Below are 55567 nucleotides of genomic sequence, written 5' to 3' on the forward strand. Positions count from 1 at the left end.
CGCACCGTCGGAGCTGCCGCCGCGTTCGCGCGCTCCAGGCCGGCGGCGACCTCACCGGTCGGGTCCTCGACGTTCTCGCCGACCCAGTAGTCGAAGCCCTCGTGCACCTTGACCTCGAGCGGCTTCGACGTGTCGATCAGGTCCTGCAGCCGCGGGCCGTCCTTCATCAGGTCGCCGAGCTGGATCGGGTTGCCCGGCTCGGTGTGCAGCGCCGCGGTGATGGCGTGGCCGAGGTCGCGGCTCGGGTCGCCCGACGACGCGTGCGTCTGCAGGCCGATCCAGATCGTCTCGTCGTCGCGGACCAGGCCCGGCATCGCCATCGGGAGCAGCGTGACGAGGTTGATCGTCTTCCCTGCGTTGTCGCCGGTCAGCTCGACCTCGACGGTGCCGGACGGGACGATCTCGCGGAACGCGATCAGGTCACACTCGGCCGGCAGGCCCTCGAACGGCCGCACCACGAACGCGTCCGCAGCCTGGGCCAGGTCCTTGCCGTGGCACTGCTTGAACCGCTTGCCCGAACCGCACGGGCAAGGCTCGCGCGGACCGACGTCCACCAGGTCGGCCGGATCCAGAGTGACAGTCGTCGTGTTCTTCGCGCGCTGCCGCGACTTCTTTCCCATAACCCCGCAGTCTTGCAGCCAACAGCGCCCCAGAGCCAACCAGCTCTCGGCGAACAGAACTAGCCGGGGACGATGGCGTGCACCGTGCGGTGGTGGGCGGCGGTGCGGACGTCCCAGCCGGACGTCAGCATGTCGACGATCGCCAGTCCGCGGCCGCCGACCGATTCCGGATGAGTGTCGTTGATCCGCTGCGGTTCGGTCTCTCCCCGACCGTCGGTGACCTCGACGTGGATCCCGGCCCGGTCGATCCACCAGGCCGCGCGGACCTCACCGGCCGGCAGCGGCGGCGCGTACCGGATCGCGTTCGACAGCAGCTCGGAGAGCACCAACTGCGCGTCGTCACATGCGGAATCGGTGACCCGGTAGCGCTTCAGGTAGGCGGCCAGACGGCGACGGGCGTCCGCTACCGCGGACACTTCATGCGGCAGTACGACGTCCACGACGCTAACGTCGGCGGGCAGGGTCGCAGAGGACAAGCAGGGTCTCCTCGATGATCGGTTCAGCCACAGTGACATCTGCCCACGATCCGGCCCTGGAAAACACTTGCAGGTATTCCGTTACATAGGGCGTCGGAGATCACGCCTAAACCCCAAGAAACCGTAACGAAATCGACGGAATTGAACGTTGCAATAACCGCCCGCATTCGCCTCACTACGTATCCAGACCACGTGACACATGCCACACGAAATCGTTCGCAAGTGTCACAAACCAAGAGCCTAGGTCCGACGTCCTACTTCTTCCGTCGGTTCCGCGAGGACCCTCAGGGCGACGTCCGGGCGGTCGCTGATCACTACGTCGACGCCGATCTCGCGGCAGCGGCGCAGGTCCTCCTCGGCGTTCACCGTCCAGACGTGGACCTGGTGCCCGTGCTTCTGCGCGCGATCGACGTACTCCGGGTGGGCGGTGACGATCTCCAGGCTCGGGCCCGCGTACGAGACGCCGGTCGGCAGCGAGCCGTCGCGGAAGCGGAGCGGGATGCGGTCCATCAGCAGGACCGTGCGCAGGCTGGGCGCCGCCGTACGCATCCGGCGCAGGGAGAGCCACGAGAAGCTCATCACCCGGACCGGCGACTCCGAGCCGAGTTTCGGGCGGGCCCAGCCGTAGCGGTCCAGCGCCTCGATCAGGCGGCGTTCGACGAGTCCGGCGTACCGGGTCGGGTGCTTGGTCTCGATCGCCAGCTCGACCGGCCGGCCGGCGTCCCGGACGGTCGCGAGCAGCGTGTCCAGGGTGAGCACCTTGCGTACGTCGAGACCGGGCAGCTCCGCCTCCTCGTCGAGGTCGGCCCACGGGCGCTTCCACGAGCCCCAGTCGTACGACTCGAGCTCTTCGAGGCTCATCGTGGACAGCACGCCGCGCCCGTTCGAGGTGCGCTCGATCCGGCGGTCGTGGACGCAGACGAGATGCCCGTCGGCGGTCAGCCGGACGTCGCACTCGAGCCCGTCCGCGCCGACCTCGATCGCGCGCTGGTACGCCGCGAGGGTGTGTTCCGGATTGACTTCACTGGCGCCGCGATGAGCCACGACGCGCGGGAGCTTCCGCATGAAGGAAACTCTTTCACACCGTGCGTCAGGATTGGCGGCATGGACATGCGGGCGGTTGTGCTGGACGGGCCGGTCGAGCCGGAGGAGATGCGGGTACGGCGGGTGGCCGTGCCCGAGCCGCGGGACGGGTGGGTGCGGATCAAGGTGGAGGCGTTCGGGCTGAACCGGTCCGAGTACCACCTCCGCGCGGGTTTCGCGACGAACGCGCGCTTCCCGGTCATCCCCGGGATCGAGGCGGCCGGGACGGTCGACGCGGCGCCGGGCGGCGAGTTCTCGCCGGGGCAGCAGGTGGTCGCGATGATGGGCGGGATGGGCCGCGAGTACGACGGCGGGTACGCGGAGTACACCGTCGTACCGGCGTCGTCGGTGATCCCGGTGACCACCGGTCTCGACTGGGCGACGCTCGGGGCACTGCCGGAGATGCTGCAGACCGCCCACGGGTCGCTCTACACGGGCCTCGCGATCGAGCCGGGCCAGTCGTTGCTGGTTCGCGGCGGTACGTCGTCCGTGGGCGTCGCGGCCGCCGTACTGGCGAAGGAACACGGGCTGACCGTCTTCTCCACAACGCGGAATCCCGCCCGGCTGGATGTTCTTCGCGAACTCGGCGTCGATCATCCGATCGTTGACGACGGCAACGTTGCGGAAAAGGTGCGGGAGATTCTCCCGGACGGTGTTCACGCAGCGCTCGAACTCGTCGGCACCAATGTCCTGCCGGACACACTGAAAGCAACCGCGATCCACGGCACGGTGTGTTTTACCGGAATGCTCAGCGACAACTGGACGATCCCGGACTTCTACCCGATGGACTACATCCCGAACGGCGTCCGGCTCACGGCGTACGGCGGTGAGAGCTCGGACCTGCCGACGGCCGCCTTCCAGCAGTACGTCGACCTCGTCGCCGCCGGCAAGCTCCCGATCCGGATCGACCGCGTCTTCACCATGGACGAGATCGGCGAAGCCCACCGGCTCATGCAGGACGGCGGCGCCGTCGGGAAGCTCGTGGTGCGGGTGGACTGAGGGTGGCGCTGGTGCTGGGCCGGCCACCTGGCGGGCCCAGCACCAGCGGGTTCAGGCGGTTGCCTCCGCCAGCGCCGCGGTGCGGCCGGCGGGCCGGGGCAGGCCGTAGTGCTCGCGGAGGGTGCTGCCGGTGTACTCGGTACGGAAGAGGCCTCGGGACTGCAGGATCGGGATGACCTCGTCCACGAACGTCTGCAGGCCGGACGGCAGGACCGGTGGCATGATGTTGAAGCCGTCGGCCGCGCCCGCCTCGAACCAGTGCTGGATCGCGTCGGCGACCTGTTCCGGCGTGCCGGTGAAGGTCCGGTGGCCGCGGCCGCCGCCCAAACGACCGATCAGTTCGCGGACAGTCAGCTTCTCGCGCCGTGCGAGCGTCACGATCAGCGTGTACCGGCTCTTCGCGCCCTCGATCTCGTCCTCGTCCGGAAGGTCAGCGGGCAGTTGCTGGTCGAACGGCAGGTCCTTGGGCGACACCTTGAGCGTCTTCGCCAGCTGCAGCCGGGCGTACTCGGGCCGGATCAGCGCATCCAGCTGATGCTCCAGCCGTTCGGCCTCAGCGACCGTCGAGCCGATCACCGGCACGATCCCGGGCAGGATCTTCACCCCCGAGGGATCCCGCCCGAGCGCGGCCGTACGCGCCTTGAGATCACGGTAGAAGTCCTGCGCGTCCGCCAGCGTCTGCTGCGCGGTGAACACCGCCTCGGCGTACCGCGCCGCCAGGCCCTTCCCGTCCTCCGACGACCCGGCCTGCACGATCAGCGGATGCCCCTGCGGCGACCGCGGCAGGTTCAGCGGCCCACGGACCTGGAAGTGCCGTCCGACATGATCGATGGGCACCACACGATCATCGACGGCCCACACACCGGAGGCCTTGTCCGCGATCGCGGCATCGTCCTGCCACGAGTCCCACAGCTTGAACGCCACCTCGAGGAACTCCGCCGCCCGCTCGTACCGCTCCGCATGCGCCGGCTGGTCCGCGAGATTGAAGTTGAGCGCCGCATCCGGACCCGCCGTCGTCACCACGTTCCACCCCGCGCGCCCACCACTCACGTGATCCACGCTGGCGAACCGCCGAGCCAAGTTATAAGGCTCGTTGTACGTCGTCGACGCCGTCGCGATCAGCCCGATCCGCGATGTCACGGCCGCGATCGCGGTCAGCAACACCGTCGGCTCCAGCGAGCCTGCCGGCCGCCGCCCGACCGTACCGAACAGCACCGGCGAATCCGCGAAGAAGATCGAGTCGAACTTCCCGCGCTCGGCCAGCTGCGCCAGCGCCTGGTAGTGCGCCACCGACGTGTTCGCGAACGGATCGCTCTCCGGCAGCCGCCACGACGCCTCGTGGTGCCCGGTGCTCATCAGGAACGCGTTCAGATGCAACTGCCTGCTCATACCGAAACTCCCAAAGCATCGAGAAGCCGCGACCGGACCGCGGCGAATCCTGGATCGGCCGCACTCCGCGGCACGGGTAACTCGATCGTCTCCGCGGCGACGATCCGGCCGGCATCGAGCACGATCACCCGATCGGCCAGCACGATCGCCTCGTCGACGTCGTGCGTGACCAGCAGTACGGCGGGCTGATGCGCCGCGCACAACTTCCGCAGCAACACGTGCATCTTCAACCGGGTCAGCGCATCCAGCGCCCCGAACGGCTCGTCCGCGAGCAGCAGCTCCGGCTCTCGCACCAACGATCGCGCGAGTGCGACCCGCTGCTGCTCACCACCGGACAACTCGTTCGGCCAGGCCTTCTCGCGACCCGCGAGCCCGACCTCGTCCAAACTGCGCAGACCGCGATCGAACGCACCGTTCAGACCGAGTACGACGTTGTCGAGCACTCTTGCCCATGGCAACAACCGCGAGTCCTGGAACACGACCGACACGTTCTCTGGTACGGCGAGCTCACCGGACCCGTCGACGTCGTAGTCCAGCCCGGCCAACGCCCGCAGCAACGTGCTCTTCCCGGAACCGCTTTTCCCCAGCAGGGCAACGAATTCGCCCGGTGCGATGTCCAGGTCCAATCCGTCCAGGACGGCGCGATCGTCGTACCGGCGGACCAGATCGCGGACCTGGACCGTGCTCACGAGGCTAGCGTTCGGCGCCATGACAGGGCCCTCCTCTGGATCAGACGGACGACGGCGTCGGAGAGCAGACCCAGCGCGCCGTACACAACGAGGCCGACGATGATGATGTCGGTCTGTCCGTACGTGCGGGCCAGTTCCATCATGTAGCCGATACCACTGGTGGAGTTGATCTGCTCGACGACGACCAGTGACAGCCACGCGCCGGTCACCGCGAACCGGAGCCCGAGCAGGAACCCGGGCAGCGCGCCCGGCAGCACCACGCGCCGGATGAACTCCCACTGGGACAGGCCGACCGTCTGCGCGAGTTCGACGTACCGGCTGTCGATCGTGCGCAGGCCGTTGTGGGTGTGGATGTAGATCGGGATGAACACCCCGAGCAGGATCGTGACGATCTTCATCGACTCGCCGATCCCCAGCCAGAGGATCAGCAGCGGCAGCAGCGCCAATGACGGGATCGCCCGCTTGATCTGGATCGGTCCGTCGAGCACGGCCTCGCCGAGGCGGGACAGGCCCGAGATCAACGCCAGTACGACGCCGAGCACGATCCCGAGCGCGAGTCCGATCAGGGCTCGCTGGGCGGACGTCCACAGGTTCGACTGCAACCGGCCGTCCGCGATCAGCTCGCCGGCCGTGCTGACCACGGTCCAGGGTGCGGACAGGATCCGTTGGTCGATCCAGCCGGCCGCGGATCCGACGCTCCAGATCACCAGCAGCAGCACCGGCCCGATCGCAGCGCCGAACTTGATCGGTCTCCCTGGTCCGAGCCGGCGACGCCGTACGACGGGCCGCGCGGACGCCGCACGCGAACGCAGACCGGGAAGAGTGGTCGCGCTCATTTGGTACCCGCCTTGATCGCGTCGGCGGCGACGGTCTGGAATCGCAAATCGTACAGATCCTTCGCCTGGATCACCTTGTTACCGGTCTCCTTCGCGAGCAGGTCGATCGTCACCTGCTGGCGTTCGATCGCATCGCTCCAGTCCGCCGGGATGTCCGGGTGACCAGCGTTGTCGACGAGCCACTGGCCGTCGGACTCGGTGAGGCCCTGGTCCTTCACGTAGTACCCCTGGATCCATTCCTTGGGGTGCGTGTCGATCCATTCCTGCGCGACACCCCAGGCGGCGACGTACGCGCGGATCGCGGCCGCCTTACCGGGATCCTCGAGGGACTCGACAGGTCCGTAGAGATGCCCGGCATCGTCGCGCAGACCGTGGTCGATCGCGCTCGCGCCGTCCTTGCCGTACTTGGCCAGGTACCGCTTGATCTGCACGCCGCCGATCGGGGCGACGTCCACCTGCTTCGAGGACAGCGCGTTCGAGTAGACGTCACCGGTCGACGGCAGCTCTATCAGCTTCACGTCGTCCTTCGTCAGCCCGGCCTTCTTCAGCACCTTGAGGATCAGCGCGCCCTGGGCCTGGCCCGGGCTGTAGGCGATCTTCTTGCCGCGCAGGTCGCCCAGCGTCTTCACCGACACCCCGGGAGCGGTGCCGAGCTTGTAGATCGGGTGGTTGAGCGGGTCCTGCCGGAACTTGGAGGCGACGATCTTCACGTGCAGGCCGGTCCAGGTCGCGTTGATCGGCGGGATCTCGGCGACCGATCCGAGGTCGAGAGCGTGTGCCCGGAACGCCTCAGTGGTCTGCGGTCCACCGCTGAGGTTCGCGAACTGCACGTACTTCGAGACCTTGTCGTACTGACCCGAGAGCTTCAGTGCGACCTCGGTGGCGGGATCGCCGACGACGATCTTCGTGCCGTCGGGGACCGTGGTGGGCAGGGCGGCGTCCAGCGAGAGCTTCGCTGCGTCGTCGGCGTCGGCCTTGCCGCTGCAGCCGGCGACCGTGACGGCGAGGAGGGCGAAAAGGACGGAGAGGCGTTTTCTAGACATGGTGGGCTTTCGCGTAGTGGCCGTCGTGGTAGAGCAGCGGCTCGTGTTCACGGCGTTCGGTGTGGGTGGCAAGGCGCGCGACGACCAGGTAGTGGTCGCCGACGGCGAAACGGTGCTCGACCTGGGCGCGCAGGTAGCTCGGGGCCTCGTCGAGAACGGGCTCACCGGTGGCCAGCCGGGACCAGTGGGTCGGCTCGGCGAACCGGTCGATCCCGCTGGTCGCGAACCGGCCTGCGATCGCGTGCTGGTCGGCGGACAGGAAGTTGATCACCAGGCTGTTCGCCGTACTCACGGTCGGCCAGCTGGATGCGCTGGTGGCGATCGCGAACGACACCAGCGGCGGCAGCAGGCTGATCGAGACCAGCGAGGTTGCGGTGAAGCCGACCGGGCCGTGGCCGGCGTCCGCGGTGATCACCACGACACCGGCGGCGTGGCGACGGAAGACGGAGCGGTAGACGTCGGCGGATACCACCCGCTCCACGGTGCTGTCTTTTGGGCAGTCGGGAACGACGGACAGGGCAGGACGATGCAAGGCGGGAACAGACATGTCACTCCCTTTGGGAGGAAGGTGAGCGGCGAGAGTTCGCCAGAGGACACAGAGGAGCGCGTCACCGACAGGTGGCGCTCGCCGTCCGCAGCAGATCGATGACGCGACGGCGGGTGAGGAGGGTCGTCGTCATGTCAGCTATCTTCGCACCATTGTCTATCGGCTAACTAGACAATCTCGTGATCCGGACTCACACGCCGGGGCCCGCATGCGTTCTACTGTCGTGATGACTCGGGAGAAGGTCGAGCTGCCGCCGTTCCAGGCGCTGATCGACGCGCACTGGCGCGACGTCGCCCGGCTGGCGCGGGCGATGGCCGGGCCGGTCGACGGCGACGACGCGGCGCAGCGTGCCTGGGAGAAGGCGTACGCGGCATACCCGGCGCTGACGTCGGCGAAGAACCTGCGCAGCTGGCTCCTCACCATCACGGCCCGGTGCGCGACCGACGTACACCGGGCGCGGAAACCGCAGCGCCCGCTGGACGAGGCACCACCGGTGGCGGTCGAGGGCCCGGACGCCGCCGCGTGGCCTGACCCCGACCTCTGGCGGGCGGTGAACGAACTCCCGGAGCGGCAACGCTTCGCGATCACCCTCAAGTACGTCGGCGACCTGGACCACCACGGCGTGGCCGCCGCTCTGGACACCACGCCCGCCGCATCGCGCCGGCTCGTCAGCGACGCGCTCGCGACCCTGCGCAGCAAACTCGGAGTAGATGATGACTGATCTCGAGAGCCGGCTGACCCGGCTCGCCATGCCTGACCTGAAACCCCCCACTTTCCCCGACGCCGATGTCGCCTACACGCTGCACGACACCCCGATCGGGACGATGCTGCTCGCGATCGCGCACGGCCGGGTCGTCGCCAGTTCGTTCGGTGACGAGGAGACGATGACCACCCGCCTGGCCCGGGCGGTGTCCCCGCGTGTACTCCGCCAGGCCCGCCCGCTGGACGACGTACGGCGGCAGCTCGACGAATACCTCGCCGGCGCGCGTCAGAGCTTCGACCTGGAGGTGGATCTCGCGCTGGCGACGCCGTTCCAGCGGCTCGTCCTCACGGACCTGCCGACCCACACGTCGTACGGCGCGACGACGACGTACGGAACCGTTGCCGCCGACATCGACAAGCCGAAGGCGGCCCGGGCGGTCGGTACGGCGCTGGGCGCGAACCCGGTCTGCGTCGTACTGCCGTGCCACCGGGTCGTGGGCGCGAACGGAGCCCTCACCGGATACGCCGGCGGGCTGGACGCCAAACGATTCTTGCTGAATCTCGAAGCAAAAAGGTGAGTTTTCCGGAATTTCCCGGAATGGTTTTAGACTCGGTAAAACAAGGAGCAGGTCCCCAATGTGGAGTGGGGATCTGCTCCTCCTGACGTGTCAGGAAGTTGTCGGCTGGTGGATCTCGAGGATCAGCCGGCGGCGGCCGCCCCAGTCGCGTTTGTAGACCTTGTAGTCGTCGATTCCGGCAGCCGCGCAGAGGCGTCCGTAGCTGATCTCGTCGTGGATGAAGTGCACGCCGCTGCGGTTGTCACTGAACTCGGTCGTGACGATCCGGTGCTCCGGTCCCTGCCGCATCCCGTTCGCGATCTCGGCCGCGGTCGCCGGCCCCCAGGCCGGGCCTTCGATGATCGCGATCCCGCCCGGCTTCAGCACCCGGGAGATCTCGCAGATCGTCGAGATCTGCTCGTCCTCGGCGAACAGTTCGTGGAACGCCGTCCACAGGCAGATCACCGCGTCGAACGAGTCCCACTTGTACGGCAGATCGGTCATCGAGCCGATTGCCCAGTCGATCGCGAGCTCCTCCTCGGCCGCCTTCGCCTGGCCGGCCTCGATCAGGTTCGGCGAGATGTCCAAACCGCGGACGACCTTCCCGGCCTTGCGCAGCGGCAACGCGATCCGCCCGTACCCGCAGCACAGGTCGAGCACCGACTCCTTGCCGTCCAGCAGCTCCTCGACGGCCTTGACGATCAGCGCGTCCCGCTCAGGCGTCGTACGCGCGGCCAGCCCGTCGGCCCCCAGTTCCGCGTACTCGGCCCGGCTGCGCAATGCGGAATTCAGCATGCGGCAAGTATTCCGGTTACTCCGGGTCAGGTCACTAGGGCCCTGCCTTTCTGGAAGAACGCGAGTACGTCGGTCAGCTCGGCGAGCACGCGAGCGGCGCCGAACGACGTGTTCCAGAAGTCGCCTGTCTGCGGCGTCCACGGGCCGACGTACGCATACGGCTCGGGAATGGCCTCGTCGCCCGGCGACACCCCGTAGTTCACTTCGTCCACGGTGACGGCCACATCGAAGTGCTCCGGCCAGAGCACGGGCGTCTCGTCGGGAGCAAGCTGTCGTAGCGCCGCGTCACCACGCGCGAACGCGTCGGCCAGCAGGCGTGCGGCGGTCGGGTCGACCTCCAGCTCCTCGTCGGGCCGTACGCCGGGGCCGCCGCTGTAGACGTCGTCGAGCCGAGACGCCTCGAGCCCGGCGGCTTCGGCCAACGCCCGATAGGTCCCGGTCAGCGGCAGCTCTCCAGCCGGGGTGACCAGGCGGTCGCCGTCGACGCGGACTCCAGGATCCCCGAGGGTGGCGAAGCCGCCCGGTACGACGCGCAACCTGATGCCACCGCCGCTTCGGTACTGCGGTCCGGCCAGCACGAGCTCGGCGACGCCGTGCAGGGATCGACGGGTTACGGCAAGCGAACGTTCGTCCATGACTGCAGTTTCCTCCTGTAACACCTGGCCGCGGAACGGCACTGTTCATTCACAAGGTTGGTGTCGCGACGGGTGGGAGGCGTTACATGTCGGGCAACTGGCACCGCGTGGATCAGGACGACGTGCCGGCGGACGGGCGGGTCCGCAGCGTCGTCGTCGACGGGCGGAGCGTCGCGCTCGCTCGCTGCGGGGCGCGACTCGGCGCCCTGGAGAACAAGTGCCCGCACCAGGGCGGCCCGTTGGGCGAGGGCTCGATCGAGAAGGGTCTGCTGCGCTGCCCCTGGCACGGGTACGACTACGACCCGATCACCGGGCAGCCGCCGGAAGGGTTCTCCGACGGCGTGCCGTCGTACCCGGTGGACGAGCGGGCCGACGGCGTCTACGTCCAGCTGCCCGACCTGCCGGCGCCGGTGCGCACGGTGGCCGACGTACTGGTCGAGACGTTGGTTGCCCACGGCATCAGTCATGTCTTCGGCATGGTCGGTCACTCCAACCTCGGGTTCGCCGAGGCGATGCGGCGGGCGGAGGAGCGCGGCGAGCTGACATACGTCGGCATCCGGCACGAGGGAGCCGCAGCGTTCGCGGCGTCGGCGTACGGGAAGCTCACCGGCCGCCCGGCCGCGTGCTTCGCGATCGCCGGGCCGGGCTCGACCAACCTGCTCACCGGTCTGTACGACGCCAAGCTCGACGGCGCGCCGGTGATCGCGATCTCCGGGCAGGTGCCGTCCAAGGTTCTCGGCCGCGGCGCCTTCCAGGACCTCGACCTGACCGCAGTCTTCAAGGACGTCGCCGTGTCGAGTACTGCGGTCCAGGCGGGCAGCGACCACGCCGAACTCGCAGCGCTCGCGGTCAAGCATGCGATCGACGGGCGCGGCGTCGCCCATCTCGTACTGCCCGACGAGGTACAGGTGCTCCCATCCGACGCGGCCGCCAAGACACCAGCCGGCAGGCTCTCCCGCCGATGTATCCAGCCCTCCATGGACACGCTGAGCCGAGCCGCCTCCGTGATTCAGGACGCCCGGCGACCGGTGATGATCGTCGGGCACGGTGCGCGCGGCGCCGAGTCGCAGGTACGTGAACTGGCCGAGCGACTCAACGCGCCGGTGCTGACCACCTTCAAGGCCAAAGGCCTGGTCCCGGACACGCATCCGCTCGGCGCCGGCGTGCTCGGTCGCAGCGGTACGCCGGTGGCGAGCTGGCTGATGAACGAGTCGGATCTGCTGATCGTGGTCGGCGCTTCGTTCTCGAACCACACCGGGATCGCGAACTACAAGCAGATCGTGCAGATCGACGACCACCACGCCGCGATCGGGCGGTTCGACGCGGTCACGGTCGACGTCCTCGGCGACGCCGCACTGACCCTTCAGGCGTTGACGGACCGGCTCACCGACACCAAGGCCACCGACCAGCGTCCCGATGTCGCCGACCGATGGGCGATCTGGCGTGCTGAGAAGGCCCGCCGGGTTCAGGACGACCGCGGCCGCGGCGTCTCCGCAGCCGCCGTCTTCGATGCCCTAGGCAATCACTTGCCGCTGGACGCGGTCGTTACCGTTGACGTCGGCAACCATGCGTACTCGCTCGGGCGGTACCTGGAGTCGAAGGGACAGCCGGTCCTGATGTCCGGCTACCTCGGCTCGATCGGCTTCGGCTACCCGGCGGCCCTCGGCGCCTGGGCCGCGGCGCCCGACCGGCCGATCGTCGCGGTCACCGGCGACGGCGGGTTCGGGCAGTACGCCGCCGAGCTCACCACCGCGGTCAAGTACGGGATCCCGATCAAGCATGTCCTGCTCGACAACCACTCGCTCGGCAAGATCAGCAAGGAACAACTCGCCGCCGACTACCCGGTCTGGCACACCTCACTGCACAACCCCGACTGGGCCGCGTACGCCGAACTCTGCGGTGCGACCGGCATCCGGGTCACCCGCCGCGAGGACCTCGACGCCGCGATGACCGAACTCTTCGCCACCACCGGACCAGGCCTGCTCTGCATCGAGCAGGACGCCGAACTTCTCTAGGAGCAACCGTGCCCGAATACGACGATCTGCGCGCGCTGTATCTGAACTGCACCCTGAAGCGATCGCCGGCGGTCAGCCACACCGAGGGCCTGATCGACGTCAGCCGGAAGATCATGGAGAAGCAGGGTGTCCAGGTCGACGTGATCCGCGCGATCGACCACGACATCGCGACCGGCGTCTGGCCGGACATGACCGAGCACGGCTGGGCGACGGACGCCTGGCCGGCGATCCAGGAGCAGGTGATGGCCGCCGACATCCTGGTGATCGCCGGCCCGATCTGGCTCGGCGACAACAGCTCGGTCACCAAGCGCGTGATCGAGCGCTTGTACGGCAACTCCTCGATCCTCAACGAGCACGGTCAGTACGCGTACTACGGACGGGTCGGCGGCTGCCTGATCACCGGCAACGAGGACGGGGTCAAGCACTGCGCGATGAACGTCCTGTACTCGTTGCAGCACCTCGGGTACACGGTGCCGCCGCAGTCCGACGCCGGCTGGATCGGTGAGGCCGGCCCGGGTCCGTCGTACCTGGATCAGGGCTCCGGCGGGCCGGACAACGACTTCACCAACCGGAACACGACGTTCATGACCTGGAACCTGCTGCACCTGGCCCGGATGATCCGCGACAGCGGCGGGATCCCGGCGTACGGCAACCAGCGGTCGGAGTGGGACGCCGGATGCCGCTACGACTTCGAGAACCCGGAGTACCGCTGAGCATGCTGTTGTACCGTCGGCTTGTGGGGGCGGCCGGTCTGCCGACGGATGACGTCCTCGTCGCCGGGCTGCGGGCCGGGGACGAGGAGACGTTCGCCTGCCTGCTGAACAACTGGTCCGGCTCGATGCTTCGGCTGGCGAGGTCGTTCGTGTCGACCACGGCCAGTGCGGAGGAGGTCGTGCAGGACACCTGGCTGGCGGTCCTGCAGGGCATCGAGCGGTTCGAGGGGCGGGCGTCGCTACAGACCTGGGTCTACCGGATCCTGGTCAACATCGCCCGCAAACGGGGCTCGCGCGAGCATCGGACCGTACCGTGGACGAGTCTGGTCCCGGACCACGGGCCGACCGTCGACCCGGCCCGCTTCCGTGGACCCGACGACCAGTACCCGGGCGGCTGGCGAGCGTTCCCCGAGCGCTGGCCGTCCACCGAGACCGAGGTCCTCGCGCACGAGGTCCGAGCCGCGGTCGCCAAAGCCATAGAGAATCTCCCGACCCGCCAACAGGTGGTGCTGACCTTGCGTGACATCGACGGACAGGACGCCGGCTCGGTCTGCACCCTGCTCGGCATCTCGGCAGCGAACCAGCGCGTCCTGCTGCACCGCGCCCGCGCTGCCGTCCGCAGCGAGCTCGAGGAGTACTTCGGAGCTGTGCGATGACATGCGAGGAGCTCGTCGAGCTCGTTACCGCCTTCCTCGACGGAGAGCTGGATCCGGAGACCGAGCAACGCTTCGTCGAGCACCTCGCGGTCTGCGACGGCTGCGAGATCTACGTCGAGCAGATGCGCCGCACGATCGCCGAGGTCGGCCAGGTCGAGCCCGAGTCCCTCAGCAGCGAGACCCGGGACAGCCTGCTCGAAGCGTTCCGCGCGTTCCCGCGCGACTGACCTGTAACGCCCGGCAGGCCTGGCGGCACTGACCTGGTATGCCGGACGTCGAGTTCACCAATCTGTTCGCGGTCGCGGTGATCGCGCTGCTGGCCCCGCTGCTGCTCGGATTCGCCCCGCGCCTGCGGGTGCCGGCCGTCGTGCTGGAGATCGTGGCCGGGATCGTCGTCGGCCCGCACGGCCTCGGGTTGGTCGACGTCGATCTGCCGGTGCAGATCGTGTCCCTGCTGGGTCTTGCGTTCCTGCTCTTTCTGGCCGGACTCGAGATCGACGTCCACCAGCTGCGTGGCCGGGTCCTGCGGCTCGCCGTACTCGGCTATGTGGTCACCCTCGCCCTGGGTGGGGCAACCGGGGCGGCGTTCGCGGCCGCCGGTTGGGTGCACAGCGCGTTGTTGCTCGCAGTGACCCTGTCGGCGACCTCACTGGGGCTCGTGGTCCCGGTGCTCAAGGACGCCGGTCAAGCGGACGGGACGGTCGGTCAGTTCACCATTGCGGCGGCTTCGATTGCCGACTTCGCGGCTGTGCTCCTGTTGTCGCTGGTGTTCTCGACCGAGGGTGGAAGTGCTGGCGAGCGGTTGATCATGGTCGGGCTGTTCGCCCTGCTCGTGGCAGTCACCGGACTGGTAGTGGCGACCGCGGGCAGGTCGCAGCGGATCGGTCTGGTCCTGTTGCGGTTGCAGGACACGACTGCCGAGATCCGGGTCCGGGCTGCTGTGGTGCTGCTGATCGCCTTTGTGGCCTTGGCCGAGCAGTTCGGGCTGGAGACGATCCTCGGGGCGTTCCTGGCCGGGGCCGTCGTCGGTCTGGTGGACCGCGATGCGACCTCGCACCCCCGGTTCCGGACCAAGCTGGAGGCGCTCGGCTACGGCTTCCTGATCCCGGTGTTCTTCGTGACGAGTGGCCTGCGGCTGGATCTGCGTGGGCTGGTCGACGATCCGGCGTCGCTGGTGCGGGTGCCGCTGTTCCTGCTGGCGTTGCTCGTCTTGCGCGGAGTACCCGCGTACCTGTCGGTGCGGACGCTGGGTCGTCGCAGTACGGCGGCTGTTGCGCTGTTGCAGGCGACGTCGTTGCCATTCATCGTGACCGCTACGCAGATCGGCGTGGTGACCGGGCTGATGACTCCGGTCACCGCCGCCGCGCTGGTCTGTGCCGGGTTGTTGTCGGTGCTGATCTTCCCGGCGGTGGCGCTCGTACTGCTCAGGCAGCCGGCCGCCGACCGATCCGGCCGAGGAGAACCGCGGCCAGCATCGAGATGACGATCGAGGTGTACGTCGCGCCGAGCCAGGTCGGGACCGCGTGGTGGTTGAAGACGGCCTGCTGTACGTCGGTCCAGAACGGGGACCAGCCGGCCACGGTGCCCGGGTTGACGAGCTGGTACGCGACGAATCCGATCAGCCACGCGAGCGTCGGCTGCCAGCGGAACTTCGCCGTACCGGAGACGTCCCAGTTCATCTTGCTGACCACGAAGAAGTCCGCGATCGCGACCGCGAACAACGGGATGAAGACCGAGCCGATCAGGTACAGGAACTGCGTGTAGTTGCCCAGGTCAACCATTAGCGCGATGCCGGTGGCGAGCACGCCGATCGCGACCGAGATCCACCGGCGGTCGATGTGGCCGATCAGGTTGTGCGCGGCCATCGTGGTCGAGTAGACGTTCGCGTAGGCCTCGTCGACCTCGTCGACCAGCAGGACGAACAGCGCGATCGCACCGGCCGGCAGGGTGACCAGTGCGGTGATCACGTCGTCGCTGTTGGTCTGCAATGTGGCGACTGCGACGACGCCGAGGGCGTAGTACCCGATGGCTGCCAGGCCGTAGCCGAGCGCGGACCCGCCGAACGCAGCCTTGTTGGTCCGCGAGTGCCGCGTGTAGTCGGCGGCCAGTGGGGCGAACGACACGACCCCCGCGGCGGCGAGGTCCACGGCCGGCCAGAAGCCGAACACGCTGTCCTGCGGCAGCGCGTGCACCGGCTTGCTGAGCACCTGCACGAACAGGTAGACCGACGCGATCAGCACCAGCCACACCATGAACTTCCGCAGGATCTTCACGCTGCCCAGCGGCCGGACCGCCATCGTCGTCGCGATGATCCCGGCCAGTACGACGAACAGCCAGCGCCAGCGTTCACTCGTCACCGCGACCGCAGCCTGCGAGATCACGATGATCTCCATCGTCGCCCAGCCGACGTTCTGAGCGATGTTCAGGACGGTCGGCGCGATCGAACCGCGACGGCCGAACAGCCCGCGCAGGCTGGCCATCGCCGGCGCACCGGTGTGCGACCCGAACACGGCCGCGCCGCCCAGCACGAGCGCCCCGATCCCGCAGCCGACGACGACCGCGAGCAGGCCTTGCCACAGCGAGCCCGTGTACGCCGCCACGAGCGCACCGGTGACCGGGCCGAACAGCGAGATGCCGAAGTTGCCCCACAGCGTGAACTGGTCGAAGAAGCCGAGCGTCCGCGGCGCATCCGTGGTCAGAACAAGCGGCGCCTCGGTGGAGCTGGCAGGACGAACAGCGGTATCGGTCATGAGTGACCCCAATCCCTACGCCGGCATTACCCGGTCAGGTTCAGGCGGTCGGCGACCCTAGCTGTCGCCCTCTCAGCCCGCGCATGTTCGGTGCGAGCTCCCGCATAGGTTGTGCTTCGGAGTCTAACGCGTCAGCTAGTTTCCGGGAGGGCGGCTGCTCGTTCTATGAGAGCGGCTAGCTCCGGGCCGTTGGTGACGACGGGCATGTGCGCGCCGGTGTCGAGCGTCCGGGCCTCGCCGTGGCTGAGTTCGGCGAGGCGCTGGACCCACTCCGCCGTCGACAGCAGGTCATGTTTGCCGCGGACGATCAGCACCGGCGCCTTCACCCGGCTGATGACACCGGCCAGGTCATGGTGCCGTGAGGCCTCTCCGGCCCGGGCGATCGTCGGCAGCGTCGTACGCGCGTACTGCGGGGTGACGGTGCGGACCAGCTTCGGGGCGTCGGGTATGGCGGAGCCGAAGAGCCGGACCGCTCGGTCGACCCAGCTCGACATCCGGGCGTCGCCGGACGGAGCGGCCAGGACGAGGGCGTGGGTCAGCTCGGGGTACCGGACCGCGAGCTCGACGATGATCTGGCAGCTGGCTGAGTGGCCGACGAGGACGGAGCGCTCGCGGATCTTCTCGGCGAGGGCGACGGCCAGTGCGCGCGGGTGCAGGTCCTCGCGGGCGCCGGCGGGTTCGCCGTACCCGGGCAGTGTGACCACGTGGTACGGCGTGACGAGATGCTCCACGGTCCGGGCGTACGACTCGGGGCCGAGGCCCAGACCGGGCACCAGGACGACTGGTGCGCTCACTCCCAGGGTGCCTTGACCGGTGGGCCCTGGACGACCGGGTTGCGTACGTCGGGCTTCAGTTCGCGGTACCCGAGGAACAGGCCAACCGCGAGGATCAGCAGACCGGCACCACCCCAGCCGTACGCCGTGGGCAGCCGGTCGACTGCGCCGTCGATGGATCCCAGGCCGGTGGACAGCACCATGATCAGCCAGACCAGGATCGGTACGAGCGACACCGCGACCAGGCCGAGTCCGACCAGCTCCGCCGGCTCGGGCTTGCGGCCGGCCTTGCGGCGGGCGAGTACGTCGCGGATCCACATGAACAGGGCTCCTGCGCCGACGACCACGAGCAGCAGTTGGCCGATCGCGTCGATCACGTCTGTGCGGAGCGGGTGGTTGAGTGGCGAGCCCGGCGCCTGCGAGATGTCGCGGAGCGAGACCCGCTGGACGGAGATGACGAGCAGACCGTAGAACCCGGCGATCACCGTGGCCAGGCCGACGACCCGGGCTGCACGGGGGTCACGCGGCTGCTCCTCTCTTCCGTATACGGGGAGCTGGTGGGGCTCGGGGTTCGACGGGGCGCCGTACGGCATGCCGGGGCGGTAGCTGGGCGGCTGGGCGTGCTGCGGACCAGCCTGCGGCTGCGGCGGGACGCCGTACTGGCCTGGTGGGGTGCCGTAGGGCTGGGGCGGCGCGTACGGACCTTCGGCCGGCGGGGCGGCTGGGCCGGCGCCGTACGTGCCACCGCCGTACGGCGTCGGCGGGGCGTAGTGGTGCTGCTCCTCGCTGGGCTGCTGCTCGGGCTGCTGGGGCTGATCGCCCCGGCCGTACGTCGGGAAGTCCTGTGACGACATCGCTGCGCTCCTCCCGTCCGTACCTAGCTTCTCAGGTTGCCTTGATGGTGGGCCAGGCGTTGGGCAGACAGCCGGCCAGGCCCTTCGTCTGCTGCATCATCACCGGTGCGGGGGTCTTCGGCTTGGTGCAGGTCGAGTGCCCGTGCCCGAGCGCGTGACCGACCTCATGGTTGACCAGGTAGCTGCGGTACAGCTCGACGTTGCCGTTGTACGACGGGATCCCGTACATCCACCGCTTCGCGTTCAGCACCACCCGGTCCTCGACCCGGCAGGACACCTCACCGCCGGTGTCGAGCGGCAGACACAGCTTGTCGGTCAGCGCGGGCGTCGCGAGGATGATCCGCAGATCGGCGTCGACCTTGTCGGTCCGCTCGAAGCTGACCGGGTGCAGCGCCTGCCATCCGCGCGGGTCCGTCAGCGTCTTGTGGATCGCCGCCGCGACAGCGGCTCCGTTGACCGACAGCCCCTGCTCGATCTCCACGCGATAGGTGAGCTTGTCGCGCACCCCGCTCGCCTTGTTGAACCCCGGCACGACGGCGAGCTTCCCGGTCGACACCAGCACGTTCGGCTTCGCGTTCTTCGGCTTCCGCGTCAAGGTCGGTGCCGGCCGCAACGGAGTGGTGAACTTCTGCGTCGGCGTCACCACCGGCGTCGGCGTCATGCTGGGCGTCTCGACAGCCACAGGTTCGTCGGCCCCCGCAACCACCTCAGCCGCAAGGCTGGCCCGATGCGCCACATCCGGATGCGCGACCACCACAGTCCCCAACACAGCCAAGGCAGTCACCGCGAACCACTGCCCCCGGTAAGACTTCCGCCGACTATGCCGCCCACGCGTCACCACACGCTGGCCGCTCCGCCGGGTGGTCATGACACTCGACCCTATCCACTACCTGCCACGACACGAAACCCCAGTTCCGTTAAGCCGTCCTCGTCCGCAGGAATTTTCCGAAGTGGGGGACGGTGAAGGCTACGGTGCCGCGTTCGGCGGAGAAGACCAGGCCTTTTTTGATGAGGCCGTCTCGGGCTGGGGAGAGGGACTGGGGTTTGCGGTTGAGGGTGCTGGCTACTTCGGCGGTGGGGACGGAGCCGTCGTCCACGCCGATGCCGAGCTCGGCCATGGCGCGCATGTACTCGCGTTCGGCGGGGGTGGCGCGTTCGTAGCGGGAGCCGAAGAAGCCGACGGTGAGTTCCGCGGAGGCCTCGGGGGCGGCTACTGCGACGTCCTTGATGGTGATGGGAGAGGTCGGCGCGTGGTCCCAGGTGGAGTGGGCGAAGGCCTGGACGAAGTACGGGTAGCCGTCGGTCTGGGCGTACAGCTCGTCGAGCGCCTCCTCGTCGTACTGGACGCCTTCGCTCTCGGCCGGCACCATCAGCGCGCGGTCACACGCATCGCGTGCCAACCGGTCGACGCGGACGTACCGGAACAGCCGCTCGGAGTACGACTTGCTGGCCGACAGTACGGCGGGCAGATGCGGCAGCCCGGCACCCACGACAACCAGCGGCGCACTCTGCTGCGAGATCTCATGGCAAGCGGCGCACAGCGCAGACAGGTCGTCCGGACTGATGTCCTGCATCTCGTCGATGAACAGTCCGACCCCGACAGACAGGTCACCGGCCAGATCGGCAGCGTCGGTGAACAGCTCGATCAGGTCCATCTCCAGGTCACCGGAGTCGGCCCGCCCCTTCGCCGCGGCTACGTCCACCGGCGGATGCCACCGGATCCCCTTCCGGTCCTCCGCCCCGGTCCGCAGTGCAAAAGCCTTCAGTACGGCGCTGAACTGGTCGACTCGGTCGTCGTCGCGGTGCCGGTGCCCCAGCTCCCGCATAGCAGTGTGCAGCGCTTGCGCGATCGGCAGCCGGATGCTCTGCTCCGGTCGAGCCTCGATCTTCCCCGTACCCCACGCCCGCTTGATCGCCTGCGAACGCAGCGTGTTCAGCAGGACCGTCTTGCCCACACCCCGGAGTCCGCTGAGCACCAGGCTCCGCTCCGGTCTGCCTGCCGCGACCCGCTCGAGGACCACCTCGAACTGCCGCACCTCGATGTCGCGTCCGGCCAGCTCAGGCGGCCGCTGACCGGCGCCGGGCGCATAGGGATTCCGGATCGGATCCATGCTTTCACTGTATGAGCCCGTCTAGCGTTTTCCGTAGATTGACCAATCAAGGACCAGAGCGTGTCGCGAGGGCTCTCTACAGCTTTCTAGCGAAATCACTAGAAACCGATAGACACCACCAGCGAGCCGAAGACCACTAAGGTGCCGCCATGGTGGAGCAGGCGGGGGCGGTTTATGAGCGGGTGCACCAGCAGTACGTCGGTGGCGCGCGCAAGCTCGAGGCGCTGATCAACGAGCTGATCGGTGAAGAAGAGGGCATCAACTACCTGACCGCCACCGCTCGCGCCAAGGACCCGGAGTCGTTCCTGGCGAAGGCGTCGAAGCCGCACCCGGACGACCCGAGCAGGCTGAAGTACGACGACCCGCTGAACCAGATCACCGACCTGGTGGCGGCGCGGGTGATCACGTTCCTGGTCGAGGCGGTGGACCGGGTGTGCGAGGTGATCGAGGAAGAGTTCGAGATCGTCGAGCACACCGACATGGGTGCGCACACCCGGGCGCAGGGTGTGTTCGGGTACGCCAGCAAGCACTATCTGGTACGGCTGAACGCGCACCGCCGGGAGCTGCCGGAGTACGCCGTACTGAAGAACCTGGTGATGGAGATCCAGGTCCGTACGGCGGTCCAGCACGCGTGGGCCGAGTTCGAGCACGACATCAGGTACAAGCTGGACATCCCGCCGGGCCGCAAGCCCGAGTTCGACCGGCGCTTCCTGCTCGCCGCGGCGCTGATGGAACTGGCCGACAACGAGTTCACCGAGATCGACCGGCTGTACCGCGAACTGGCGGCGACTGCCGAGGACAAGGCGCCGCTCGACCTCGCGACCGGCACGCTGACGACGTACCTGACCCGCCGCTACCCGGACGCGCCGCACGCCAAGACCACCCACTACGCCTGGATCCTCGGCATCCTGCACCGCCTGGGCGTCACCACCGAGGAGCAGCTCACCGAGCACCTCACCGGCATCGACAGCGAAGCAGTCCAGGCCGCCATGACCCACAGGGCTCCAGCCGGCACGGTACGTCGCCTCGACGACGATCTGCTTGCAGCCAACGGCCCTGCCTACCTGGCGCTGTTCCCCGACGAAGAGCGCCGCCAGAAGATCCTCCGCGGCCGCCTCAAGGCTCTGACCCGCGCCGGCATCATCCAGCCTTGACGAGAGCCTCCGCAGTACGTCGAGCCCACGCACTGGTCGTGATGAGGCCGAGCACCAGGACCAAGGCACCGCAGCCCGCGATGACGTACCAGCAGAGGCGAGCGGCGTCGACGAACCCGGTCTCGAGTGGTCCGACCAGACGGGCTGTCAGCACGGTGCCGGCGATCGCGACCCCCAGTGAGGCGCCCACCTGTCGGCTGGTCGAGGCGATGGCCGCTGCGACACCGGCCTGGGACCGGGGCATGCCAGACACCGCGGCGTTGGTGATTGGCGCGTTCAGCATGCCGAAGCCGAGTCCGAAGACCAGATAGCCGATCAGCAACTGCACAGTGGACGTAGAGGTCCCCAGCCGCGACAGGATCAGCCCGGACGCCGTCAGCATCGTCCCGGCAACCACCAGCGGTACGCGGGGACCGCGGTGGCCGACCAGCCAGCCTGAGATCGGTGCGAAGACCACGGTCATCGCAGCCATCGGCAGAGTCAGCAGTCCGGCATGGAGCGCGGTGAAACCACGTGCTGACTGCAGATAGAGCGAGTTGAGGAACAGGAACCCCGACAGCGCCGAGAACCCGCACACGGCGATCAGCGTGGCTCCCGAGAACGGCGCGCTCCGGAAGAAGCGCGGTTCGAGCAGCGGCTCCTCGCGCCGGCGTTCGTAGTACACAAGCGTCACCGCGGCCGCCACGCACACCGAGAAGCACCCGATGATCAGCGGCGAGCCCCACCCCGCCGCCCGGCCCTCGATGATCCCGTACGTCAGCCCGCCGAGCAGCAGTACGACGAGCACCTGCCCGACCGGATCCATCCGTCGCGGGACAGCAGCGCGGGACTCCGGCACGAAGAACGCGGTCATCAGTACGGCGGCCACCGTCACCGGCACGTTGATCCAGAAGATGAAGCGCCACCCGGCAGCGTCGACCAGCGCACCGCCCACGACCGGCCCGACCGCCATGCTCAGCCCGACCACGCCGCCCCAGACACCGATCGCCTGCGCGCGCTCGCGCGGGCTGGTGAACGTGTTGGTGATGATCGACATCGCCACCGGGTTCAGCATCGACCCGCCGACGGCCTGCAGCACCCGGAACGCGATCAGCAGGTCGATGCTCGACGCGACTCCGCACAGCAACGACCCGATCCCGAAGAGCACCAGTCCGGCCTGGAACGTCCGCCGCCGCCCGACCCGGTCCGCGGTCGACCCGGACACCATCAGCAGGCTCGCCAGCACCAGCGTGTACGCGTCGATCGTCCACTGCAGCTTCGCGACCGAGGCCCCGAACTCGGACCGGATCGCCGGCAGCGCCAGGTTCACGATCGTCGAGTCGAGCCCGACGATGAACAGGCTCGAGCAGCAGATCCCGAGAACCAGCAGCCGCCGCCCCCGCGTCAGCTCCTCCACCCGGTTCCCTTCATCCTTGAATACTTTACTACCAGGTGGGAAAACGGTTTGACGGAGTGTCGGCGGGGCCACCTAGGCTTGATCTATTCGCCTGGTCAGGTGCCTTCTTTCATCCCTCTATGCCTGTTTGTGAGACGTCATGTCTTTGCGCCTCATCCCGTTCGCCGACCCGGGTGTGCCGGACACCCGCTCCGGCCTCCGACTCATCATCTGGCTGGAGCACCAGCAGCTGCGCGGGCAAGCCCTCGCAGTGTTCTGGGGGCTTGTCTACTTCGGCGGTATCGCCGCCGCTCCGGTTGCCGTCGGTCTGGCCGTCCAGGCCGCGATCGACCTGTCCTGGCCCAAGCTCATGCTGGCCGGTGGGTTGCTGCTGGCCTTCGGCGCGGCCAAGGCCGGCGCCGACTCGTTCTTCCACCGCGCCGTGGTGACCAACTGGATCAGCACGGCGTCCCGCCTGCAGCAGCTGCTCATGCGCAAGGCTGCGGAGCTGGGCTCGCTGCTGACCCGCCGGATCGCCGCCGGTGAGGTCGTCGCCGTCAGCAGTGGCGACGTCGAGAAGATCGGCTGGTTCGTCGAGGTGCTGGGCCGGTTCGCCGCCGCGCTGCTGACCTGCTTCGCGGTCGTCATCGGCCTGCTGTTCTACGAGCCCCAGCTCGGTGTGGTGGTCCTCATCGCCGTGCCGGTGCTGGCGTTCTCGATCGTGCCGCTGATGGGGCCTGCGGAGCGTCGCGCCGACGAGCAGCGTGCCAAGGGCGGCCGTGCCACGGAGCTGGCTGCCGACACGGTCGCCGGTCTGCGCGTACTGCGTGGCATCGGCGGCGAGCAGCTGTTCCTGGACCGCTACCGCGAGGCCTCCCAGCAGTACCGGAGCAGCGCGGTCCGCAGTGCTCGGATGTGGTCGCTGATCGCGGCCCTGCAGGTGCTGTTGTTCGGGCTGTTCCTGGTGGTCGTCGTCTGGATGGGCGTGCGGCTCGTGACGTCCGGCCGGATCTCGGTCGGCGAGCTCGTCACGACGTACGGGTTCATCACGTTCATGCTGGTGCCGCTGCACACGTTCGAGGAGACGGCGAGCGCATTCATCTTCTCGAAGGTGTCGGCCCGGCGGGCCGCGCGGGTGCTGTCGCTGCAGCGGACCGACGAGACCAAGGGCACCGCCGAGGCGCAGCTGCCGCAGGGCGACCTGCTCGACCCGGTCACCGGCCTGCACATCCCGGCGGGCAGCTTCACCGCGGTCGTCGCCGGCGACCCGGATGCCGGTGGTCTGCTGGCCGACCGGTTGGGCGGTCACAGCCCGACAGCCGACGGTGAGGCCTCGGTGCTGCTCGGCGGCGTCGGCCTCGACGACATCCCGCTGGAGTCTGCGCGCACCGTCGTGCTGGTGCAGGACAAGGACCCGGTGCTGCTGTCGGGGACGGTGCGCGAGCTGTTCGACGTGCCGGCCAGTGGTGCGGTCGCTCCGGAGACGGCGCTTGACGCAGCGCAGTGCGCCGACATTCTCGACGTACTGCGGCAGACGCTGCCTGCTGGTGAGTCCGACGCGATGAACGCGGTGCTGACCGAGCGCGGCCGCTCGTTGTCCGGTGGCCAGCGGCAGCGCGTGGCGTTGGCTCGCTCGCTGTACGTCGACCCGCAGGTCCTCGTGCTCGACGAGCCGACCAGTGCCGTGGACGCGCACACCGAAGCCCGCATCGCCGACGGACTGCAGCTGCTGCGCGCCGGCCGGACCACAGTGGTGTTCACGTCGAGCCCGCTGATGCTGGACCGGGCGGAGCGAGTGGTGTTCGTGCCGGACGGCCGCGTCGAGGCAGTCGGGACGCACCACGACCTGCTGCACACCAACCCGCGGTACCGCGCCGTAGTGACCCGTGAAGACGAACAAACCGTTGAGGAGTTGGCGTGAAGCGCCCTCTGTACGACCCGGCAGCCCCACAGGAAGTAGTGCGGCTCCCGGTGGCAGGCAGCGCGACTGTGCGCGCCTACCTGAAGACGCTGTTCCGCCGGCACCGCCGTGCGTTCGGCTGGCTCACGCTGGTCAACGCAGTGGCGGCGCTGAGCGGCATGGTCGGCCCTTGGCTGCTCGGCAACGTCGTCGAGAAGCTCTCGCAGGGCAAGACCGACGTGAAGCTGCCGTACGTCGTGACGGGCTTCGTCATCGCCCTGGTGGTGCAGACGATCTTCGTCCGGCTGACGCGACTGCGCGGTGCGGTCATGGGTGAGGAGATGCTCGCGGACCTGCGGGAGGACTTCCTGGTCCGCTCGGTCGGGCTGCCGCCCGGCGTGCTCGAGCGCGCCGGCACCGGTGACCTGCTGTCCCGCATCACGACGGACATCGACCGGCTGTCGCACGCCATGCGGGACGCCGTACCGCAGCTGACGATCGCGGTCATCTGGGCCGGTCTGCTGATCGGTGCGCTCGTGGTCACCGCTCCGCCGCTGGCGGTGGCAGTCGTGATCGCTGCGCCGATCCTGATCATCGGTGGCCGCTGGTACTTCCGGCGTGCGCCATCCGGCTACAGGTCGGAGGCAGCGGGGTACGCCGCTGTCGCATCCGCGCTGGCCGAGACGGTCGACGCCGGCCGGACCGTGGAGTCGCACCGGCTCGGCGACCGCCGCATCAAGCTGGGTGACACCCGGATCGGCCAGTGGGTCGCGTGGGAGCGGTACACGCTCTACCTGCGGATGATCCTGTTCCCGGTGATCAACATGACCCATACGGTCGCGTTGGCCGCCGTGCTGGTGATCGGTGGCGGTTTCGCCATCCAGGGCTGGATCACGGTCGGCGCACTCACCACAGGTGCGCTGTACATCCAGATGCTGGTCGAGCCGGTCAACATGATGATCCGCTGGTACGACGAGCTCCAGGTGGCCCAGGTGTCGCTGGCGCGGCTGGTCGGCGTCCGCGAGGTGGAGACTGCCGCGACCGACGGCGATGCCGAGCCGGACGGCCGGACTGTGCTGGCCGACGACGTGCGGTTCGGCTACCTCGAGGGTCGCGACGTGCTGCACGGTGTGACGCTGACGGTCGAGCCGGGTGCGCGCGTGGCGCTCGTAGGGCCTTCTGGTGCTGGGAAGTCGACGCTGGGCCGGCTGCTGGCCGGCATCTACTCGCCACGCGTCGGTGACATCACCTTGGGTGGTGCGGCGCTGGACCAGATGTCTGCCGAGCAGGTCCGTAGTCACGTTGCCTTGGTCAACCAGGAGCACCACGTGTTCGTGGGCAGCGTTCGCGACAACCTGCGGCTGGCCAAGCAGGACGCGACGGACGCCGACCTGTGGGCAGCGCTGCGCTCGGTCGACGCCGACGGCTGGGTGGCCGGCTTCGATGACGGGCTGGACACCGAGGTCGGCTCCGGCGGGGTCTCGCTGACGCCGGCTCAGGCTCAGCAGGTCGCTCTGGCCCGGCTGGTGCTGGCAGACCCGCACACGCTGGTCCTGGACGAGGCGACCTCGTTGATGGACCCGCGCGCGGCCAGGCACTTGGAGCGGTCGCTGGCGACCGTTCTGGAGGGCCGGACCGTGGTGGCGATCGCACACCGGCTGCACACGGCGCACGATGCGGACGTGATCGCGGTCGTCGAGGACGGCAAGATCGTCGAACTGGGCGCCCACGACGAGTTGGTCGACGCCCAGGGCGCCTACGCCGCCCTCTGGAACTCCTGGCACGGCGAACGCTGACGCTCGGACGGGTGGGTCTGCGGTTATCCACAGGATGAACTGCGATCCCGGCGGATCCACCCGTGCTCGTGTGAGGATGAACGGGTGCTGCTGACGACGCTGTTCTCCTTGCCCACCACGATGGCCCTCGATGTGGACGACGAGGGCCGGATGCTCGTGCTGTATGACGGCACCGGCACCCGCCAGGTCAACGAAGTCGCACCGGACGGGTCCTGGCGAGCGCTCACCGACCTTGGTGACACCTGCCGCGGCGCTCGGTTCGTTCCAGGCAGCAGCCAGGTCGTCATCGAGCACGACACCGGCGGCGACGAGCGCAGTCAGCTCTCCGTGGTCGACCTCGACGAGCCCGGTCTGCCCCAGCTGACCCCACTGGTCCACGACGCGGAGCACATCCACAACCTGGTCGCCGCCCGGACCGGACGAGTGCTCTACACGACGAACCGCCGCAACGGCGTCGACTTCGACCTGGTCACGCGCGATCTGGCCACCGGTCGCGACACCGTCCTGTACGACGAGGGCGGCTGGGTGATGGGTGTCAGCGCGTCCCCGGACGACAAGTGGGTCGTCCTGATGAAGGCGAGCACCCCGGCTAACTCGATGCAGCTGCTACTGGTCGAGACGTCGAGCCGCTCCGTCACCGAGCTCACCGCAGAGGACGCGCACAACGACCAGGGCACCGTCGCCTGGCTCCCGGATTCGTCGGCGTTCCTGGTGTCGACAAACGCGGACCGCGACCGCATGGCCCTCCGCCGGTACGACGTGGCCGACGCGGCGTGGAGCGACGCACTCGTGGATGACGCTCGCGACCTGGCTGGGTGGCCCTCACCGAATGGCGAGCAGATGCTGGTCGCCGCGCTGGAGGACGGCGAGGTGACGCTGGCGCTGCACCGGTTGGAGGATGGCTCGCTGATCGCGCCGCTCGACCTGCCCGCCGGCGGTGTGGCCGCGTTGTCGATGGCAACTCCGGATCCGATCTGGTCGTCCGACGGCTCGTTCGCGGCCATTACCTACAACTCGCCGGTCACGCCGCCGACCGTGTACCGGTTTGTCCCGAGCGGTGAGCTGACGGCAGTTCGACCGGTAGAGGTCCCCGTCGACCTGAGCCATCCGGAAAGCCTGCGGGTGCCGTCGTTCGACGGCGAGCAGGTGCCGGTGTTTGTCTTCCGGCCAACCGCTGCCGACCTGGGCTCGACCGTCGTCCATGTGCATGGCGGTCCGGAGGGTGCGGCGCTGCGGATCTGGAGCCCGATCATCGCGGCGCTGGCCGGCGAGGGGCACACGGTCATCGTGCCGAACGTCCGCGGCTCGGCTGGATACGGCAAGCGCTGGTACACGCTCGACGACCGGCAACTGCGCCTCGACTCCGTCAAGGACCTGGCCGCGATCAACGCCTGGTTGCCGACCATCGGCGGCGACCCGAAGCGAGCCGCGCTGTGGGGCGGTTCGTACGGCGGGTACATGGTGCTGGCCGGCGTCGCGTTCCAGCCGGACCTGTGGGCAGCCGGTGTGGACATCGTCGGAATCGCTTCGCTGGTGACGTTCCTGGAGAACACCTCGGACTACCGGCGCGCCATGCGCGAGCGCGAGTACGGCTATCTCGCCACCGACCGCGAGTTCCTGGAGTCAGCCAGCCCGCTCAGCCGGGTCGACGACATCCGGGCGCCGCTGTTCGTCATCCACGGCGCCAACGACCCGCGCGTGCCGTTGTCGGAGGCAGAGCAGATCACCGAGGCCCTGACGAACCGCGGCGTGCCGTGCCAACTGCTGGTCTACCCCGACGAGGGCCACGGCCTCGCCAAACTCAAGAACCGCCTCGACGCCTACCCGCAGGCCTTCAACTTCCTGCGAGAGCACCTGGGGTGAGAGTCGCGGCGGTCGCGTCCAAGCGCACCGGCAATCCGAGCGGTACGGCGAGGTTCAGTGCCTCATGCCCGATCGCCGCGCCCTCGACCATCGGTACGCCGAGGGGCTCGAGCCGCTCGCGGACAACGTCGAGCGGATCCTGGACGCCGCTGAAGTCGCCGATCACGAGGCCCGTCACCTGGTCGAACCACCCGGCGCGCAGCAGCTGCGTCAGCATCCGGTCCACGCGATAGCCGGCCTCGTCGACCTCCTCCAGCACGACCACACCGGCAGGAGGCGCGTACGTCGGCGTACCAACGCTGGACGCCAGCAACGCGAGGTTGCCGCCGCACAACCGGCCCTCGGCGACCCCGCCAACCACAGTGCCTGCGCCGTGGGGTGCCAGTAGGTCGGTCACCTGCGATGGCTCGAACAGCAGCGCCCGCAGCCGTTCCCGGCCGACCTCGTTCTCCAACTGCTCGACGGCAGCAGCCATCGGCCCGTGCAGCGTCACCAGACCACGTGCGTTCAGCGGCTCGTGCAGTGCGGTGATGTCGCTGAACCCGAGGAACCACTTCGGTACGGCGACCAGCTCGTCGAAGTCGACGTACTCGAGCATCCGCTGTACGCCGTACCCGCCGCGCGCGCAGAACACCGCTGCGTACTGCGGGTCCAACCACGCGTGGCGCAGGTCGAGAGCGCGCGCCTTGTCGTCCGCAGCGAGGTACTGGAACCGCTCGTGCCCGGCCAGCACCGACGGCATCACGTCGACCTCGAGACCCCACGACCGGAGGTGCTCCAAGCCGATCTGGAGGCGTGCGCCGTCCACCCGGCCAGACGGCGCCACCACAGCAACCCGATCACCACTCCGCAGTCGCTGCGGCACCACCACGTCAGTCACGCCGAGGACGCTACCAATCCACCCGCAGCGTCGTGCTCTTGGAGACGCCATTCACCGTCACACCCAACTGCGCGGTGCCCGGGTGCAGGGCGGTCAGCTGACCGGTCGCCGGATCGTACGACGCGACCGCCCAGAACGGCGCGCTCTTGGCCGGACCGATGTACATGAACGTCGAGCCCCACCAGTCCGCAGAGACCGGGAAGGTGACCGGGACCCTTCGGTCCTCCTGGACGACCGTGGCCGATGCCGCCGCGGACTGCCCACGGCGGAGCGATGCAGGCGCGGCCAGTTCGAGCGAGTCGACGTGCGGCCGCAGTTCGACCTGGAACCAGGACCGCTCCGGCGCCGACCAGTTCCGCTCGCCCGCAGGTGCGGCCGTCACGTGCGGATCGATCCCGACCAGCGCCCAGCCGGTGAAGCCGCCCGCATCCGGCGCAGCGGCCGGGCTCTTGCCCGAGTTGCCGGTCAGCGGCAGCAGCACACCGTCGGTCCGCGTCGCGGCGAACGTCCCGGCGTGCGCCGCCATGTACGCCGCGCCCTTACCCGTCGACGCGCGGAAGTCAGCCAGCCACTGGACGATCATGGCGGCTTCCTTGCGGTCGCCGAGCTGCGAGTTCTGCGTCGGCGACGGGTCGTCGATCGGGTGGTGCGCCATCACCACGACGTTCTTGATGGACGGATCGGCAGCGGCCGAGTCGAGCTGCTTGCGCAGGTCGAGGATCTGGTCGAACCCGCCGGCCCGCAGCGACCCGAGCGACGAGTCGCGCAGGATGAACCGCGTGCCCTTGTGGTCGAACGTGCTGGTCGCCGCCCCGAAGACCTTCTTCCACTCCGACAGGTCGCCGGGCCCGTAGGTCTCGTGGTTGCCGGGCACGTAGTGCACCGGCACCTTGCCGGCCACCTCTTCGTCGATGATCTGCTTGGCCAGCGCGATGTCCGGCCCGAACGCCCGGTCGACGAAGTCGCCGTTGATCACGAGGAAGTCGGGGTTCTGTGCGAGCGCCTCGCGGATCGTCCGCCGGGCCTGCTTCACGTAGTCCGAGTTCGGGTCGTCGGAGGTGAACTGCGCGTCGGACATCACCGCGAACCGCCAGCGGCCGCTCGTCTGCACAGTCCCGTCGGTGACGACCATCGGGTCGATCACCTTCGCGGGCGGCTGGAGAGTCACCGGCGGCGCGCTCCGCACGGTCAGGTCGTCGATGACGATCCGGCCCGAGTACTGCCGGGTCGGCGAGGTCTCCACGACGTAGATCCGCCAGAACCGCAGCGGGTACGTCAGCCCGGGCGGGATGTCCGCCTCGACGTACTTCCAGCCGGTCCAGTCGACCGTGGCCGCGAGGTTCAGCGTCTGCGCCGTACCGCCGGCGGCGTCGTAGGCGTTCGCCCGCAGCCACGCACCCTTGCCGTCGCCGTAGATCCAGGCGCCGAGCTTCTGCGGCTGCCCCGGCAGCGTTTGCTGCGGGGTCTGCGAGAGGTACGCCGCCCGCGTGGCCGTGCTGCCCGTCAACGAGTAGTCGAGCGCGATCGCCGGCCCGCCGTCATGGCCCTCCGCAGCGGACCGCGTCGCCGTCGCCGCGCCGACCGGTACGGCGTTCGCCGCCCACTTGGTCAGGTCGTCGAGCTTGTCGACGACTGTGCTGGTCAGGCCCGATGTCACGCTCAACTGGGTGCTCAGGGCACCGACCTTCGCTGTGATCACGGTCGAGACCGCGTCGTCGGTCAGCGTGTTCACCTCAAAGCCGTTGCGCGCGGCAACAACCTTGACGGCGGCCGGGTCGTAGCTGAGCTCGACGTCCCGCGGTTCGATCCAGGTGGAGAACCCGTCGGCGTCGTACCCGTCGACCTCGAAGAAGCCCTTCCCGGTGGAGTCGGCCAGCGAGACCTGGCGGGTCGAGGGGGCGAGGCGGGTCGGCGTACCGAGGACTGTCATCGGGAACCTTCCGTTCGCCGCGGCGCGGGTCGCGGTCACGACCACGTCGCCCGCTCGGCGGCCGGTGACGACACCGTGCTGGTCGATGCGGACGTTGCTGCCGGCGTGCCACGACGGCGTACCGGACGCGGGTGCGTAGGTCTCGTCGTACCCGGTGGCGGTGAGCACGCGGCTGAGTCCGGTGAGGACGCGGGAGCTGCGGGAGAGGTCGGCGTCGGGGCCTTCCTGGGAGGTGCCCACGGACTCGACGCGGAAGCCCTTCAGCTTGCCGGAACCCTTGACCGGTAGCAGTCCGAGACCGTTCGGGATCAGCCGCTCGCCGCCGTCGGACGGGTCGTTGACGACGTCCGGCGCGGCCTTGCCCGGCGTCCGGGCGAGCATCGTGGACGAGCCGCCGCCGTCGAGGTTCAGCGCGTCGTCAGCCCCGAGGCTGATCATCAGCTCGCCCATCTCCTTGAGCGACAGCCCGCGCGATCCGGTCGCCCGGCCGTCGACGGTCAGCAGGATCATCCGGCTGCCGTCGGCGTCGAACCCGATCGCGGTCCGCGGCGCGAGATCCGCGTCCGGTACGTCGTCGGGGACCTTGCCGTCCTTCGCGAGCTGGTAATTGCCGCTGACCGCGGCCGCGACATCGGCCGCGTCGGGACGCAGGCCGTACGCGACGTCGACGTGGTCGCCGACCTGCAGCGCGGTCAGCGCGTCGGCGCCGGCCTCGCGGCCGATCAGCGCCTGCTCACCGGCTGCCAACGGGGTGGTTGCCGGAGTGGCAGCCGACGAGACGACCACACCGTCGCGAAGGATCACCTCGCGTACGGTCGGCAGGCCGTCCACGGTCCGGGTCCGGGCCGCGTCGCCCCACTCCGGGGTGTAGAGGCCGATACCGCCGGAGTTGACGGCCGGCGAATTGAGGTTGGTCAGCTCGAGCTTGGTGGCGCCGTCGGTCACCGTGCCCTGCAGGAACAGCTCGGCGATCTTGCCCAGCCCGTCCTTGCCGATCACCGCGGTGTCGTTGTGGCCGGCGGCCGGCGCGTTCGTCAGCTTGCCGGATTCCACACCGACGCCGAGCGGCGCGGTCGTGTCGTTGATGTCGAAGAAGTCACCGTTCACACCGGCGATCGCGCCCTTACGGGCGAGCTGCTGGCTGAGCGGCTGACCGCCGGACACATGACCGCCGTTGTTGACCAGGTCGACGGTCACGCCGTGCTTGTCCAGGTCGGTGTCGAGGATGTCGCCGCGCTGCCAGCCCTTCGGGTCGAGACGCTCGAACGACGTGTAGTTCACCCCCGGCGCGACCGGGCTGTCCACCCGCGACGTCAGGACGCCGTCCTCGGCGATCGCGGCGTCCGTGATGCCTGCGGATGTCTGCCCGAGAGCGGGATTGACGAGTACGCCGGCGAGTAGGCCGCCGACGCCTACGGCTGTGGTCAGAGCACGGACGAGTGTCACAGGAGCCTCCCCAGCGGACGGACAGCTGTGACAAACTAACCTCCCACGGCCCGAATCGGAAGGTCTTTCACCTATCGTTCAGCGGCGGTTAGCGAATCCGGTCTCGTAGGCCACCACGACAGCCTGGACCCGGTCGCGGACCCCGAGCTTGGTCAGCAGCCGGGCGACGTGCGTCTTCACGGTCGTCTCGGCCACCACGAGCTCGGTCGCGATCTCGGCGTTGGACAGCCCGCGCGCGATCAACCGCAGTACGTCGAGCTCCCGGTCGGTCAGCGTGGCGAGCTCGGGCGGCAGCCCTTGAGCGACGACCGGCTCGGCGAAGCGCTCGACCAGCCGCCGGGTGATCGCAGGCTCGATCAGCGAGTCGCCGGTCGCCGCCGCGCGGACCGCCGCGATCAGACGCGTCGACGGCGAGTCCTTGAGCAGGAAGCCGGCCGCACCTGCCCGGAGCGCGCGGTAGACGTACTCGTTCTGGTCGAACGTCGTGAGCACGATGATCGTCGGCGGATCCGGCTGGCGGCGGATCTCCTCGGTCGCGGACAGCCCGTCGAGCTCGGGCATCCGGATGTCCATCAGGATCACGTCCGGCGCGGCCAGCTGGGCCTGGCGGATGGCCGCCGTACCCGTGTCGGCCTCGGCGACCACCTCGATATCGCCCTCGGCCTCCAGGATCACCCGGAACCCGGTACGCACCAGGGTCTGATCGTCGGCGACCAACACACGGATCTTCTCGGACACACGGTGATTGTGCGTCATCCGCGGGGCCGACGCCGTCATCCCTGCGGACGACGGCCGGTCCGGAGGATCGTTCTTGCGCCAGACGTGGACGACAGGCGCCGAAATCTACCTTCGCTGCATGGGGTCATAAGACCCGGGGATGAAGGGACGAACCGATGAACGAGATCTTGAAGGGGATCAGGCCCCTCGACTACGTGCTGGCCGGCCTCATGACCGCTGCCGGTGTACTGCTGATGCTCGAGAACATCACGGCCACCGATGCCGACCTGCCGCATCCGCTGTCGACGACCACGTGGGCGATGCTGCCGGTCTTCCTGCTGGTGACGCTGCCGATCCTGTGGCGCCGGCGCAACATCCTCGCGGTGGTCGGCGTCACTGCCGTCACGACGCTGGCGCACGTGCTCGCGTTCGGCTGGGTGACGCGGTGCGGCGTCGTCATCCCGCTGGGCTTCGCGCTCGCGTACGCCGTCGCGCGCTTCGCCGGCTCGTGGCTGAACCAGCTGATCGGCCTCGGGGGCGTTGTCCTGCTCGAGCTGGTGATGCTGTGGCGGGACTCGTCGATCGACACCGTGGCCAGCGCCCTGGCGATCGCACTGCCGGGGATCGCGCTCTTCTACGGGATCGGCGTACTCGTGCAGAATCGAGTCACCAAGCAGTCCGCCGCAGTTGTCCACGAGCACACGGCCGCTTGAGTAGGAGCCGGTCATGGGTGGGATCTTCACAGGGGTCAAGGTCCGCGATGGGGGGATCGCGGGCGGTCTCACCCTGCTCGGCGTCCTGTTGATGGTGGAGAACCTCCAGACCTCCGAGGCCCAGGTGCGCAACGCCATCGCGGAGGGATCGATGGTGCACGCCCAGAGCTCGCACTCGGTCTGGATGATCCCGGTGTTCGCGGCGGCGACAATTCCGGTGCTGTGGTGGCGTCGAGGCATCCTCGCCGTCGCCACGGTCGCCGTGCTGGCGATGGCTTCGCACGATCTGCTGTTCGGGTGGGTGACCCGCTGCGGTGCGGGTCTCCCGCTGGCGTTCGTGATCGCGTTCCTCGGGGCGCAGGCGTCCAAGCGGACGACCGCGTGGATCGCATGCGGCCTGAGCATCGCGCTGACCGTCCTCGTGCTGGTCGTCGACGCGACCACCGGCCCGGGCGCGATCATCCTCGCGCTGCCGATCGTCTGCATCGTGTTCGGCGTCGGGCTCGCGGCCCGTCGTCGTACGGCGCTGAACCGGGAGCTTGCGGACCGCGAGGCGGAGCTGCGGCAACTACGCGACGAGCGGGCCGCACTCGACGTCGCGGACGACCGGGCGCGACTCTCGCGGCAGCTCGACGGCTTACTGCAGGAGCGGCTGGCCGGGCTGACCACGGCGGCCGAGTCCGCGGACGGGCTGCCGCCTGCGGAAGCAAGGGCCGTACTGGAGTCGATCGAGTCCGACAGCCGGCAGACGTTGGACGACATGCGCGAGATCGTCGGGCTGCTGCGCGGCGACGATGTCGCGTTCGCCCCGACGCCTACGGTGGCTCATCTCGACACATTGCTCGCACGGCTTCGTACGGCGCACTCGCAACTGGTCGTGACCGGCGACCCACGCGCATTGCCTGCAACTGTTGAGCTTTCGGCGTACCGAATTGTCGAGCATCTCGTCACCGCGCTGGCCGATCAGGCCGATGCGCCGATCGTGGTGTCGGTGCGGTTCGAGGACGACGCGCTCGAGATCCGGGTGAACGGGCAGGTCGGCGAGGCGGCCGATCTGAAGGCGGCGGTTGCCCGGGCCAAGGAGCGTGCCAAGTTGCTGGGTGGTTCGGTCGACGTGAAGGTCACCAGGGGGCGGGCGGGCGCGATCGCCCAACTGCCGGTGGTCGGCTGAGCGACATGAACGCGGGACGCAGGCTCGAGCGGGTGGGGATCGTGGTGCTGGTCGCCGCGGCCATCGTCGTACCGACTGCGATCCACGGCTGGCCGACGTCGGTCGGCGGGAACCTGTTCACCGCGGGGCTCGTGGCGAGTGGGCTGATGCTGCTGTGGTGGCGGACCTGTCCCCGGCTGGGTGCCATCGGCGGCGGCGCGCTCCTGCTGGTGCCGGTTGCACTCAACGCGTACGGCTGGTTCCCGGATACAGCGTTCGCGATCCTCGCGCTGCTGACGCTGGTCGCGGCGCTCGGCTGGTCCGGGCGCGCGTCGTGGGTGGTTGCGGCCGGGCTGGCGGCGTACCTGGCCACTCTCTGGATCGTGCTCGGGGGCGACATCGAGGTGCCGCTCGTCATGTTCAGCGTGCCGAGCTTCCTGGCCGGCACGGTACTGCGGTTGCACCGGGAGTCGGCCGAGGCACTCGCACGGCGCGGGCGGGAGCTCGAGGAGGAACGCGAGCTGTTCGCCGAGCTCGCCGTACGGCATGAGCGGGCGCGGATCGCGTCCGAGTTGCACGACATCGTCGGGCACGCGATCAGCGTGATGGTGATCCAGGCGGCGGCCGGGCAGCGGCTCGTGGATCGGGATCCGGTCGGTACGTCGCAGGTGTTCGCCGGGCTGGCGGAGTCGGCGCGGCAGGGGCACGAGGACCTGCGGCGGCTGGTCGAGCTGCTCGGTGGTGTCGAGGTCGGCGGTCCGGACCTGTCGCTGATCGAGGAGATCGTCACGAGGGCAGCGCGGAGCGGACTGGATGTGTCGTGCCGGTTCGAGGGTTCGCGGGACGGGGTGTCGGCGCCGGTCGCGCATGCGGCGTTCCGCGTCGTACAGGAGAGTCTGACGAACGCACTGCGGTACGCACCGGGTGCTGCGGTACGAGTCGTCGTCCGTGGATCAGGTCGGGACCTGAGCGTTCGGGTAGAGAACGGCGCCCCGGTGAACGAGCGCCCGCACCTGTCGGGCACCGGCTACGGTCTTGCCGGTCTGCGTGACCGCGTCCAGGACCTGGGCGGTCAACTGACCGCCGGCCCCATCACCAACGGCTGGCGCGTCGAGGCCGTGCTCCCCGAGGGCGGACGACTCAGTTAGTGCTGACGGGACGGCCGGAGGTCTGCCAGGCGTGCATGCCGCCGTCCAGGTTGATCGCCTCGCGTCCGACCTGGTTCAGGAACTGGGTGGCCATGCCGGAACGGCCGCCGACGGCGCAGACGCAGAGCACCTTCTGGTCGAGCGGCACCTCGCCGACCCGGTCCTGCAGCTGACCGAGCGGGATGTGTACGGCGCCCTCGATGTGCCCGCGGTCCCACTCGTCCGGCTCGCGCACGTCGAGCACGAACGCCTCGGCGAGCAGTTCGTCGTCGAGCTCGGCCACGACCACCGCGGGGATCTCCTGGTTCCGGAACATGCCCCAAGCATGGCAGACCGGTGGTACCCGCAGGCGGCCGGTTCCGGAAGGCGGTTGCCCAGAGTCCGGAAAGCTATTGACACCGGGCGGGGGATTTCGGACCGTGGCTCGAAGGGAGGTTGCGGTGGCGCTGATTCAGGGGATCCCGGGAGAGTTCGAACCGCAACCCTGGGGTGAGGCAATTCTGCGGAGTCGTGAGCTCCTGCTGCTCCGGATCGCCCGCCGTCCACCCGACCACGAAGTACGCCTGCCTGGTCTGGCCACCACGCCGCTGCATGTCGTCGAGGACCACACCGGTCGTGCGCTGACCTGGCGTCAGGACGGCGACGACCTGGTCGTCCGGCTGCCCGACTCGGGCGAGGCTCCGGTCGTCCGCGTGGCGTTGCAGGGCAAGCTGCGGATCGTCCCGCCGGACACGGTCACCGCGAACGCGGACGGCGTCTGGGATCTCGCTCCGACCGGTGCGAAGGCCCACCTGGTCGCGCGCCGCCCCATGGATGTCGCCGTACGGTTCGTCGGCATGGTCGAGCCGGACAGCCAGCACCACATCCGCCTGGCCGGCCGACGGTACGCCGTGACCGGTCAGCAGCTCACCCGGACGACGATCGGCGCGTTCCCGATGCCTGCGCTTCGGGTCGTGCCACTGGCGATCCCGGTCGGCGTACGGCGGGTGCTGGTCGCCCAGGTCGGCGCGGTGCTGGCCTCGATCCACCCGGGCCGCGACGAGGTCACCGTGGTCGTGACGAACTTCGGCCGTACGACGGCGCGCGGTGAGGTCGAGCTGCCGCTGCCGTCGGGCTGGTCCGCGACCGAGCAGGCGTGGGCCTTCGACGGACTCGAGCCGGGCAGGTCCGTCGGATGGGCGACCCGGGTTGCCGGTCCACCCGGCCGGCACGAGTTGCGGGTCCGGTTGGAGGCGGGCCGACGGTCGGCTTCCTCACCGTACGTCGTCGACTTGTGACCGCTTGCATTCTGAGAGCGCTTCCCCTGTACTGGCAGTGAATCGATCTACCGCCCCGATCGAGGAGTTCACGCATGCGCAGAACCACTGTCCGCCTGCTCGCCGCCGGGATCCTGCTCGTCACCGGCGCCACCGTCGCCCCGGCCGCGGCTGACGTCATCGAACCAACAACTGCGGTACGCGCGCCCGCGCTGCCGTCGAAGGCGCCCGCCGGTGCGTTGGACGCGACCGGCTACTGGACCGCCGAGAAGCTGCGGAACGCCATCCCTGCCGACCTGCCTGCCTCTGCAAGCCCTGCAAAACAAGGGAGTTCCACCTCAAGCGGTATCGCGTCCGACCCGGTCGCACCGAAGGGCCACAAGCTCGCCAACGACGCAGTACCGAGTACCGCGGGCAAGCTGTTCTTCACCGACAACGGGCTGAACTACGTCTGCTCGGCGTCCACGATCAACAACAGCTACAAGAACCTGATCATCACCGCCGGCCACTGTGTGCACAGCGGCGCCGGGGGTGCGTGGCACTCGAACATTGTGTTCGCGCCGGCGTACTACAACGGCCAGTCCGGCTACGGCCTGTGGAACTGGAGCCAGGCGCGAACCTTCAACTCCTGGATCAACAGCAGCGACTTCACCCACGACCAGGCCTTCGTCACGCTCCAGCAGCGCAACGGCTCGAACCTGATCGACGCGGTCGGCGGGAACGGGCTGGTCTGGGGCAACGGGCAGAACCAGCCGGGCACCCGGATCTGGGGCTGGCCGGCCGAACCGCCGTACAACGGCGAGGTGCCGTACTACTGCGACGGCGACACCTACGCGTGGGGCGGTTCGGACGCGGCGCTGACCTGCTCGATGAACGGCGGCGCCAGCGGCGGACCGTGGTTGAAGGACCGGATCGACGCCAACCTCGGCTACGTCTTCGCGGTGACTTCACGCCGGACGACGAGCGGTACGCCGACCCTTCTGTCGACGCCGAACACGCCCGACGTGAAGACCATGTTCGACCAGATGACTACTTGACCGCTTCGGCCTGCTCGGTGACCTCCTTGGCGGGCAGGCGCTTGCCGAGGTTCACGAAGAAGAAGATCAGACCGAGTGTGATGACGATGTGCCCCAGGCCGGAGATGCCGTCCAGCGCGGCCCCGGCCTGGTGGCCCAGCACGGTCATCGTGCCGCGGAGGATCATCATCCCGATCGTGAGCGCGAGACCCGCGTTGTAGACCCAGAATCATGTAGACGTGTGCTGCCACGTAGATCTTCCGCATGGGCGGGAACCTACTACTTCAGCAGCTTGGACAGCCTTCGGTCGGCCAGCGGCTTGCCGCCGGTCTGGCAGGTCGCGCAGTACTGCAGGGAGGAGTCGGCGAAGCTGACCTCGCGGACGACGTCGCCGCAGATCGGGCACTTCTCGCCCTTGCGGCCGTGCACGCGCAGGCCGGACTTCTTCTCCGACTTCAGGTCCTGCACGGCGAGGCCGGCGGAGCGGTTGACGGCGTCCTGCAGGGTTTCGCGCATCGCGTCGTACAGCGTCTTGAGCTCGTCGTCCGACAGGTTCGACGCGGGTTTGAACGGGCTCATCTTTGCGACATGCAGGATCTCGTCGGAGTAGGCGTTGCCGATGCCGGCGATCACCGACTGGCTGCGCAGGACGCCCTTGAGCTGGACCCGGCCCTGGCGCTTGAGGATCTCGCTGAAGTCCTCCAGCGACAGCGTGAACGGATCCGGCCCGAGGCGCGCGATCCCCGGGACCTCGTCGACGTCGCGGACGACATAGACCGCGAGCTTCTTCTGGGTGCCGGCCTCGGTCAGGTCGAACCCTGAGCCGTCGTCCAGGACGGTCCGGAGCGCGATCGGCCCCTTGCCCGGCCGGACCAGCCCGGTGTTCTGCTCCTCTTTCCACCGCAGCCAGCCGGCGCGGGCCAGGTGGATCACCAGGTGCACGCCCTGGGCGGAGATGTCCAGGAACTTGCCGTGCCGCTGGACGTCGTCGATCAGCAGCCCGACCATCGCGGACACCGGCGGGTCGTACGTCTTCAGGGCGCTGATCGCCGTGATGTCGGCCCGCACGAACGCATGCCCGACCGCACGCTCCCGCAGGAACGTGGCGAGCGACTCCACCTCCGGCAACTCAGGCACGCTCCTAGTGTGCCTGACGCCAGGGACAGTTCCGGCGGATCACCCATGGATGGGGGTTGTGGCGGACGGTAACGTCGTGGACAACAGAGTAGGGAGGCCCTGATGGGGTTCGTGAAGACGTTGGTGAAGGGCGCTGTGGTCGCCAAGCTGGTGCAGGTCGCCCAGCGTGAGCTGAGCAAGCCGGAGAACCAGCAGAAGATCAAGCAGGCGTTCCAGAAGGTTCAGCAGCGCCGCGCTCACTGAGCCGGTCGATGGGCCTGGAGGGTGTAGGTGGCGGCCAGATGGTGCGGATTCACCGTCAGGCGCCACTCACCGTCGGCGTCCTCGGTCATCAGACCGGGCAGGGCGTCCCAGGGCGCACTGTCGTGCTCGGTGAGTGAATCGAACACCAGTCCGGCCTGCTGGACGGCGGTGATGATCTCACCGAGCCCGTGGTTCCACTCATGCGTGAGCGTGGTGGCGAACTCGACCTCGGTCTCGACGTACGTCCCGCCCTCGTCCCAGACGATCGGCTCCGCGGTCTCGAAATACGTGTAGCGCACCTCGGGGACCTCCGGACCGGCCCCCAGCGCCCACAGCATCGGGTGACCCTCGCGGATGAACAACCGCCCGCCGGGCTTCAGCAACCCGGCGACAACCTGCGCCCACCGCCGGATGTCAGGCAGCCAGCACAGCGCCCCGATCCCGGTGTAGACGAAGTCGTACGTTCCCGCCCCGAGCACCTCCACCGCGTCGTACGCGTCGGCGACGTGAAAGTCCATCACCAGCCCGAGCCGCTCGGCGAGCGACTGCGCATGCTCGACAGCAGGCGCGGAGAAGTCCAGCCCGCTCATCCGCGCCCCCAGCCGCGCCAGCGACACGGTGTCGGTGCCGATGTGGCACTGCAGGTGGACCCCGCGCAGCCCGCTCAGCTCACCGAGCCGCGGCCGGTCGAACCGCACCACCCCGCTCAGGTGCGACGGGTCCGCGAGGAATCGCTGCACGTTGTAGCCGGGTGATGCCACGTGGGCCGGCACCCGCTCGTCCCAGTTGGCCCGGTTTACGTCCCTGTAGTCGGTCACGGGTCCGAGGGTATTCGGGGGTAGAGGTAAGTCCACCCTCGAAGAGGATTCAGCGTGACTGTGTGCGGAGGGCTGGGCTGGTGTGCTGGACGGCATGAGCCAGGTACTGGATCGGACGCGTATTCAGGACATCGACGCGCTGCGTGGTTTCGCCCTGCTGGGCATCTTGGTCGTCAACATCACCTTCGCCACCTCCGGGTTCCCGATCCACGTCGCGGAGGACCCGGCGTACAGCTCCTGGCTCGACGAGTCGGTGCGCTGGCTCTCGACGGCCTTCGTGGACATGAAGTTCTACCTGCTGTTCTCGTTCCTGTTCGGCTACAGCTTCCAGTTGCAGATGGAGGCGGCGCAGCGGGTGGGCGCTGCGTTCAGGCCGCGGATGCTGCGGCGGCTGGGCGGGCTGCTGGTGATCGGCGTACTGCACGGGGTCTTCCTGATCACCGGCGACATCCTCAGCGTCTACGCGATCATCGGCCTCGTCCTGCTGGGCATGCGCCGAGTGAAGGACCGTACGGCGCTCATCGTCGCCGCCGCGATCTACGCGTACCTGTTCGTCACCCTGGCAGCCGCAGCGCTGTTCCTGGACACCACAACGATCCTCGACCCGAGTACTGCGGTCGCCGCCGCCCAGCAGACGACTGCGAACCTCGCCGGCTCGTTCAGCGACGTCATCGGCGAGCACGTTCGCGCCCTGCCGACGTACGGGCTGTCTCTGCTGACGGTGCAAGGCCCGACCACGCTGGCCGCGTTCCTGGTCGGCATGGTGCTCGGACGGCACCGGCTGCTCAAGAACCTCAACGGCACCGAGGCGGTACTGCGCCTGATCCAGCTGGTCGGCTTCACCGTCGGTATCACCGGCGGTCTGTACTACGCGTCACTCGGCGGCAACGGCGACACCAGCGGCGTACTGATCAGCGTGCTCACCGCACCGTTCCTGTCGGCCGCCTATGCCGCATCGCTGCTGCGGTTCATGCACACCGACCGCGGCGAGGACATCCGGCGCCTACTGGCACCGGCCGGTCGGATGGCCCTCTCGAACTACCTGGGGCAGTCGGTGGCGACCCTGCTGCTCTTCACCGGCGTCGGGCTCGGCCTGGTGGGCCAGGTGTCGCCACTGGAGACGATGGGCTTCGCGGTGGGGATCTTCGTCCTGCAGGTGATCCTGAGCCACGTGTGGCTCGGCAACTTCCGCTACGGCCCGGTCGAAGGAGCACTGCGGGCGGTCACGAATGCGACCGCCCCCAGCTGGCGAAGAATCGATCAGGCCGCGTGACGGCCGTGGTGCAGCCGGGCGGTGCGGATCGTGTGCACGGTCCCGGTGGTCGATACGGGCTTGTGGGCAAAGGGCTTGGCCGCTGCGCCGAGCGCCAGCAGGTCGAGCTTGGTCCGGGCCACGTCGCGGTCGTCGGCGATCCAGGTGCCCTTCGGGCCGGCCGCCGGACCGGTCGCGTGGCGCCTGTTGCTGATCTCCAGAGCTGCGATCACAGCCAGCACGAGTACTACGAAAACTACGTATCCGGTCATGGCAGTAATGATTCTACCATTGAGATTCTGCCACCAGTGGCACTATTGACATAGTTCGACAAATTCCTGCCATACTGGTCGCATGCTGCACAAGGTCGCCGTCGTACTCATGGAGGACGTCGCGCTGTTCGAGTTCGGAGTGCTCGCGGAGGTGTTCGGGCTCGACCGCACCGCCGACGGAGTGCCACCGTTCGACTTCAAGGTGTGCTCGACCACACCAGGCCGGCCGATGGACACCAGCACCTTCTCGCAGGTGATCGCGCCGTACGGGCTGGAGGAGCTCGAGGACGCCGACCTGATCGGCATCCCGGCGACCACCTGGCGGCACGAGTACGACGAGCGGGTCCTGGAGGCACTCCGCCGGGCCGAGGCCCGTGGCGCGATCCTGCTGACCGTCTGCTCCGGGGTGTACGTCCTGGGCGCGGCCGGACTGCTCGACGGCCGGCCGTGTACGACGCACTGGCGCTACACCGAAGGTTTCCAGCAGCAGTTCCCGACCGCGAAGGTCGACCCGGACGTGCTGTTCGTCGACGACGGCAACATCATCACCAGCGCCGGTACGGCGGCCGGCATCGACGCGTGCCTGCACCTGGTCCGGCGTGAGCTCGGCAGCGCGGTCGCGACCCGGATCGCCCGCCGGATGGTCGTCCCGCCGCAGCGCGACGGCGGCCAGCGCCAGTACGTCGACGTCCCGGTGCCGGAGTCGTCGGGGGAGAGCCTGCAGCCGGTGCTGGACTGGATGATCGACAACCTCACCACCGAGCACACCGTGCCCGCGCTGGCCCGGCGCGCGCAGATGTCCGAGCGGACCTTCGCCCGGCGCTTCGTCGCCGAGACCGGGACGACGCCGTTGAAGTGGGTCACCACTCAGCGCGTGCTGCGCGCCCGGACGCTGCTCGAACAGACCCGGATGGGCATCGAGCAGATCGCGTCCGAATCAGGATTCGGGACGGCGGCGTTGCTGCGTCATCACTTCCGTAGAGTGGTGGGCGTGCCGCCACAGGATTACCGCCGTACGTTCCAGACCGCCAGCTGATGGTTGCCTACCGCAACGCCCAAACGCCGGACGCCCTTGCAGTGCTGGAGTTCTGGGCCGGCGCCGCCGAGGATTCACATCGTCCACCGGACTCGGCCGATGCCGTACTGCGGCTGATCGAGCGCGATCCGGAAGCGCTGATTCTTGCCGTGGACAACGATGTTGTCGTCGGCTCGGTCATCGTCGGGTGGGACGGCTGGCGCTGCCATCTCTACCGTCTCGCGGTCGCCCCGTCGCACCGGCGGCAGGGCATCGGCCGCGAGTTGGTCGCCCAGGCCGAGGCCCGCTTCGCGTCGTACGGCGGGACGCGGGCCGACGCGATGGTCCTCGACGACAACGAGGCGGCCCACCGGGTCTGGTCGACCGCCGGGTACGCGCCGCAGCCCGAGTGGTCCCGCTGGGTGAAGCCGCTCTAACCGGAGAACGTGACGCCGCACACGTGTGGCGGGTTCGATTTGCGTCTCCACCCCAGGCTCTGGCTAGGGTCGAACGCAGTGAGTGACTCGAAACGCAGGTTGAGCTGGGACGTGGTGCGCGTCGTGGCTGTGCTCGCGGTGGTCTTCACCCACGTGACGTACCAGGGCCCGTTCCTGCACCCGGAGCTCGGCGCACCGCTCGGTCGGTACCCGTTCCAGGTCGGCGCCAGCATCCTGCTGGTGATCAGTGCGTACTTCGTCTGCGTGACGATCCGCAGAGGCTCGACGGCGCGGTGGCTGTGGCGCCGCGTGTGCCGCGTGCTCCCGCCGTACCTGGTCGCTGTGCTGTTCACTTACACGGTCGTGGTGCTGCTCGGTCCGAGCAACTGGATCCTGCCGACGCGGCGCGATCTGTGGGGCAACCTGACGCTGGCAGCCTCGTTCGACTCCAGCATCCAGCTCATCGACGGCTCGTACTGGACGCTGCCGCTTCAGTTGATGGCGTTCGCCGCGGCCGCGCTGCTGTGGCCGCGAGGCATCGGGCCGCGCATCACCACGCTGCTGTGGATCATGATCATCGCCCCGGTGGTGCTGCAGTGGAACGACCGGATCGGCCACAGTCCGCTCTGGGTCCAGCAGACGTGGAACGGTCTCGGGCTGCACCGGCTGCAGCTCTTCGCGATCGGCATCGCGATCTGGCTGTGGTCGCAGCGGCGGATCGGAGTACTGCACCTCAGCGCCCTGATCGTCGCGACCGTGTTCGCCCAGCACGCACACACCTCGGACCTTCCGTCCTCGCTGGGTATCGGGTTGCTGCTGGTCTTCGTCGCCGGCGCTGCCCGAGGGCCGGACTGGACCGCGTTCGCGCGGTTCCGCCGGCCGATCCAGTTCCTGGCCCGGATCTCGTTCGGGCTGTACCTGCTCAACCAGGTGGTCGGCTACCTGATCGCGTACCGGCTGATGGAGCTCGGGGCCGGCCGGCTGACCCAGATCGCCGGCGCGGTGGTCGGCGTGACTGTGCTGGCCTGGCTGCTGACGAAGTACGTCGAGGAGCCGGCGTTCCGCGGGTTGGCGGCGCTCCGGGTGCGCGGACTCGGCGCGCGGGCGTTCGCCTGGCTCAATACTTGACACCGGATACTCGCGAGCTAATACTCGATTTCGAGTAATCGAGATCGAGGAGGCGTGATGGCCAGGCGCAAGGTCGGCAATCCGCTGGCGTTCGCCGTGCTCGGGAGTCTGAGCGAGCGGCCGATGCACCCCTACGAGATCTCCACGATGCTCCGGGCCCGCGGTAAGGACCAGAGCATCAAGGTCAACTACGGCTCGCTCTACTCGGTCGTGTCCGCGCTCGAGAAGCACGGCTTCGTCGAGGCGCTGGAGACGGTCCGGGAGGGCAACCGGCCGGAGCGGACCGTGTACCAGATCACCGCGGCCGGGCAGTCCGAGTTCAGCGACTGGCTGACCGAGCTGCTCGGTACGCCGTCGCGCGAGTTCCACCCGTTGGAGGCGGGTCTCGCGTATCTCCCCGGTCTGCCTCCGGACCGTGCCGTCGAGCTGCTCGAGCAGCGGCTGGCCACGGTCGACGCGGAGATCAAGGAGATGACCGCGCTGCACGAGCACATGACCGCGATGGAGTTCCCGCGGATCTTCTGGGTCGAGTCGGAGTTCCGGCTGGCGCTGCTGCAGGCGGAGTCGGCGTACGTGCACCAGCTCGCCGAGGAGATCCGCAGCGGCGCTCTCGGCGGGGCGGTGTTCTGGCGGCAGGCATGGAAGCTCTTCCTGACCGACGGCATCAGTCCGGCCGAGCAGCTGAAGGATCCGGTCAAGTACTTCGGACAGGAGTTCGCCTGGATGAAGGCGATCCCGCCGGAAGCCCAATAAGAGATGCGGCCCTCGACTCATCGGTGCGGCAACACCAGGAGTCAAGGGCCGCGGTTCCTCGAGTCGGTCCGAAGACCTGGCACCCAAGGCGCATCCATCAGGATAGCCAGCTCGGACCGGCTCCCAGCACACAAGGGAGTCACCTGATGGTTACGCATGCCCTCGAAGCGGTCGACCTGGTCAAGACGTACCCGGCCGGCCGGAAGAAACCACCTCTGCGCGCGCTCGACGGCCTGACCGTCAGCGTCCCGGAGGGCGTCGTGCTCGGGCTGCTCGGGCCGAACGGCGCCGGCAAGTCCACCACCGTCAAGATCCTCACCACGCTGTCCCGGGCCGATTCCGGTACGGCGCGCGTCGCCGGGTACGACGTGGTCCGCGAGCAGGATCGGGTCCGGCGCGCGATCGGGTACGTGCCGCAGAAGTCCAGCTCGGACCCGATGGCGACCGGCCTCGAGAACCTCGTGCTGAGCGGACGGATCTTCGGGCTGTCGCGGCAGGACGCTACCCGCCGGGCCGGCGAGTTGCTGGAGGGGTTCGGTCTGGCCGAGCACGGCGGTCGTGCGGTCAAGACGTACTCCGGTGGGATGCAGCGCAAGCTGGATGTCGCGCTCGGTCTGGTCCACCAGCCTCGGGTGCTGTTCCTCGACGAGCCGACCACCGGTCTCGACCCCGAGGCGCGTGCCGACCTGTGGAACGAAGTACTGCGGTTGTCCGGTCAGGAAGGGCTGACCGTACTGCTCACCACGCATTATCTGGAGGAGGCCGATCGGCTGGCGGGTCAGCTCGCGATCGTCGACCACGGCAAGATCGTTGCCGAGGGCACCCCGGAGTCGCTCAAGTCGGCGCTGCGGGGCGACTCGGTGCAGGTCGAGCTGGTCGATCCGGACACCGACGGCTCGGTCCGGGTCCTGCTGCGGCAGTTGCCAGGAGTCGGCGAGATCGTTGTCGAGGGCAACACTCTGCGGGCACGGGTGGATCGCGGGGCGACCGCGGTTCCCGCCGTACTGGGAGTCCTTGAGGACAAGGCGATTCCGGTGGTTGCGGTGACGGTGTCGCGGCCGTCGCTGGACGACGTGTATCTGCAGCACACGGGTCGTTCGTTCAAGGTCGCCGAGGAGGCTGCGTGATGTCTGTTGCACACACGGGTCTGATCTTCGGGCGGTGGACGCGGGCGTCGTACCGGCAGCCGGCGTTGATCGCGTTCACGCTGATCCAGCCGGCGATCTGGTTGCTGTTGTTCGGGCAGTTGTTCCAAGGGGTCGTGCGGATCCCGGGGTTCGGGGATTCGTCGTACATCGCGTTCTTGACGCCGGGGATCGTGATGATGACCGCGCTGATGACCAGCGGCTGGAGCGGTACGGCGTTCATCCAGGACATGGAACGCGGCGTGATGGACCGGCTGCTGGCGTCACCGGTCAGCCGGGGCGGACTGATGGCGGGGCAGTTGCTCAGCAACGCGTCGACCACGTTGATCCAGACGATCCTGGTGTTCGCGATCGGCTTCGCCGCCGGAGCACGGTACGACGGCGGGGTCGGCGGCTACCTGATCACGATCGTCGCGTCGATGCTGATCGGGACCGCCTTCGGGTCGCTGTCGAACGCGGTCGCGCTGCTCACCCGGCAGCAGGAGGCGCTGATCGGGATCTCGCAGTTCGTCTCGCTGCCGCTGACCTTCATGTCGTCGATCATGATCGACCCGTCGGTCGCGCCGCACTGGGTCAACGTCGCAGCCCGCTACAACCCGGTCGACTGGGCCACGATCGCCGCCCGCCAATCCCTCGCCGCCAACCCGGACTGGTCGTCGGTCTGGCGGCACTGTGCGTACCTACTGGCCTTCACACTGATCGTCGGCTGGCTCTCCACCCGGGCCTTCCGCACCTACCAGCGCTCAGTGTGAGGCGTACCAAGGTTTGATGATGTTGTTGATGATGGCGAGGCGTTCGTCGAAGGGGATGAAGGCGGACTTCATCGCGTTGATCGCGAACCAGCGGAAGTCCTCCAGCCCGTAGTCGAACGCCTCCGCCAGCAACGCGAGCTCGCGGCTCATCGACGTACCGCTCATCAGGCGGTTGTCGGTGTTGACCGTCACCCGGAAGCGAAGCTTGGCGAGCAGGCCGATCGGGTGTTCGGCGATCGATGCGGCCGCGCCGGTCTGCAGGTTGGAGCTCGGACACATCTCGAGCGGGATCCGCCGGTCCCGGACGTACGCCGCCAGCCGCCCGAGCTCGGCCTTGTCGCCGTCGTGCTCGATGTCGTCGATGATGCGTACGCCGTGACCGAGCCGGTCGGCGCCGCACCACTGGATCGCCTGCCAGATCGACGGCAGCCCGAACGCCTCGCCGGCGTGAATTGTGAAGTGCGCGTTCTCGCGCTGCAGGTACTCGAACGCGTCCAGGTGCCGGGTGGGCGGGTAGCCGGCCTCGGCACCCGCGATGTCGAACCCGACCACGCCGGCATCCCGGTACGCGACCGCCAGCTCGGCGATCTCCATCGACCGCGCCTTGTGCCGCATCGCCGTCAGCAACTGCCGAGCCACGATCGGCCGCTCGGCAACCGCCACCCCGTGCTCGAACCCTTCCCGCACCGCGTCGACGACCTGCTCGAGCGACAACCCACGCGTCAGGTGCTGCTCGGGCGCGTACCGAACCTCGGCGTACACCACACCGTCCGCCGCCAGATCCTGCACACACTCACTGGCCACCCGCTTGATCGCCTCGGCCGTCTGCATCACCGCGACCGTGTGATCGAACGTCTCCAGATACCGCTCCAGCGACCCCGAGTCCGCCGACTCGACGAACCACGCCCCCAGCTCAGCCGCATCACTCCGCGGCAACGCATGCCCGATCTCCCCCGCCAACTCCACCACCGTCCCCGGCCGGAGCCCCCCGTCCAGATGGTCATGAAGCAAAACCTTGGGCGCCGCGTTCAACTCCTCAGGCGTGATCATTCAGCCATCTTCGCAGCGCCCCACCCGAATCTGCCCCAAGTTGCCCCGAGATGCCCCGCAAAGGCCCTCGGTTTTCGGGGTGTCGCCACGAAAGCGTTACTCCCATGAACGACAAGCCAAGCTTCGAGAGCGCCCCTGGTCGGTCGGCCAGGAGATCCTGAACCGGCAGCACGAGGAGGGTTGGGGCAGCAAGGTCATCGACCGGTTGTCCACGGACCTCAAGACGCGGTTCCCCGGCATGGCCGGATACTCGCCCCGCAACCTCAAGTACATGCGAACCTTCGCCGCTGCCTGGCCGAGGGAGGCAATTGTGCAAGCGCCGCTTGCACAATTGCCGTGGTACCACCACCTCGCGTTGCTGACGAAGGTCAACGGCGCCGCGCTGAGATCGTGGTACGCCGCTGCCGCGGTCGAGCGCGGGTGGAGCCGCGACGTACTCGCGATGCACATCGACGCCCGGTTCCACGAGCGTGCCGGCAAGGCGGTGACCAACTTCGCGACCGCGATGCCCCCGGAACAATCCGACCTCGCCCAGCAGGCAACCTGCGACCCGCACCTTTTCGACTTCCTCGGCAGCACCGACGGCTGGCGCGAGCGCGAGCTGGAACAGAAGTTGGTCGAGCACGTCGGGAAGTTTCTGATCGAGCTCGGCCAGGGGTTCGCGTTCGTCGGTCAGCAGGTCCGGCTCGAGTTGGACGGCGAAGAGTTCTTCTGCGACCTGCTCTTCTACCACCTCGAACTGCGCTGCTATGTGGTCGTCGAACTGAAGGCAGTGAAGTTCAATGCGGCGTTCCTGGGTCAGCTGGGTCTGTACATGGCGGTGGTCGACGACGTGCTCGCGAAGGAAGGCGACAAGCCGACGATTGGTCTCTTGCTCTGCCGGAACAAGAAGAAGGTCGTCGCGGAGTACGCCTTGAAGGGATTCAAGGCACCGATCGGAGTCGCCGAGTGGACAGACGCGATCAGCAGCTCGCTGCCTGAGGAATTCGAGTCCGCACTGCCGAGCGTGGCCGAGTTGGAGGCCGAGTTGGCCTCGACCGCAGACGAGGACTGACCGTCGGGTCATTCCCGGGCGGGAATTGAGGGGGGTGGGCGGGGGACGCACTGTTGGCGGGTGGAGACGATGAAGAGTTATCACGTGCAGTACGGCGGCGGGCTCGGGAGTTTGCGGTTGCGGGAGCATCCAGTGCCGGTGCCGGGGCCGACAGAGGTACTGGTGCGGATTCGCGCGAATTCGCTCAGTGCGCGGGAGTTGAACATCCTGCGCGGCCGGTACCCGCTGCCGGTGGCGGACGACATCATCGCGGCGTCCGACGGGGCCGGTGAGGTGGTCGCGGTAGGTGCTGGTGTGGATCGGGTGCGGGTTGGCGATCGGGTGATGGGGGTGGTGTTCCAGAAGTGGTTCGACGGGCGCTTCGACCTCGCTCACGCGGACCAGCTCGGTGGTTCGCTCGACGGACTGTTGACGGAGTACGCCGTACTCGATCAGGAGGGCGTCGTACCGGTGCCGGGGCAGCTGACGTTCGAAGAGGCGGCGACTCTGCCTTGTGCGGCCGTGACTGCGTGGAACGCTCTGGTGGGCGGGCAGGGACTGGTGCCGGGTGAGCACGTGCTGACCCTGGGCTCGGGCGGAGTGTCGATCTTTGCTCTGCAGCTCGCCAAGGTGCTCGGTGCTCGGGTGATCGCGACCGCCGGCAGTGACGAGAAGGCGGCGCGGCTGCTCGAGCTCGGTGCCGATGCGGTCATCAACCACACCAGTACGCCGGACTGGGCGAAGCATGTTCGCGAGCTGACAGACGGTCGCGGTGTCGACCATGTCGTGGACGTGGCCGGCACCCTGAACGAGTCGCTGCGGGCCACGGCGACCGGCGGCGAGGTCGCCTTCGTCGGCTCACTCGGCGGCGCCGACCCGATCGACGCCCGGCTGCTGTTCACCTCCTCGGTCACGCTGCGTCCGATCGCCCTAGGACACCGGGCGCATTTCCAGGCGATGAACGAGGCCATCGCCGCGGCCGGCCTGCATCCGGTGATCGACCGGGTCTTCCCGTTCGAGGAGACCCCCGAGGCGTTCCGGTACTACCTCGACGGCGGCGGCTTCGGCAAGGTCGTGATCTCGCACGCCGCTTGAGCCTTGCGATCCGGCAAACGTTCAAGATTTTCGTCGGTGCGCGGTGGCATGGTGAGTGGATGGTGAATCGGCTGCGTCGACGCCCCGAGTGGCAGTTCTTCGCCGTACTGCCGCGGGCGGACGGTCCGCTAACAGCAGCCTGGTGGGTGCTGTTGCTGGCGCGGGGAGCTTTGCCTGCGGTGTTCGCGATCGCGATGGGCTTGGTGGTCGGCGCGGTGCAGCACGGTGATGCGCTGGCGGGGCCGTTGAGCTTGATGGGCGTGACGTTCATCCTGCTGCAGGTGCTGACGCCGGTGCATCAGGCTGTCAGCGCCAACCTCGGCAGCCGCGTTTCGGCGTACCTGAACGATCGGCTGGCGGAGGCCTGTGTCGGGCCGCCAGGGATCGGGCATCTCGAGGATCCGAAGCTGAGTGAGGATCTGACGGTTGCGCGGGAGTTCGATCACGGGCAGACCGGCCCGCCGATGTACCTGAATGTCGACTTCGTCGCGGGCAGTCTGGTCGAGCTGGTCGGCGGGGTCGCGTCCGCGGTGGTGCTGTTCGGGTTCAGCTGGTGGGCTCCGCTGCTGTTGGTTGTCGCCTGGGCGTCGACGCACTGGCTGCTCCGCGAGAGCGGAGTCTGGAAGGACAGGAACACGGCCGAGGTCCGGTCCGCGCAGCGGCATGCCAACTATGCCTACCAGCTGGCCGTCGAGCCGGATCCGGCGAAGGAGCTTCGGCTGTTCGGCCTCGCGGACTGGACCGTGCAGCGTTTCACCGAACGGCGGCGCCGGCTGTTCGAGCTGCAGTACGCCGCGACCCGTTTGCGGGAGCGACCAATGATCTGGAGCCTGTTGATCATTGCCGTCGCCAACGGTCTCGTGTTCTGGGCGCTCGGCGCGGCGGCGATCGACGGACGGTTGGAGCTCGACCGCCTGGTGGTGTTCGCCCAGGTCGCGATCGGCGTCAGCATGATCGCGTTCGGCGGGCTGAACTGGGCGCTCGACGGAGCCGCCGCGCCGGTCGCCGCAGTACACCGACTGGAGCCCGCGATGGCGCCGGCCGGTGCGCTGACGCCTGGTCGCCGCACCGTCCCGAACGGTGCTGTCGAGCTCGACCTTCGCGGTCTGAGTTTTCGTTATCCACAGGCGGCGCAGCCGGTCTTCGACGGGCTCGACCTGACCATTCCGGCCGGCTCGTCGCTCGCAGTCGTCGGTCAGAACGGCGCTGGCAAGACCACCCTGGCCAAGCTGCTCTGCCGGTTGTACGACCCGGACGACGGCACGATCCGCGTCGACGGCATCGACCTGCGCGACCTTGAGGCCGACGCCTGGCGGACAGGCGTCGCCGCGGTCTTCCAGGATTTCCTCAAGCTCGAGCTCCCCCTGCGGGACAACGTCGCACCGGGCGGCGCTCCCGAGGCCGACATCCGCGCCGCCCTCGCGGACGCCGGCGCCGACCATCTGGCCGACCTCGACACCCGCCTGGCCACGGGGTACGGCGACGGCACCGATCTCTCCGGCGGTCAGTGGCAGCGTGTCGCGCTGGCGCGGGCGCTCTGCGCAGTACGGCAGGGCGCAGGTCTCGTGCTGCTCGACGAACCGACAGCCCAGTTGGATGTTCGCGGTGAGGCGGCAATCTTCGACCGGATCCTGACCGCGACCCGCGACGTCACCACGATCCTCATCTCGCACCGGTTCTCGACGGTCCGGCATGCCGACCGGATCTGCGTCCTCGAGCACGGCCGCGTCGTCGAGCTCGGCAGCCACGACGAACTGATGCTCCTCGGCGGGCGGTACCGGACGATGTTCGACCTGCAGGCCAAGCGCTTCACGGCCGAGGTCGACGAGGAAGGGCTGAGCTATGACACGCTCTGAAGTCGACGAGCCGAAGGCCCTCGCCGCGATGTGGCGGCTCTGCAAACTGGGCTACCAGCACGAGCCGTGGCTGCTGGTCGCCGCCTTCCTGATGACGCTGCTCGCGGCGCTCCCGGATGCGTTGCTCGCGTTGTGGCTGAAGATCCTGGCCGACGGCGTACTGCACGACGACCGTCAGGCGACGATGCTCGCCGCGGGCGGTCTGGCGGTGTCCGTGACGGCGACCTGGTTCCTGCGGACGCTGTCGACCCGGATCTCCCGACGCTTCCGCGACCGCGTGACGATCATGCTCGAGGCACATGTCGCGCGGTTGCAGGCATCCGTCGCCACGGTCGAGCACCACGAACGGCGCGACTACCTGGATCGCCTGTCCGTACTGCGCAAACAGGTCTTCGTGCTCGACCACATGTACATGTCGCTGTTCTCGACCTGCGGCTGGATCCTGCGCCTCGGCATCACCGTCGTCCTGCTGATGTCGATCCATCCCGCCCTCGCGCTGCTGCTGGTGTTCGCGCTGCCGACGGTCGTCAGCTCTAGCTGGCGTCCCGGCGTCGAGCGTCAGGTCGAGGAGCGGTACGCCACCCACAGCCGCCTGGCCGAGCACCTGTTCAAGACCGCAACGACTGCATCGCCGGGCAAGGAGGTCCGCGTCGTCGGCATCGGTCGTGACCTGGTCGAGGGCCGTCGTCGCGAGTGGGAGCAGTGGTACGGGCCGATCGCCGCTGCTCGATGGGTCAGCGCGGCATGGCATGCCGTTGCGTGGGCCGTGTTCGGCCTGGCGTACGTCGGCGCGGTGCTGTTCGTGGCGATCGGCCTGAACGGCTCGGTGGGCAACGTGTTGCTGATCCTCGCGGCCGGCGCGCGGCTGTCGTCGTACATCGGCGCGACCGTCGGCGAGATCGGCTTCCTGCGCGGGATCTGGCTGGACGGGTCGCGGCGGCTGGTCTGGCTGGAGAACTACGCGGCTTCGTTCGACCACGCCGCCGATCTCGCCGCACCCGAACGGCTCACCGACGGCATCCGGCTGGACCACGTCTCGTTCACGTACGCCGGATCCGACCGGCCGGCGCTGGAAGACGTCAACCTGAAACTGCCCGCGGGCAAGGTGATCGCGGTCGTCGGCGAGAACGGCGCGGGCAAATCCACGCTGGTGAAGCTGATCTGCAAGCTGTACGAGCCGACCGGCGGACACGTGCTGCTCGACGACCAGCCGCTGGACCGGATCGCGACCGAGGCGTGGCGGGCGAAGATCGCGGGCGCGTTCCAGGACTTCTTCCGGTTCGAGTTCCGCGCGGCGCACAGTGTCGGGCTGGGTGATCTGCCCCGGCTGGACGACGTACCGGCTGTCACCACCGCGGTCGGCCGGGCCGGCGCTGAAGATGTTCTGGAGCGGCTCGAGGCGGGGCTCGACACCCAGCTCGGCTCCACCTGGCCGGATGGGGCGGAGATCAGCTTCGGGCAGTGGCAGAAGCTCGCGCTGGCGCGTGGCTTCATGCGGGACCGGCCACTCCTGCTTGTGCTCGACGAGCCGACCGCTGCACTGGACGCCGAGACCGAGCACGCGCTGTTCGAGCGGTACGCGGCGGCGGCCAAGGACAGCACCGACGGCCGGATCACGATCCTGGTCTCACACCGGTTCTCGACCGTGCGGATGGCCGATCAGATCGTGGTCCTCGACGGCGCCCGGGTGGTCGAGACCGGTACACACGACGAGCTCATCGCCCACAACGGGCAGTACGCCGAGCTGTACCGGATCCAGGCCGCTTCGTACCACTAGCTGATCTTGAAGACGGGGACGCCAGGAGCGATGTGGTGGAGGACCTCGTCGGGGGAGTTCTTGGTGACGTCGCCGCTGAAGAAGGCGCCGACCTCCCAGGCCCACTTCTTCAGGTACATCCGCAGGGCCGGGATCTTGTCGGCGTCGGCCAGCTCCTCGGCGTGGAACGTCTCGACCTTGCCGCCCAGCTGCAGGCGCCCGGTGCCGCTGGCGCGCAGGTTCTTCACCCACTGGGTGTGGCCGCGCGGCGCGACCAGGTAACGCTGGCCGTCGACGATCAGCAGGTTGACCGGCGTGCTGCGCCACTCGCCGGACTTCCGGCCCTGGACCGACAGCACCCGGCTGCCCATCAGGCTCAGCCCCAGCTTCGTCAGGCGAGCGACGATCTTGTTGAAGACCCGCATGCTGCCCTCGGAGGCGGTGATGACGCGCTTGCTGTCGTAGGTCTGCTTGTACTCGGTCATCAGGATCTCCTTGTTTGCGAGAGCGGTGCTCTCTGTTGTGATCAGTGAACACCAGATCGATGATCACTGTCAAGAGCACTGCTCTCGGTTTTGTGGCACACTGGCTGCATGAACGCCGGACGTACTGCCCGTGAACGTGCCCGGGCCGAGTTGACCGAGGAGATCAAGGGCGCCGCACGCCGGCAGCTCGCGACCGTCGGGGCGGAGGCGCTGTCACTGCGTGCGGTCTCCCGTGAGCTCGGCATGGTCTCGTCGGCGCTCTACCGGTACTTCCCCAGCCGCGACGAGCTGCTAACAGCGCTGATCATCGACGCGTACGACGCCCTCGGCGCGGCCGCCGAGGCGGCCGCCGGCGGTGACGACCTGGTCGAGGAGTGGGTCGCGATCTACGCCGCTGTCAGGGATTGGGCGCGCACTTATCCACAGGAGTACGCACTGATCTACGGCTCCCCGATCAGCGGCTACAAGGCACCCCAGGCGACGGTGGAACCTGCGATCCGCGTGCCGCTGCTGCTGCTCGGTCTCTTGCAGCGGGCCCAGGCTTCAGGGCGGTTGGCGACGCCGGGCGACGCGCCAGAGCCGTCAGGCTTGCTGGCGCAGCAGACGCAGGTGCTGGTGCCGCTGGCGCCGGGTGTGCCGCCCGCGGTGCTGATGCGGACCGTCATCGTGTGGACGCAGCTCTTCGGGATGATCAGCTTCGAACTGTTCGGCCAGCTGGTCGGCTCGATGGACCCGGCCGACGCGTTCTTCGAG

The 55567-nt window shown here is 68.5% G+C and carries 55 protein-coding genes, 1 pseudogene and 1 riboswitch (2 of these 57 running past the window's edge); of the genes and pseudogenes, 30 read left to right on the forward strand and 26 right to left on the reverse strand.

Annotated features, from left to right (window positions below):
* From ABT313_RS17135 to ABT313_RS17145, 3 genes are all read right to left on the reverse strand, one after another.
* Window positions 1-620, reverse strand: partial view of a DUF5926 family protein gene (locus ABT313_RS17135; RefSeq protein ID WP_350853964.1) — the 5' portion only. The gene continues 349 nt to the left of window position 1, outside the view; only the first 620 of its 969 coding nucleotides appear in the window; it begins with the start codon at window positions 618-620; the stop codon falls past the left edge of the window.
* A 59-nt stretch (window positions 621-679) separates the two neighbouring features.
* The gene (locus tag ABT313_RS17140; protein ID WP_350853967.1) at window positions 680-1096 is read right to left on the reverse strand and encodes an ATP-binding protein; all 417 of its coding nucleotides are present in this window, start codon (window positions 1094-1096) and stop codon (window positions 680-682) included.
* 240 nt (window positions 1097-1336) lie between these two features.
* Entirely contained in the window at window positions 1337-2161 is an 825-nt protein-coding gene (locus ABT313_RS17145; RefSeq protein ID WP_350853970.1) for a glycerophosphodiester phosphodiesterase, read from the reverse strand.
* Between the two features lie 39 nt (window positions 2162-2200).
* Here ABT313_RS17145 and ABT313_RS17150 point away from each other — a divergent pair, with 39 nt between their 5' ends.
* Entirely contained in the window at window positions 2201-3178 is a 978-nt protein-coding gene (locus tag ABT313_RS17150; protein ID WP_350853973.1) for a zinc-binding alcohol dehydrogenase family protein, read from the forward strand.
* 51 nt (window positions 3179-3229) lie between these two features.
* Here the strand turns inward: ABT313_RS17150 and ABT313_RS17155 are convergent, their stop codons facing one another.
* From ABT313_RS17155 to ABT313_RS17175, 5 genes are read right to left on the reverse strand one after another with little or no spacing between them, the layout of a single operon-like run.
* Window positions 3230-4567 (reverse strand): LLM class flavin-dependent oxidoreductase, encoded by a 1338-nt coding sequence (locus ABT313_RS17155; protein ID WP_350853976.1) that lies wholly within the window; start codon window positions 4565-4567, stop codon window positions 3230-3232.
* Window positions 4564-5256: an ABC transporter ATP-binding protein gene (locus ABT313_RS17160; RefSeq protein ID WP_502883993.1), complete on the reverse strand. Its 693-nt coding sequence runs from the start codon at window positions 5254-5256 to the stop codon at window positions 4564-4566. Before ABT313_RS17160 ends, ABT313_RS17155 begins: the two co-directional genes overlap by 4 nt.
* Entirely contained in the window at window positions 5253-6092 is an 840-nt protein-coding gene (locus tag ABT313_RS17165; RefSeq protein WP_350853982.1) for an ABC transporter permease, read from the reverse strand. The genes ABT313_RS17160 and ABT313_RS17165 overlap by 4 nt, the downstream gene beginning before the upstream one ends.
* On the reverse strand, window positions 6089-7135 hold the full coding sequence (locus ABT313_RS17170) for an ABC transporter substrate-binding protein (protein ID WP_350853985.1): 1047 nt from the start codon (window positions 7133-7135) through the stop codon (window positions 6089-6091). The genes ABT313_RS17165 and ABT313_RS17170 overlap by 4 nt, the downstream gene beginning before the upstream one ends.
* A complete protein-coding gene (locus ABT313_RS17175) occupies window positions 7128-7616 on the reverse strand; it encodes a flavin reductase family protein (RefSeq protein WP_350853988.1) in 489 nt (162 codons plus the stop codon). Before ABT313_RS17175 ends, ABT313_RS17170 begins: the two co-directional genes overlap by 8 nt.
* A gap of 292 nt (window positions 7617-7908) precedes the next feature.
* Between ABT313_RS17175 and ABT313_RS17180 the strand changes: the two genes are divergently transcribed.
* On the forward strand, window positions 7909-8403 hold the full coding sequence (locus ABT313_RS17180; RefSeq protein ID WP_350853991.1) for an RNA polymerase sigma factor: 495 nt from the start codon (window positions 7909-7911) through the stop codon (window positions 8401-8403).
* Window positions 8396-8962: a methylated-DNA--[protein]-cysteine S-methyltransferase gene (locus ABT313_RS17185; protein WP_350853994.1), complete on the forward strand. Its 567-nt coding sequence runs from the start codon at window positions 8396-8398 to the stop codon at window positions 8960-8962. Before ABT313_RS17180 ends, ABT313_RS17185 begins: the two co-directional genes overlap by 8 nt.
* A gap of 90 nt (window positions 8963-9052) precedes the next feature.
* Here the strand turns inward: ABT313_RS17185 and ABT313_RS17190 are convergent, their stop codons facing one another.
* Both ABT313_RS17190 and ABT313_RS17195 read right to left on the reverse strand, forming a co-directional pair.
* Window positions 9053-9736 (reverse strand): class I SAM-dependent methyltransferase, encoded by a 684-nt coding sequence (locus tag ABT313_RS17190; RefSeq protein ID WP_350853996.1) that lies wholly within the window; start codon window positions 9734-9736, stop codon window positions 9053-9055.
* A gap of 26 nt (window positions 9737-9762) precedes the next feature.
* Window positions 9763-10371 carry a hypothetical protein gene (locus tag ABT313_RS17195; protein WP_350853998.1) on the reverse strand — a complete coding sequence of 203 codons (609 nt, stop codon included), beginning with the start codon at window positions 10369-10371 and terminating at the stop codon, window positions 9763-9765.
* Between the two features lie 86 nt (window positions 10372-10457).
* Between ABT313_RS17195 and ABT313_RS17200 the strand changes: the two genes are divergently transcribed.
* Genes ABT313_RS17200 through ABT313_RS17220 form a run of 5 tightly spaced genes read left to right on the forward strand, consistent with a single transcriptional unit; the run spans window position 10458 to window position 15238 of the window.
* Complete coding sequence (locus ABT313_RS17200) at window positions 10458-12386, forward strand: thiamine pyrophosphate-binding protein (RefSeq protein WP_350854000.1); 1929 nt, start codon at window positions 10458-10460, stop codon at window positions 12384-12386.
* 8 nt (window positions 12387-12394) lie between these two features.
* Window positions 12395-13099 carry a flavodoxin family protein gene (locus ABT313_RS17205; protein ID WP_350854002.1) on the forward strand — a complete coding sequence of 235 codons (705 nt, stop codon included), beginning with the start codon at window positions 12395-12397 and terminating at the stop codon, window positions 13097-13099.
* A 2-nt stretch (window positions 13100-13101) separates the two neighbouring features.
* On the forward strand, window positions 13102-13755 hold the full coding sequence (locus ABT313_RS17210; protein ID WP_350854004.1) for an RNA polymerase sigma factor: 654 nt from the start codon (window positions 13102-13104) through the stop codon (window positions 13753-13755).
* Window positions 13752-13982: an anti-sigma factor family protein gene (locus ABT313_RS17215; protein ID WP_350854007.1), complete on the forward strand. Its 231-nt coding sequence runs from the start codon at window positions 13752-13754 to the stop codon at window positions 13980-13982. Before ABT313_RS17210 ends, ABT313_RS17215 begins: the two co-directional genes overlap by 4 nt.
* A 38-nt stretch (window positions 13983-14020) precedes the next feature.
* Window positions 14021-15238, forward strand: a complete 1218-nt coding sequence (locus ABT313_RS17220) for a cation:proton antiporter (RefSeq protein WP_350854010.1) — start codon at window positions 14021-14023, stop codon at window positions 15236-15238.
* Here the strand turns inward: ABT313_RS17220 and ABT313_RS17225 are convergent.
* The 5 genes from ABT313_RS17225 to ABT313_RS17245 form a co-directional block, all read right to left on the reverse strand.
* Window positions 15180-16505 (reverse strand): purine-cytosine permease family protein, encoded by a 1326-nt coding sequence (locus tag ABT313_RS17225; RefSeq protein WP_350854012.1) that lies wholly within the window; start codon window positions 16503-16505, stop codon window positions 15180-15182. The genes ABT313_RS17220 and ABT313_RS17225 overlap by 59 nt on opposite strands.
* Window positions 16501-16619, reverse strand: a riboswitch (TPP riboswitch). It overlaps the preceding gene by 5 nt.
* Before the next feature lie 17 nt (window positions 16620-16636).
* Window positions 16637-17299, reverse strand: coding sequence for an alpha/beta fold hydrolase (locus ABT313_RS17230; protein WP_350854015.1), 663 nt, complete (start codon window positions 17297-17299; stop codon window positions 16637-16639).
* The gene (locus ABT313_RS17235; RefSeq protein ID WP_350854018.1) at window positions 17296-18132 is read right to left on the reverse strand and encodes a hypothetical protein; all 837 of its coding nucleotides are present in this window, start codon (window positions 18130-18132) and stop codon (window positions 17296-17298) included. Before ABT313_RS17235 ends, ABT313_RS17230 begins: the two co-directional genes overlap by 4 nt.
* 31 nt (window positions 18133-18163) lie before the next feature.
* Window positions 18164-18916: a DUF3152 domain-containing protein gene (locus tag ABT313_RS17240; protein WP_350854020.1), complete on the reverse strand. Its 753-nt coding sequence runs from the start codon at window positions 18914-18916 to the stop codon at window positions 18164-18166.
* Window positions 18917-19049: 133 nt separating this feature from the next.
* Window positions 19050-20243: an ATP-binding protein gene (locus tag ABT313_RS17245; protein ID WP_350854023.1), complete on the reverse strand. Its 1194-nt coding sequence runs from the start codon at window positions 20241-20243 to the stop codon at window positions 19050-19052.
* Window positions 20244-20392: 149 nt separating this feature from the next.
* Here ABT313_RS17245 and ABT313_RS17250 point away from each other — a divergent pair, with 149 nt between their 5' ends.
* Window positions 20393-21397 (forward strand): GTP pyrophosphokinase, encoded by a 1005-nt coding sequence (locus ABT313_RS17250; RefSeq protein WP_350854026.1) that lies wholly within the window; start codon window positions 20393-20395, stop codon window positions 21395-21397.
* Here the strand turns inward: ABT313_RS17250 and ABT313_RS17255 are convergent.
* A complete protein-coding gene (locus ABT313_RS17255) occupies window positions 21384-22793 on the reverse strand; it encodes an MFS transporter (protein WP_350854029.1) in 1410 nt (469 codons plus the stop codon). The two genes, ABT313_RS17250 and ABT313_RS17255, sit on opposite strands and share 14 nt — an antisense overlap.
* Window positions 22794-22932: 139 nt before the next feature.
* Between ABT313_RS17255 and ABT313_RS17260 the strand changes: the two genes are divergently transcribed.
* From ABT313_RS17260 to ABT313_RS17270, 3 genes are all read left to right on the forward strand, one after another.
* Window positions 22933-24693 (forward strand): ABC transporter transmembrane domain-containing protein, encoded by a 1761-nt coding sequence (locus tag ABT313_RS17260; RefSeq protein ID WP_350854032.1) that lies wholly within the window; start codon window positions 22933-22935, stop codon window positions 24691-24693.
* On the forward strand, window positions 24690-26468 hold the full coding sequence (locus ABT313_RS17265; protein WP_350854035.1) for an ABC transporter ATP-binding protein: 1779 nt from the start codon (window positions 24690-24692) through the stop codon (window positions 26466-26468). Before ABT313_RS17260 ends, ABT313_RS17265 begins: the two co-directional genes overlap by 4 nt.
* Window positions 26469-26552: 84 nt before the next feature.
* Complete coding sequence (locus tag ABT313_RS17270; protein WP_350854037.1) at window positions 26553-28331, forward strand: S9 family peptidase; 1779 nt, start codon at window positions 26553-26555, stop codon at window positions 28329-28331.
* Here the strand turns inward: ABT313_RS17270 and ABT313_RS17275 are convergent.
* The 3 genes from ABT313_RS17275 to ABT313_RS17285 all read right to left on the reverse strand — a co-directional run bounded on the left by ABT313_RS17275 (window position 28303) and on the right by ABT313_RS17285 (window position 33325).
* Window positions 28303-29211: a S66 peptidase family protein gene (locus ABT313_RS17275; protein WP_350854040.1), complete on the reverse strand. Its 909-nt coding sequence runs from the start codon at window positions 29209-29211 to the stop codon at window positions 28303-28305. The two genes, ABT313_RS17270 and ABT313_RS17275, sit on opposite strands and share 29 nt — an antisense overlap.
* A gap of 10 nt (window positions 29212-29221) precedes the next feature.
* The gene (locus ABT313_RS17280; RefSeq protein ID WP_350854043.1) at window positions 29222-32587 is read right to left on the reverse strand and encodes a phosphodiester glycosidase family protein; all 3366 of its coding nucleotides are present in this window, start codon (window positions 32585-32587) and stop codon (window positions 29222-29224) included.
* A 78-nt stretch (window positions 32588-32665) separates the two neighbouring features.
* Entirely contained in the window at window positions 32666-33325 is a 660-nt protein-coding gene (locus ABT313_RS17285; RefSeq protein WP_350854046.1) for a response regulator, read from the reverse strand.
* A 155-nt stretch (window positions 33326-33480) separates the two neighbouring features.
* Here ABT313_RS17285 and ABT313_RS17290 point away from each other — a divergent pair, with 155 nt between their 5' ends.
* The 3 genes from ABT313_RS17290 to ABT313_RS17300 are packed head-to-tail and all read left to right on the forward strand — an operon-like array spanning window position 33481 to window position 36315.
* The gene (locus ABT313_RS17290) at window positions 33481-34017 is read left to right on the forward strand and encodes a hypothetical protein (RefSeq protein ID WP_350854048.1); all 537 of its coding nucleotides are present in this window, start codon (window positions 33481-33483) and stop codon (window positions 34015-34017) included.
* 13 nt (window positions 34018-34030) lie between these two features.
* The gene (locus ABT313_RS17295; RefSeq protein ID WP_350854051.1) at window positions 34031-35188 is read left to right on the forward strand and encodes a sensor histidine kinase; all 1158 of its coding nucleotides are present in this window, start codon (window positions 34031-34033) and stop codon (window positions 35186-35188) included.
* Between the two features lie 5 nt (window positions 35189-35193).
* A complete protein-coding gene (locus ABT313_RS17300; RefSeq protein ID WP_350854053.1) occupies window positions 35194-36315 on the forward strand; it encodes a sensor histidine kinase in 1122 nt (373 codons plus the stop codon).
* Here ABT313_RS17300 and ABT313_RS17305 read toward each other — a convergent pair.
* Complete coding sequence (locus tag ABT313_RS17305) at window positions 36308-36631, reverse strand: rhodanese-like domain-containing protein (RefSeq protein ID WP_350854056.1); 324 nt, start codon at window positions 36629-36631, stop codon at window positions 36308-36310. The two genes, ABT313_RS17300 and ABT313_RS17305, sit on opposite strands and share 8 nt — an antisense overlap.
* A gap of 124 nt (window positions 36632-36755) precedes the next feature.
* Between ABT313_RS17305 and ABT313_RS17310 the strand changes: the two genes are divergently transcribed.
* A complete protein-coding gene (locus tag ABT313_RS17310) occupies window positions 36756-37592 on the forward strand; it encodes a hypothetical protein (protein ID WP_350854059.1) in 837 nt (278 codons plus the stop codon).
* A gap of 74 nt (window positions 37593-37666) precedes the next feature.
* Entirely contained in the window at window positions 37667-38608 is a 942-nt protein-coding gene (locus ABT313_RS17315; RefSeq protein WP_350854062.1) for a trypsin-like serine peptidase, read from the forward strand.
* Here ABT313_RS17315 and ABT313_RS17320 read toward each other — a convergent pair.
* Together ABT313_RS17320 and ABT313_RS17325 are read right to left on the reverse strand one after the other, a co-directional pair.
* Window positions 38601-38804 (reverse strand): annotated as a pseudogene (locus ABT313_RS17320) (DUF2871 family protein); the annotation flags it as partial. The gene ABT313_RS17315 and the pseudogene ABT313_RS17320 sit on opposite strands and share 8 nt — an antisense overlap.
* Before the next feature lie 62 nt (window positions 38805-38866).
* Entirely contained in the window at window positions 38867-39724 is an 858-nt protein-coding gene (locus ABT313_RS17325) for a DNA-formamidopyrimidine glycosylase family protein (RefSeq protein ID WP_350854064.1), read from the reverse strand.
* A 102-nt stretch (window positions 39725-39826) separates the two neighbouring features.
* On the opposite strand from ABT313_RS17325, the gene ABT313_RS17330 reads away from it, so the two are divergent.
* Window positions 39827-39967, forward strand: coding sequence for a hypothetical protein (locus tag ABT313_RS17330; protein WP_166678253.1), 141 nt, complete (start codon window positions 39827-39829; stop codon window positions 39965-39967).
* Here the strand turns inward: ABT313_RS17330 and ABT313_RS17335 are convergent.
* Window positions 39961-40785: a class I SAM-dependent methyltransferase gene (locus ABT313_RS17335; RefSeq protein ID WP_350854068.1), complete on the reverse strand. Its 825-nt coding sequence runs from the start codon at window positions 40783-40785 to the stop codon at window positions 39961-39963. The genes ABT313_RS17330 and ABT313_RS17335 overlap by 7 nt on opposite strands.
* 94 nt (window positions 40786-40879) lie before the next feature.
* Here ABT313_RS17335 and ABT313_RS17340 point away from each other — a divergent pair, with 94 nt between their 5' ends.
* A complete protein-coding gene (locus ABT313_RS17340; protein WP_350854071.1) occupies window positions 40880-42058 on the forward strand; it encodes a DUF418 domain-containing protein in 1179 nt (392 codons plus the stop codon).
* Here the strand turns inward: ABT313_RS17340 and ABT313_RS17345 are convergent.
* Window positions 42046-42309 carry a hypothetical protein gene (locus tag ABT313_RS17345; RefSeq protein WP_350854074.1) on the reverse strand — a complete coding sequence of 88 codons (264 nt, stop codon included), beginning with the start codon at window positions 42307-42309 and terminating at the stop codon, window positions 42046-42048. The two genes, ABT313_RS17340 and ABT313_RS17345, sit on opposite strands and share 13 nt — an antisense overlap.
* 82 nt (window positions 42310-42391) lie before the next feature.
* On the opposite strand from ABT313_RS17345, the gene ABT313_RS17350 reads away from it, so the two are divergent.
* The 6 genes from ABT313_RS17350 (at window position 42392) to ABT313_RS17375 (ending at window position 47539) form a co-directional block, all read left to right on the forward strand.
* Entirely contained in the window at window positions 42392-43345 is a 954-nt protein-coding gene (locus ABT313_RS17350; protein WP_350854076.1) for a helix-turn-helix domain-containing protein, read from the forward strand.
* Window positions 43345-43761, forward strand: coding sequence for a GNAT family N-acetyltransferase (locus ABT313_RS17355; RefSeq protein ID WP_350854079.1), 417 nt, complete (start codon window positions 43345-43347; stop codon window positions 43759-43761). Before ABT313_RS17350 ends, ABT313_RS17355 begins: the two co-directional genes overlap by 1 nt.
* Window positions 43762-43839: 78 nt before the next feature.
* A complete protein-coding gene (locus tag ABT313_RS17360) occupies window positions 43840-44889 on the forward strand; it encodes an acyltransferase family protein (RefSeq protein WP_350854082.1) in 1050 nt (349 codons plus the stop codon).
* A gap of 57 nt (window positions 44890-44946) precedes the next feature.
* Window positions 44947-45642, forward strand: coding sequence for a PadR family transcriptional regulator (locus ABT313_RS17365; protein ID WP_350854085.1), 696 nt, complete (start codon window positions 44947-44949; stop codon window positions 45640-45642).
* A gap of 146 nt (window positions 45643-45788) precedes the next feature.
* Window positions 45789-46769 carry an ATP-binding cassette domain-containing protein gene (locus ABT313_RS17370; protein WP_350854088.1) on the forward strand — a complete coding sequence of 327 codons (981 nt, stop codon included), beginning with the start codon at window positions 45789-45791 and terminating at the stop codon, window positions 46767-46769.
* Complete coding sequence (locus ABT313_RS17375) at window positions 46769-47539, forward strand: ABC transporter permease (protein WP_350854090.1); 771 nt, start codon at window positions 46769-46771, stop codon at window positions 47537-47539. Before ABT313_RS17370 ends, ABT313_RS17375 begins: the two co-directional genes overlap by 1 nt.
* On the opposite strand, the gene ABT313_RS17380 is transcribed toward ABT313_RS17375, so the two are convergent.
* Window positions 47531-48589 (reverse strand): adenosine deaminase, encoded by a 1059-nt coding sequence (locus tag ABT313_RS17380; protein WP_350854093.1) that lies wholly within the window; start codon window positions 48587-48589, stop codon window positions 47531-47533. The genes ABT313_RS17375 and ABT313_RS17380 overlap by 9 nt on opposite strands.
* A gap of 79 nt (window positions 48590-48668) precedes the next feature.
* Here ABT313_RS17380 and ABT313_RS17385 point away from each other — a divergent pair, with 79 nt between their 5' ends.
* From ABT313_RS17385 to ABT313_RS17400, 4 genes are all read left to right on the forward strand, one after another.
* On the forward strand, window positions 48669-49643 hold the full coding sequence (locus ABT313_RS17385) for a PDDEXK nuclease domain-containing protein (protein WP_350854096.1): 975 nt from the start codon (window positions 48669-48671) through the stop codon (window positions 49641-49643).
* A 69-nt stretch (window positions 49644-49712) separates the two neighbouring features.
* Window positions 49713-50717: a zinc-dependent alcohol dehydrogenase family protein gene (locus ABT313_RS17390; RefSeq protein ID WP_350854100.1), complete on the forward strand. Its 1005-nt coding sequence runs from the start codon at window positions 49713-49715 to the stop codon at window positions 50715-50717.
* 59 nt (window positions 50718-50776) lie between these two features.
* A complete protein-coding gene (locus tag ABT313_RS17395; RefSeq protein WP_350854103.1) occupies window positions 50777-52573 on the forward strand; it encodes an ABC transporter ATP-binding protein in 1797 nt (598 codons plus the stop codon).
* On the forward strand, window positions 52560-54350 hold the full coding sequence (locus ABT313_RS17400; protein ID WP_350854106.1) for an ABC transporter ATP-binding protein: 1791 nt from the start codon (window positions 52560-52562) through the stop codon (window positions 54348-54350). The genes ABT313_RS17395 and ABT313_RS17400 overlap by 14 nt, the downstream gene beginning before the upstream one ends.
* Here ABT313_RS17400 and ABT313_RS17405 read toward each other — a convergent pair.
* Window positions 54347-54814, reverse strand: coding sequence for a nitroreductase family deazaflavin-dependent oxidoreductase (locus ABT313_RS17405; protein WP_350854109.1), 468 nt, complete (start codon window positions 54812-54814; stop codon window positions 54347-54349). The two genes, ABT313_RS17400 and ABT313_RS17405, sit on opposite strands and share 4 nt — an antisense overlap.
* A 108-nt stretch (window positions 54815-54922) precedes the next feature.
* Here ABT313_RS17405 and ABT313_RS17410 point away from each other — a divergent pair, with 108 nt between their 5' ends.
* Window positions 54923-55567, forward strand: the 5' portion of a protein-coding gene (locus ABT313_RS17410) for a TetR/AcrR family transcriptional regulator (protein ID WP_350854112.1). 42 nt of this gene lie beyond the right edge of the window; 645 of the gene's 687 nt are visible here — the first part of the coding sequence; it begins with the start codon at window positions 54923-54925; the stop codon falls past the right edge of the window.

It is taken from the genome of Kribbella sp. NPDC000426 (assembly GCF_040300265.1).
Classification (GTDB): Bacteria; Actinomycetota; Actinomycetes; order Propionibacteriales; family Kribbellaceae; genus Kribbella.

Coding starts and splice junctions, on each gene's coding strand:
- ABT313_RS17340 (WP_350854071.1), top strand. CDS start 40,880: ATGAGCCAGGTACTGGATCGGACGCGTATTCAGGACATCGACGCGCTG.
- ABT313_RS17305 (WP_350854056.1), bottom strand. CDS start 36,631: ATGTTCCGGAACCAGGAGATCCCCGCGGTGGTCGTGGCCGAGCTCGAC.
- ABT313_RS17295 (WP_350854051.1), top strand. CDS start 34,031: ATGGGTGGGATCTTCACAGGGGTCAAGGTCCGCGATGGGGGGATCGCG.
- ABT313_RS17225 (WP_350854012.1), bottom strand. CDS start 16,505: ATGACCGATACCGCTGTTCGTCCTGCCAGCTCCACCGAGGCGCCGCTT.
- ABT313_RS17150 (WP_350853973.1), top strand. CDS start 2,201: ATGGACATGCGGGCGGTTGTGCTGGACGGGCCGGTCGAGCCGGAGGAG.
- ABT313_RS17350 (WP_350854076.1), top strand. CDS start 42,392: ATGCTGCACAAGGTCGCCGTCGTACTCATGGAGGACGTCGCGCTGTTC.
- ABT313_RS17370 (WP_350854088.1), top strand. CDS start 45,789: ATGGTTACGCATGCCCTCGAAGCGGTCGACCTGGTCAAGACGTACCCG.
- ABT313_RS17145 (WP_350853970.1), bottom strand. CDS start 2,161: ATGCGGAAGCTCCCGCGCGTCGTGGCTCATCGCGGCGCCAGTGAAGTC.
- ABT313_RS17345 (WP_350854074.1), bottom strand. CDS start 42,309: ATGACCGGATACGTAGTTTTCGTAGTACTCGTGCTGGCTGTGATCGCA.
- ABT313_RS17180 (WP_350853991.1), top strand. CDS start 7,909: ATGACTCGGGAGAAGGTCGAGCTGCCGCCGTTCCAGGCGCTGATCGAC.
- ABT313_RS17235 (WP_350854018.1), bottom strand. CDS start 18,132: ATGTCGTCACAGGACTTCCCGACGTACGGCCGGGGCGATCAGCCCCAG.
- ABT313_RS17330 (WP_166678253.1), top strand. CDS start 39,827: ATGGGGTTCGTGAAGACGTTGGTGAAGGGCGCTGTGGTCGCCAAGCTG.
- ABT313_RS17210 (WP_350854004.1), top strand. CDS start 13,102: ATGCTGTTGTACCGTCGGCTTGTGGGGGCGGCCGGTCTGCCGACGGAT.
- ABT313_RS17300 (WP_350854053.1), top strand. CDS start 35,194: ATGAACGCGGGACGCAGGCTCGAGCGGGTGGGGATCGTGGTGCTGGTC.
- ABT313_RS17245 (WP_350854023.1), bottom strand. CDS start 20,243: ATGGATCCGATCCGGAATCCCTATGCGCCCGGCGCCGGTCAGCGGCCG.
- ABT313_RS17155 (WP_350853976.1), bottom strand. CDS start 4,567: ATGAGCAGGCAGTTGCATCTGAACGCGTTCCTGATGAGCACCGGGCAC.
- ABT313_RS17405 (WP_350854109.1), bottom strand. CDS start 54,814: ATGACCGAGTACAAGCAGACCTACGACAGCAAGCGCGTCATCACCGCC.
- ABT313_RS17215 (WP_350854007.1), top strand. CDS start 13,752: ATGACATGCGAGGAGCTCGTCGAGCTCGTTACCGCCTTCCTCGACGGA.
- ABT313_RS17365 (WP_350854085.1), top strand. CDS start 44,947: ATGGCCAGGCGCAAGGTCGGCAATCCGCTGGCGTTCGCCGTGCTCGGG.
- ABT313_RS17260 (WP_350854032.1), top strand. CDS start 22,933: ATGTCTTTGCGCCTCATCCCGTTCGCCGACCCGGGTGTGCCGGACACC.
- ABT313_RS17195 (WP_350853998.1), bottom strand. CDS start 10,371: ATGGACGAACGTTCGCTTGCCGTAACCCGTCGATCCCTGCACGGCGTC.
- ABT313_RS17200 (WP_350854000.1), top strand. CDS start 10,458: ATGTCGGGCAACTGGCACCGCGTGGATCAGGACGACGTGCCGGCGGAC.
- ABT313_RS17220 (WP_350854010.1), top strand. CDS start 14,021: ATGCCGGACGTCGAGTTCACCAATCTGTTCGCGGTCGCGGTGATCGCG.
- ABT313_RS17170 (WP_350853985.1), bottom strand. CDS start 7,135: ATGTCTAGAAAACGCCTCTCCGTCCTTTTCGCCCTCCTCGCCGTCACG.
- ABT313_RS17165 (WP_350853982.1), bottom strand. CDS start 6,092: ATGAGCGCGACCACTCTTCCCGGTCTGCGTTCGCGTGCGGCGTCCGCG.
- ABT313_RS17375 (WP_350854090.1), top strand. CDS start 46,769: ATGTCTGTTGCACACACGGGTCTGATCTTCGGGCGGTGGACGCGGGCG.
- ABT313_RS17290 (WP_350854048.1), top strand. CDS start 33,481: ATGAACGAGATCTTGAAGGGGATCAGGCCCCTCGACTACGTGCTGGCC.
- ABT313_RS17190 (WP_350853996.1), bottom strand. CDS start 9,736: ATGCTGAATTCCGCATTGCGCAGCCGGGCCGAGTACGCGGAACTGGGG.
- ABT313_RS17380 (WP_350854093.1), bottom strand. CDS start 48,589: ATGATCACGCCTGAGGAGTTGAACGCGGCGCCCAAGGTTTTGCTTCAT.
- ABT313_RS17250 (WP_350854026.1), top strand. CDS start 20,393: ATGGTGGAGCAGGCGGGGGCGGTTTATGAGCGGGTGCACCAGCAGTAC.
- ABT313_RS17315 (WP_350854062.1), top strand. CDS start 37,667: ATGCGCAGAACCACTGTCCGCCTGCTCGCCGCCGGGATCCTGCTCGTC.
- ABT313_RS17355 (WP_350854079.1), top strand. CDS start 43,345: ATGGTTGCCTACCGCAACGCCCAAACGCCGGACGCCCTTGCAGTGCTG.
- ABT313_RS17390 (WP_350854100.1), top strand. CDS start 49,713: ATGAAGAGTTATCACGTGCAGTACGGCGGCGGGCTCGGGAGTTTGCGG.
- ABT313_RS17400 (WP_350854106.1), top strand. CDS start 52,560: ATGACACGCTCTGAAGTCGACGAGCCGAAGGCCCTCGCCGCGATGTGG.
- ABT313_RS17395 (WP_350854103.1), top strand. CDS start 50,777: ATGGTGAATCGGCTGCGTCGACGCCCCGAGTGGCAGTTCTTCGCCGTA.
- ABT313_RS17185 (WP_350853994.1), top strand. CDS start 8,396: ATGACTGATCTCGAGAGCCGGCTGACCCGGCTCGCCATGCCTGACCTG.